Raw genomic sequence first — 57,671 nt, 5'->3', positions numbered from 1 at the left:
CAGGAGCGGGACGCCGAAACCGAAGGTCTTGCCCATTCCGGTGCGGGCCTGACCGATGAGGTCGTCACCAGCGAGAGCCAACGGAAGGGTGAGTTCCTGGATGGCGAAGGTGCGCTCGATGCCGATCTCGTTCAGTGCGCGGACGATTTCGTCGCGGACACCGAGTTCGGCGAAGCTCGGGGGTACATGGGTGTCGTCGAGCTGGACGGAAACGGTGTTCTCGGTTGCTTCGTCTTCGTGGTCGACAGTGATCTTGCTCAGGGGACTAGCCTTTCCTCGTGGCGGTACGCACGCACAAGGTAAGGGGCCAGGCCGTAAATCGGCCGATGTCGATGCCCTCTTTTTCTTCGGTCATGCCTACGCCTCAGCACTGAATTCCACTCGGACGAATTCGAACCGTCCGGAGATCTCGGCGAAGCGGGCAACAACCGTCGATGCAGGTGCGCGCACATTATCGGTGGGGTCCGCGTGAGCACAGTCGTGTCGGCTGACCTAAAGCAGCCGTCCCGGCTAATCACAAGAGCCGGGGGAACTGGCGAACTCCCAAGACCATTGTAGCTGCACGTTGTCCGCCCCTCGCGATGACATGTCGAAGATCACCGAATCGGACATGCGGTCCTTGGCGGTCGCGTCGGCCGTCGAAGCACTACAGTTCGTAGTCATGGGCGCACACGATCTTGATGCTTCGACGGACGCTGGAACCGGAGGCCGAGTCGCTTCCGATCACCCCGGCGTGATCGATTTGTTTGCCGTTCTTGCCTACGGCGAGATTTCGGCGTTCTACCGGTTGGCGGAGGACGCACAAATGGCACCGGACCTGCGAGGCAAGGTGGCGTTCGCCAGCATGGCCGCCGCCGAGATGGACCACTTCGAGACTCTGGAAACGGCGCTGACGGAACGTGGCCACGAGATCTTTGCCGTCATGGACCCGTTCGTTCGTGCTCTCGACAACTATCACGCGTCGACGACACCGTCGACGTGGCTGGAATCGCTCGTGAAGGCGTACGTCGGCGACGGAATCGCTGCCGATTTCTACCGCGAGATCGGGCACTCCCTCCCGGCGGATGTCGCCGAGATCGTCGAGGACGTGCTGTCCCAGACGGGCCACTCGGAGTTCGTGGTGCTCGAGGTGAAGGCAGCAGTGGAGGCCAGCACCCGCGCCAAGGACCGGCTGATGTTGTGGGGACGCCGTCTTCTGGGTGAAGCAATCACGCAGGCGCAGTTCGTGCTGGCGCAGCGTGAGGACCTCACGGATCTGGTGATCTCGGCCTCGGGTGACCTCAACGGAGTTGTCGCGTTGTTCGACGGTATGCAGGCAAAGCACGCCGAGCGGATGGCGATTCTCGGACTCGTCTAGGTGCCTGTTCGCTCTGGGCACAGCGTGCAGAGGAGCGTGGGCGGTCGCTGCTGCATTAGCCTTGCGTCGACAACGGATGTAATTCACGAACAGTTCGGAGGTTGACCGTGGAGGTCAAGATCGGTGTAATCGACAGCCCGCGTGAGCTCATCGTCAACAGCGAACAGACCCCTGACGAGGTCGAGACACTGGTCGCGGCTGTCCTCGGTGGCCGCGAGCCGGTTCTGGCTCTCGTCGACGACAAGGGCCGCAAGTTCCTGGTGCAGGCTTCTCGTGTGGCGTACGTGGAGATCGGTCCGTCCGATATCCGCAAGGTCGGATTCGCGCCTACCGTCTGACGCGTAGCTGTAACAGCAGAATGGGCGGGCAGTCGTGAGACTGCCCGCCCATTCTCGTTCGGGTTCCGGTTACTTGGTTTCGGCCTGCAGCGGCACGTGTGAGAGACCGCCCCACGCCAGTGTCACGGTGATTTCCACGGCCTCTTCCTTGGGGATCGGCCGCGCGGCTTCGAGCCAGTACCGCGCCGTGAACTGGCTGGCACCGACCAGACCGACGGCAAGAATGCGCGCGCGATACGGATCGAGTCCGGAATCCTGACTGACCAGGTCGAACACGGCGTCGACGCAGGCTTCGGTGGCTTGTTCGACGCGTGTCTGGACCTGAGGTTCGCCCATGATGTCGGACTCGAACACCAGGCGGAAGCCCTGCGAGTCGTTGTCGACGAAGTCGAAGAACGCCTGGACTGCGGCGCGGACACGCTGTTTGTTGTCCGTCGTCGATCGCAGGGCCTGGCGTACACCCGAGATGAGGCTGTCGACATAACTCTGCAGGACTGCGACATACAGTTCGAGCTTGCCTGGAAAGTGTTGGTACAGGACTGGCTTGCTGACACCGGCACACTCGGCGATCTCGTCCATGCCGGCCGAGTGGTACCCGTTCGCGACGAATACCTCACTTGCAGCTGCGAGGAGCTGGAGGCGGCGCGCATCGCGGGGGAGTCGGGTGCTGCGACGTGTTCCGGCAGGCTTGCCAGCCGTTGTACCGCGATCGGAGTCTGTCCGATCCGCGAGTTCTGTCATGTCGCTTCCAATCTGAGCAAAAGTAAATTCGGTCGGCGCGCGGATCCGCGAGTCGCGTGTGCGTACCCGCCAGTATCCTCCGTCACACCGGTCGTAGCCGAATGAACGATACCGTGTGTCGCCCGGGCGAGTCGCGCGTGCCTCGGTGAGCGAGACCAGCGGTCTTTCTCGTTACAGGACGGGTTGCCATGACACGCCAGGACCAGCATGTTTCGGTCAGCCCGGGCGAGCGACTTGCCGTGTGTGAGATTCTGGACGACGTGACTGACCCAGGGGGACCGCGCATGCGTGGACGAACTACGCAGAACCCTGAACGTGAGGAACGTCGAATGCGTAGCGGAACTGGAGCGCCCCGCGACGAACGTCGGCCAGAGGTGCCGGATGATCGTGCCTACGGCGAACGCGACTATCGCGGCATTTCCTCCCATCAGCCCTTGCGTGCCCAGTGGGATCCGACCAAACGAGAAGTGGGCCGAACCCCGCGTAATCCGCGGCCGGACCGGGCAGCGCGAAAGCAGAGCAAGCTCGGGCGCTTCGTCTCGACCTACGGTTGGCGGGCCTACGCGATTCCGGTTCTCGTGGTGCTCACCATCCTTGTGATCGTCGACGCAGTACGTCCGGACGCCACGGACACCGCGAGCAAGACGTCGGCCACTGCCGACCTCGCACACAGCACCGACGGAACCGACGTCATCGGTGCGCCGCCGGCCGGAGACGGAACCTTTGCGTCGTCGATACCGTCCGGCGCTCTCCCCGACGGTGGTCCGTTCACCGTCGCGGGCGGCGGAACGTGGCACGTCGTACCGGGTACGACGGGCAAGGTCGGACAGGGAACCGAACGCGAGTTCACGTACACGGTCGAGATCGAGGACGGCGTCGACACGACCGGTTTCGGCGGTGACGAATCGTACGGACGCATGGTCGATCAGACGCTGGCAAATCCGAAGAGTTGGACCAATGACCCCAAGGTCGCGTTCCGGCGCGTCGACGCGGGCGAGCCGGACTTCCGGATCTCCTTGACCTCGCAGATGACTATCCGTGAAGGCTGCGGATACGAGATCGAACTCGAAGGATCCTGCTACAACCCGAGCATGGACCGAGTCCTGCTCAACGAACCGCGCTGGGTGCGAGGCGCCATTTCGTTCCAGGGTGACATTGGTTCGTATCGGCAGTATCAGATCAATCACGAGGTCGGCCATGCCATCGGATACGCCGCCCATCAGCCGTGCGAGACCGAAGGTGGACTCGCACCGATCATGATGCAGCAGACCTTCGGAACCGCGAACAACGACATCGCTAGGCTTGATCCCGAGGGCGTCGTTCCGATGAACGGACTCACGTGCCGCTTCAATCCGTGGCCGTACCCTCGAGCGTGACCGGATCGAGAATCCCTGATCTCGTCTTGAACTAGGAGTGTTTCGCGGTGTCTGCAACACCCGTCGTATTGCCACCACTGGTGGAGCCGGCAGCCGAGTTGAGCCGGGAGGAAGTTGCCAGATACAGCCGGCACCTGATCATCCCGAACGTGGGCATGACCGGCCAGAAGCGGCTCAAGAATGCGCGAGTCCTGTTCATCGGCGCCGGTGGATTGGGTTCGCCTGCACTGCTCTATCTCGCGGCCGCAGGAGTGGGCACCATCGGGATCGTCGAGTTCGACGAGGTCGACATGTCGAACCTGCAGCGTCAGGTGATTCACGGACGCTCCGACGTCGGACGCCCTAAGTCGGTCAGCGCGAAGGAGTCGATTCTCGAGATAAACGAGCACGTCGACGTCCGGTTGCACGAATTCCGCCTGGACAACTCCAACGCCGTCGAACTGTTCTCGGAGTACGACCTGATCCTGGACGGTACGGACAACTTCGCGACGCGGTACCTCGTCAACGATGCCGCCGTCATCGCCGGAAAGCCGTACGTGTGGGGCTCGATCTACCGCTTCGAAGGGCAGGTCTCGGTCTTCTGGGAAGACGCCCCGGACGGCGCGGGACTGAATTATCGCGATCTTTACCCGGAGGCGCCGCCGCCCGGCATGGTCCCCTCGTGCGCCGAGGGCGGTGTTCTCGGAGTCCTGCCTGCGACCGTCGGTTCGATCATGGCGACCGAGGCGGTCAAGCTCATCACGGGGATCGGCGAACCGCTTCTCGGGCGCCTGATGATCTACGACGCTCTTGCGATGACGTTCCGGACGATCCGCCTTCAGCGTGATCCGACCCGCGTGCCGGTCACCGCCTTGATCGACTACGACGCGTTCTGCGGCGTCGTGTCCGAAGAGGCGAGCGCTGCTGCTGTCGGTTCTACGATCACGGCGCCGGAGCTGGAGGCCATGATCGGCGAGGGACGATCGATCGAGCTGGTAGACGTACGAGAACCGGTTGAATGGGACATCATGCATCTGCCGGGGGCGGTGCTGATCCCGAAGGACCGCATCCTTTCCGGTGAAGCTCTGGCGACGTTGCCGCAGAACAAGCAGATAGTTCTGTACTGCAAAACCGGCATTCGTTCGGCCGAGGCACTGGCCTTTCTCAAGAACGCCGGTTTCTCCGACGCAGTTCATGTTCAAGGCGGCGCGATCGCCTGGGCGAACCAGGTGGATGCGAGTCTGCCGGTCTACTAGGCGCGCCTCGCGGGAGGCGGCGCCGCGCACCGGTAGCGTTGGGGTGTGAGCACAGGCCAACCTCCCCAGCACGTGTGCTCCACCTTCGGCCTCCGTGAAGTCGATCCCATCCCACTCGGTGCGGATTGGGACGGCGGGTGGCTGTGTGGAGACGTCGTCCTTTCAGCAGTCGCGGATCATGCCCGCGCAGCGTGGTCGGCGAAGGTGCGAGAGAACCTCGAAGTCGACGGCGTTCGGCTGGCTCGACCGGTGCGTTCGACTGACGGTCGTTACGTCGTCTCGGGCTGGCGCGCCGACACATTCATCGTCGGATCGCCGGAACCACGTCACGACGAAGTGGTCTCGATGTCCTGCCGACTGCATGCGGCGACGGCCTCGCTCGAGCGCCCGCGCTTCCTTGCACAACCGCCGGTGCCGCCGTGGGCCGAGGTCGACGTATTCGTCGCCGCTGATCGCGCGGCATGGGAAACGGTTCCGCTGAGGATCGCGAAGGGCGTCGAGCAACTCGAGACGCCCACTCCTGACGGTCGCAAAAGTCTGGAACTGATTGCCGGGCTCGCTACTTTGCGGAAGCCGGTGCAGAGCCCGGACCAGCTCGTGCACGGCGATCTGTTCGGGACGGTGCTGTTCTCGGGCAGTATGGCCCCCGGAATCACCGACATCACGCCGTATTGGCGACCGGCTGCGTGGGCCGCTGCCGTCGCTGTGGTCGACGCGATCTCGTGGGGCGGTGCCGACGAGGCACTGGTCGGCCGGTGGGAAGACCTTCCCGAGTGGCCGCAGATGCTTCTACGTGCGGTGATGTTCCGCTTGGCAGTTCATGTTCTGCATCCCCGCTCGACGGCGGACGCGTTCCCGGGGTTGGCCCGTACTTCCGACATCGTGCGCTTGCTGCTCTAGATCGGGGCGCCGGTACCGAAGTCCGAGACCAGGCCCTCGAACAGCTCGCGTGCGGCGTTCGAGGCGGCCACGGTGTTCCCGTCGACGACAGCGTTGACGAGGTTCGCGTGCTGCGAGTGGAATCCTTCGCCGGTTGCATCGATGTGCTGTTGGATCGTGGTCTCGATGACCGGGAGCAGGGAGTCGTAGAACTCCAGGTAGACCTCGTTGTGGCTGGCCGCGACGATTGCTCGGTGCAGGGCGACGTCAGCGGTGGTGGCAGCGTCGATGTCCTGACCCTCCCATGACGCGGTGCGAAGCTCGAGTAGTCGCGTCAGTTCGGCGATGTCGTCTTCGGTTCGCCGTGCGGCGGCGAGGGTGGCCGCGGTGATGTCGAGTGCGCGCCGAAGTTCGAGTACGTCCCGTTGGTGGGCACCGGCAAAGTAGTTGCCGAGAGTGCCACCGAGGTCGGAGACAGCAACGACGTAGGTACCCGATCCCTGACGACGTTCCAGCATTCCGGCGTGAACAAGCGCCTGGACCGCCTCGCGCACGGTATTGCGACCGGTCCCGGTCAGCTCCGACAGTTCCGGTTCGGTGGGGATTTTGGAACCGATCGGCCAGGTCCCGCTCCGGATCTCGTTGCGGAGTTGTTCGGTGACCTGCGAGATGAGACTTGCGCGTCGAACGGGTTGCACGTGGTTGTTTCCTCGGGTCCGGGTAAGTGGTGTGAATGTGACGTTAGATTACCGCGCTTGTGCGAGTTCGTCCGGTCATCCTATGATTTGCCGGTGACTGCTCAACTGGAGAGAACCGAAACCCGCTCGTTGATACAAGGCCGTGTGCTCGTCTTCGCAGCGATTGCGATGTCTGCGCTCGTACTTCGACTTGCGGTGACCTCGTTCTCGCCCTTGGCGGCCGAGATTCGCGACGAGATCGGCTTCTCCGCCTCGATCGTCGGTGTCTTCGGCATGGTTCCGACCGCAATGTTCGCCATCTTCGGTCTCATCACTCCCGCCATCGCGAAACGTATCGGGCTCGAGCGAACGGCCCTCGTCGCGATGCTCATGGCCGGCGTCGGAATGCTGTTGCGCGCCATGATGTCTCAGACATGGTCGTTGCTGGCCCTCTCGGCTTTGGCACTGGCAGGCATGGGAATCGGCAATGTCGTGATCCCGCCGTTGGTCAAGCGGTACTTCTCGGATCGCCTCGCCACCATGAGTTCGGTCTACATCGTGGCCGTGCAGATCGGCACCATCGTTCCGGCGTTTGTCGCAGTCCCGGTCGCCGACGCCTTCGGGTGGCGGTTCTCGATCGGCTGGTGGTCCGCCTTCGGCTTCGCCGCAGCAGTGCCGTGGTTGATCACCCTCGCTCGCTCGCGCAAAGCTCGCGCGAACGAAGCCGGGTCCGTCGAGAATGCATCGGATTCGGTTGCGGCAGTGGCAGAACAGCCACGCGGTCAGGTCTGGCGTTCTCCCGTGGCCTGGGGGATGGCCGGCATGTTCGGCATGACCTCACTGATCACGTATTCGATGTTCACGTGGATTCCCTCGATCCTTCGTGACGCCGGAGCCAGTGATGCGTTCGGCGGAACGATGGTCGGAATGTTCTCGGTGATCGGGCTCGTCGCGGCGTTCGGTGCGCCGACCCTGTGCGCCCGCATGGCCAATCCCTTCCCTGTCGTGATCGCGTGTGCCATCTGCTACCTGGTCGGCATGGGCGGGCTGTACTTTGCCCCGATGGCGGCGCCGATCGTGTGGGTTGTCGTCCTGGGCCTCGGTCCGAGCACGTTCCCGATGTCGCTCACGCTGATCAACCTGCGTACTCGTTCGCACATCGGTTCCTCGGCACTGTCCGGCTTCACCCAGGGCATCGGCTACTCCGTTGCCTGCCTCGGTCCGCTCCTGTTCGGCGTTTTCCACGACGTGTCCGGTGGATACGCTGCGCCGTTCGGCCTGCTCGTCGTCGCGGTGATCGTGGTGCTCCTGGGCGCCTACCAGGCATGCAAGCCTCGGATGCTCGAGGATTCCTGGCACGCACCTGCGAAAAACTAGCTCACACCCGGTCTTGTTACCGGGTGAGGATCAATTGACTTCGCGGTCATCGCACGCAGCACCGGCGCAATAACCGTTTTCTACCTTTGGGTCTCCAACATATTCAGGAGGCCCTGGTGAGTCATTACATCGAGCATTGGGATGCAGAGGACGTCGACGCCTGGGAATCCGGCGGCAAGGACATCGCGAAGCGGAACCTGATCTGGTCAGTGGTAGCCGAACACGTCGGCTTCTCGATCTGGTCGATCTGGTCCGTGATGGTGTTGTTCATGCCGACGGATATCTACGGCATCGACGCGGCCGGAAAGTTCTTCCTCGTCGCAGTGCCCACACTTGTCGGGTCGGTCCTCCGCATTCCATACACGGTTGCCACCGCACGGTTCGGCGGTCGTAACTGGACCGTCATGAGTGCGCTGTTCCTCTTCGTACCAACACTTCTCACGCTCTACCTGATGATGAACCCGGGTGCGTCGTACACCACGTTCATGTTGGTAGCGGCCACTGCAGGTATCGGCGGCGGCAACTTCGCGTCGTCGATGACCAACATCAATGCCTTCTACCCGCAACGCCTCAAGGGGTGGGCGCTCGGTCTCAATGCCGGCGGCGGCAACATCGGTGTACCGATGATCCAGCTGATCGGTCTGCTGGTGATCGCCACCGTCGGTAACCGTGCTCCGTGGATCGTGTGCGCTGTCTATCTCGTGTTCATTGCCGCCGCTGCCGTCGGTGCCGCGCTGTTCATGGACAACCTGGGCAACCAGAAGTCGGACCTGCGCTCGATGGCCAAGGCACTCAAGTTCTCCGAGTCGTGGGTGATCAGCTTCCTGTACATCGGTACGTTCGGTTCCTTCATCGGATTCAGCTTCGCCTTCGGTCAGGTTCTGCAGATCAACTTCCTCGCCGGCGGTGCCACTCCGGCCGCGGCCGCGCTGCATGCAGCACAGATCGCCTTCATCGGTCCTCTCCTCGGTTCGATCGCTCGCCCCCTCGGCGGCAAACTGGCCGACCGGATCGGCGGCGGCAAGATCACCATGTGGACGTTTGTCGCCATGGCATTCGCAGCATCGATTCTCGTGACGGCCGGAACGATGGACGACAACACCGCGGGCGTCGCCAGCGCCGGAATCATGGTGACCTTCGTTCTCGGATTCATCGCCCTGTTCCTGCTCTCCGGCATCGGAAACGGATCCGTTTACAAGATGATCCCGGCGATCTTCGAGGCGAAGGCTCAGAGCTTCGACCACATGGATCGAAGCGAGAAGGCAACGTGGTCGCGCAGTATCTCCGGTGCTCTCATCGGATTTGCCGGTGCGGTAGGCGGTTTGGGCGGCGTCGGCATCAACCTGGTGCTGCGCGCGTCGTACAGCAGCCCCGCGAAGTCGGCGACCATGGCCTTCTGGGTGTTCCTGGCCTTCTACATCGCCTGCATCGCAGTCACCTGGTTCGTCTTCCTGCGCAAGCCGTCGACGCTGACCACAGACGTCGACGAGGCGAAAGTCGCAGTCATGGCGTGAGCGGTCCGCGGAATCTCAGAACTATCTCGTACCTCAGGAAGTAGGCGTCATGAGCAAGTCGGTTGTTGTCATCGGACACGGAATGGTCGGACACCGATTCGTCGAGGCACTGCGTTCGCGCGACGAAGCGAACAACTGGTCGGTGACCGTACTCTGCGACGAGCGGTACGCAGCGTACGACCGAGTCGGGCTGTCCTCGTACGTCGGAGCGTGGGACCCCAAGGAATTGGCACTGGCCGGTAACGATTACGTCGGCGACAGCCTGGTCGATCTCCGAGTGGGGGAAGGCGCGCTCTCGATCGACAAAGATGCACGCACGGTCACGACGACAACCGGCGAGACGATCTCCTACGACGCTCTGGTGATGGCGACCGGTTCGTATCCGTTCGTGCCTCCCGTACCGGGGCACGACGGCGACGGATGTTTTGTCTACCGCACCCTCGACGACCTCGACGGTATCCGGGCCGCCGCCGAGAAGGCGGGTCCTGGCGCTGTCGGCATCGTGGTGGGCGGCGGTCTTCTCGGACTCGAGGCCGCAAATGCTCTCTCGCTCATGGGAATGACGGCACACGTCGTCGAACACAATGCGCGATTGATGCCGATGCAGGTCGACGAGGGCGGCGGCGCACTACTCGCTCGCCTCGTCACCGAACTCGGTCTCACCGTTCACACCGGAGTCGGGACGGCGGGAATCTCGCAGGCCGACAACGGAATTGTGGTCGAACTATCCGACGGCTCCACCATCGACGCGTCGCTGCTCGTCTTCTCCGCCGGAGTTCGTCCGCGTGATCAGCTGGCCCGCGACGCCGGCATCGCAGTGGGGGAGCGCGGCGGCATCCTGACCGACCTCGGCTGCGTGACTTCGGACGAGAACATCTATGCCGTCGGAGAATGTGCTGCGGTGGAAGGCCGTTGCTACGGTCTGGTTGCTCCCGGCTACACGACGGCCGAGATCGTGGCCGATCGTCTGCTCGGCGGCGCCGCGGATTTCCCGGGCGCCGACATGTCCACCAAGCTCAAGCTCATGGGCGTCGACGTCGCCAGTTTCGGTGACGCGATGGCGACCTCACCGGGAGCTCTCGAAGTTGTCCTCAGCGACGCGTCCAAGGGGACGTACGCGAAGCTCGTGGTCTCCGATGACGCGAAGATCCTGCTCGGCGGCATTCTTGTCGGTGACGCGTCGGCCTACGCGTCACTGCGCCCGCTGGTCGGTCGCGAACTACCCGGTGACCCGGCGACATTGATCTCGCCTGCGGGGGAGAAGCCGGGTGCAGGCTCGCTGCCCGACGATGCCGAGGTGTGCTCGTGCAACGCGGTGACCAAGGGAGCCATCTGCGGCGCAATCGCGGCCGGCGCATGCGACATTGCTTCGGTGAAGGCGTGCACCAGCGCCGGAACCACCTGTGGCGGTTGCCTTCCCACTGTGAAGCAGCTGCTGGCCGATTCCGGCGTCGTGATGTCGAAGGCACTGTGCGAGCATTTTGCGCAATCGCGGGCCGAGTTGTTCCAGATCGTGCAGTCGACGCAGACCAGAACCTTCTCGGCGCTGATCGCCAAGTACGGCAAGGGCGCCGGTTGCGACATCTGCAAGCCCGTAGTCGCTTCGATTCTGGCATCGACGGACTCCGATCACATCCTGCACCGCCAGCAGGCGTCGTTGCAGGACACCAACGATCACTTCCTCGCGAACATCCAGAAGAACGGTACGTACTCCGTGGTACCTCGTATGCCTGGCGGCGAGGTCACGGGTGAGCAGCTCATCGTCATCGGTGAGGTGGCGCGTGACTTCGGCTTGTACACGAAGGTGACCGGCGGTCAGCGCATCGACTTGTTCGGGGCTCGTGTCGAACAGTTGCCCGCGATCTGGAAGCGTCTCGTCGACGCCGGGATGGAATCGGGTCAGGCGTACGGCAAGTCCCTGCGGACGGTCAAGAGCTGCGTCGGTTCGAGCTGGTGCCGCTACGGCGTTCAGGACTCGGTAGGAATGGCCGTCGACCTCGAGAACCGCTACCGCGGCCTGCGTTCGCCGCACAAGATCAAGTTCGGCGTCTCGGGATGTGCTCGTGAATGCGCCGAAGCGCGTGGCAAGGACGTCGGCGTCATCGCGACGGAGAACGGTTGGAATCTGTATGTGGGCGGCAACGGCGGACAGTCGCCCAAACACGCTCAACTGCTTGCCGGAGGCCTCGACGACGCAACCTTGGTCAAGTACATCGACCGCTACCTCATGTTCTACATCCGCACCGCCGATCGCCTCCAGCGCACGGCGCCGTGGGTCGAATCACTCGAAGGCGGACTCGATCACCTCAAGGCCGTTATTTGTGAAGACAGCCTGGGAATCGGCGAAGAACTCGAGGCTCTGATGGCCAAGCACGTCGAGGGCTACCAGGACGAATGGGCTGGTGTGCTGGGTGATCCGGAGAAGCTGTCGAGGTTCGTCTCGTTCGTCAACGCACCGGAAGAAGCCGACCCGACGGTTGTGTTCGACGAGACCGGAGTGCGCAAGGTTCCAGTCCTGATGGGTATGCCGAGCATCCCTACGCGCCGGTAATAGTCGCGTAACCCGTGGGAAACACGGGGTCCGTAGAAACGTAGACAAGAACCCGCGCGACGTTGTCGCCGGATCGACAGGAGGACTTCGATGAGTGTCATCGATGCGCAGATCGCCAAGCTGGATTCGGATCGACTCGAATGGACGTCGGCCTGCCCGCTGAGCCATCTGATCCCTGGACGCGGGGTCGCCGTGCTTCTTCGCGGCGGCGAGCAGGTGGCGCTGTTCCTGCTAGAGGACGGCACACTCCGGGCTGTCAGCAACTTCGATCCGTACGGCCGCGCCGCGGTGATGTCACGCGGACTCGTCGGCGACCGGGACGGTGAACCGATCGTGGTCTCGCCGCTGCTCAAGCAGGCGTTCTCGCTGGTCGACGGCCGAGCGCTGGACGACTCCGCGGTCGCGCTGCCGGTATACGGAGTTCGCGTGTGGGCCGGCGTCGTTCAGGTACACAGCCTTCAGATGCAAGGCGTTCGCTCGACTGTCGCCGATGCAGTCTCGTGAGTGACGACATGCCGCTGGCTGGATTCACGGTAGGTATCACCGCTTCACGCCGCGCCGAGGAATTCGCGACGTTGCTGACTCGTCGGGGAGCGGACGTCGTTCACGCTCCGGCGATTCGGATCATCCCTCTCGCCGACGACCGCGAGCTCGAAAGGGTGACACAGCAGATCATCTCGGATCCTCCCGAGGTGGTTGTCGCCACCACCGGGATCGGATTCCGGGGTTGGCTGGAAGCAGCCGACGGGTGGGGTGAGGCGGAAAATCTCGGATCCGCGTTGGGCTCGGCTCGTCTGCTCGCGCGCGGACCCAAGGCCAAAGGGGCAATCCGCGCGGCCGACCTTCGTGAAGAATGGTCTCCGGCATCCGAGTCTTCCGCCGAAGTGCTCGAACATCTTCTTGCAGAAGGTGTCTCGGGAAAACGAATCGCCGTTCAACTGCACGGCGCCACTACCGAATGGGAGCCGATTCCCGATTTCTGTCAGGTGCTGCGCGACGCGGGCGCCGAGGTCATCGCGGTCCCTGTCTATCGATGGGAACCGCCGGAGGATCCGACGCTGCTCGACCGGATGATCGACGCCATCGCTTCAGCTGGAATCGACGCCGTCAGCTTCACCAGTGCACCGGCCGTTGCGTCGATGTTGATGCGCGCCGACAAGACCGGGGATCTCGGCGACATTCTCGACGCGATGCGGGGTCCGGTGGCGGCAATGTGCGTCGGCCCGGTCACCTCGGCGCCGCTCGAAGCCTTGAATGTACCGACCACAGCCCCGGCGCGGGCACGTCTCGGGGCGCTCGCGCGACACATCGTCGACGAACTCCCGCAGCGAGCCAACAAGATTCAAGCCGGTGAACACGAAATCAGCATCCGCGGCGGTTGCGTCGTCGTGGACGGTGAAGTGAAGCAATTGCCGCCGGCTGCGATGTCGTTGATCCGCACTCTCGGTGCCAGCCCCGGCCGAGTCGTCTCCCGCGATGAACTTCTGGCATCTCTTCCCGGAGGCGGCGGCGACACCCATGCCGTCGAGACCGCCGTCGCCCGATTGCGCGCGTGCCTCGGTGCGCCCAAAGCCGTTCAGACCGTGGTCAAGCGGGGCTATCGACTTGCCCTCGACCCCGGCGGCTACGTACAGAATCCAGGTGACTATGCAACGCGATGACGATGTACTCGTACTGGTAGCTCACGGCACGCGTAGCCCACGTGGCGTGGAAATGGTTGCCGCCCTTGCCGAAGCCGTCGGCACGCGTGTCGGACGCACGCGCGTTGCCTTTGTCGACGTGCTTGGTCCGTCACCTTCTGAAGTCCTCCGGGACACTCCGGGGCGAGCGATTCTCGTACCGGCCTTCCTGGCGTCCGGCTACCACGTTCACACCGATGTTCGACGCGAAGTGGCGATCAGTGAGCACTCGGCTGTGACTGTGACGCCCGCACTCGGACCCGATCCGGCGCTTGCGCGCGTGCTGCTCCGACGCTTGACCGAAGCGGGGTGGAGTCCAGGCGACGCGATAGTGCTTGCTGCCGCTGGGTCCTCCGATGCGCGGGCGCTGCGAGACGTCGAGCGTGCCGCGCTGATGCTCGCCGAAGCGGCGGGGATCCGGGTGGACATCGGATACATCGCGACCGGGCAACCGAAGGTAGCCGATGTTGTTGCAGCAGCACGCGTTCGCGGCGCGAAGCGAGTGTTCGTTGCCTCGTACCTCCTCGCACACGGACTGTTTCACGAAGGATTGCACGCTGCAGGAGCCGATGGTGTGACCGAACCGCTCGGCGTCGATCCGGGAGTGGTGGACCTTGTCGTGAATCGGTATGAGAGTGCGCGAAGGGAACTAGTATCGCTGCATGACGTCTCACTCCGTAACGCCGACGTATGCCGACCTGGTCGCCGCAGTTCGTGAATCCGACGTCAAGGCACAGGCTCTCATCGGCGGACTGACCGAAGAGCAGGCGCGGGAGCCCTCCGGGCTCCCCGGGTGGAGTCGGGGACACGTCGTGACGCACATGTCGCGCAACGCCGACGCGCTGGGCAGATTTGTTGCCGGAGTGCAGGGCGGCGAATCGGGGGAGATGTATCCCGGGGGACCGGACGCGCGCAATGCTGCAATCGAGGAAGGTGCAGATCGCCCGGCTGAGTTGTTGGCTCTCGACTACCGCTTCTCGGGAACGAGACTGGTCGACGCGTTGTGCGAGATCCAGGCAGATCGACTGGACACGCCGGTGCCGTGGCGCAAACCTGTGACGGCATTCGATCTGCCGATTCTGCGCTGGAACGAGATCGAGATTCACCTGATGGACCTCGACATCGGCTACACCTGCCACGACTGGCCTGCCGAGTTCGTGGAATTCACTCTCGCCCGTCAGTTGGGCGCACTGGAGACAGCGGTCCCGGGTGTACGTGTTCCTTCGCTGTCGGATGCGGAAACCTTGGCCTGGTTGGTCGGGAGGCCGACGAGAGCGGGACTGCCGACCCTCCCTGCCTGGCCTTTCTGAGACACGGCCTTTCTGAGACACGGCCTTTCTGAGAGTTAGAACAGGGTGGGGGCGCTGACGTCGTTGCGTGCTTGGGCCAACCGCGCACTCCACCGTTTCACCAACCACATCTCGACGATCTCGGGTTGGGTGCCGGCGGCATAGGCCCAACTGTCGAGCAGTTCGCAGTACCGGCGGTAGCGACGCGTCGTGAAGCCCGTGACGGAAGGATCCTCGAGCCAGCCCTCGTGGATGAGTGTCGAGACGCCGTACTGATCGATCATCTGAGCGCGTCGGCCTTCGTCCTGTACGCCCACCGCCCACATGAAAGCGGCCATGAGTGATACCCCCACGCCGGGGGTGAGTGGCCACCCGGACCAGGTGTCGCGTCGCACGACCGGCATCGACTTGTTTTTCGAACAGTGATCGAGAATGGCTGTGATCTGGGTCAGCGGATCCTCGTCTTCGCGGTGATGCGGATTGAAGACGTTGGGGAACCGCCGCGTGAACCGTCTGCTTTCGTGCGAGCCCTGCCAGGCCGCGCAGAGAAAGAGCAGTCCGAGGCCGTCGTGCTGGGCGACAACGAGGTCGCTCGACGGGCGAAGGTCGTTGCGTTGAACGATGGCTCGGCCTTCGGTGATCACTTTGCCGTCGAGGTCACGCCCGCGCAGGCTGATGGTGTGGCCGGCGTCCTTCAGGTGCGCGTTCCACCAATCCAGGTCGACGGTCGCTTCGTCGTCGAGGACGTGCAGTGGAAAGGTGCGGGAGCGGCACCACTCGACCAATGCGTCCGGCGGTTCGAATCCTTCGTCGACACGATTCATGGCGCGATGATCCCACGAGTCGCCGACAGGAATTCGTCCGACGCGCAGGTCACCGAGATGGAACCGGACACTCGCGGTACGCTCCGCTCATGAAATTGGCGTCCTCGCAGGTGCGGCCGGCGCTGTGGACGGTAGCCATCGCCTTGACGGCCACGGGTCTGAGCGGATGCATCGGTGCCGTCGATCGGATGGATTTCGACAACCAGATGCGCGAACGTGGCGGTGGGATGACGTCGGAGTTGGTGCGAGGCGGGTTCGACAGCCTCGCACATAGATACGGCGTCGACGCGATATCGGTGACCAGCATCGACATCAGCCCGATCGAGACGCTCGGCGTCACCGTTCGTGACCCCGGGAAGCCGTCACAGCTCGACAGATTCGCTTTCGACGGCGTCATTCTCGGCGAGCCCATCCCCGTGCAAGTCAGTGTCACCGATGATCTCGATGCGCGATCGTTCACGCTGGATCAAGTGCCGGCATTGGCGAATATCGAGAAGTTGGTCGACGACGCGCTGGCGAGCAGCGGAGTCGACGACGGCGAAGTCTCCGGGATCTCGGTCAGTCGCACCGAGTCGATACACGCCTCCGTGATGGTGGAATCCCCACGCTCGCGAGTACTTGTGGTCTTCGAGCCTGACGGAACTCCCTTTCTGGTGCAGCCGCTGTGAGCCGCCGAATCGCTCCGTTACTGATCTCGGTAGCGGTGATCGTGGTCGTGGGAATCTTTGCCGCACTGCTGTCTTCGGTGATCTGGCCCGGCCAGGTCGCGCACTTGGCGCCGATCTTCTGTGAAGAACCGACATCGAGCGCGATGGTCGTCTCGGATTCCTTTACCGACGGCGACGGTACGTCCACCAATTTCACGCTGTACTGCGTCGGACCGCGCGGTCAGACCGTTGATGCCGGCTGGCTGCTGCCGTTCTTGGTGCTGTGGGGCGTGTATTCGCTGGTGCTCGCGATCGTGGTCGGCGTGATCGTGCTGGCGGACGTCGGCCGGCGCGGGCGCCGAAACCGCTGACCCCGTCAGCGTGGGAGGACGACCAATTCGGCGACGGCGCCGTCGTCGGAGTGTGCCGGTACGAGTGCAAACGCCGAGCGTTCGATCAGCCCCGCAAGGTGCGCGGTACGTACAGACGGATCGGCGCGCCAGCGACCGTCTTCGGATTGTGTCACCGGCAACAGGCGTACCGCATCGGAACTCACCGCAGCGGCGTTCTCGATGATGCCGAGTAGTGGCGGCGGCGTGTCGCTTCCGGTCAAGGCGGCCACGACGGTGGGCAGCATCGTCAACAGGGTGGTCACGGCGGCATACGGATTGCCGGGGAGGCCGAGAACCACCAGACCACTGGGCAGGACGGCCGTTATCTGAGATCCGCCGGGGCGCGAGGCGACTCGCCCGACAATCGTGCGAGCGCCGAGTCGATCGAGCGCACTGCGCATTTCGTCGGCAGCGCCGCCTCCCGTCGCACCGATGACGACGAGTAGATCGGCTTCCTGGTCGACTCCGTCTGCGAGCACCCGCTCGAAACTGTCCGCAGTGTCTCGCAGGTGCGAATTCGCCACGCACCGTACGCCGTTGCTTTCCAGTAGGTAGGGGAGAATCCCGCCGACGGAGTCGCGAGTCTGACCTTCACGCAGTGGACCGGTCCGCCGGATCTCGTCGCCGGTGACTATCAGGCGTGCCCGTACCGGACCACGGACGAGGGCGTCGAACACTTCACCGCTGGCAGCTGCGGAGATCACCGCCGGAGTCACCGCGGTACCTGTCGGGGCGATCGTGAATCCGGTGGTCCAATCTTCCCCTCGTGGTCGAGCGTCGTTGCGATGCGGCGCATCCGGCAGTCTCCGTACCATCCGAGATGGCTCGTCGACGGACAGATACTCGTCACGAATTACCGAGGTGGCGCCGAGGGGCAGGTGTGCTCCCGTGGCAATGCGAATCGCTTCACCTTCGCCGAGTTCGAGTTGCCCGTCGGCGCCCGCGATGCGGATCTCGGTGCGGATTCGCCAGGGGCCCTCGCCGGAGACCGCGTACCCGTCCATCGCCGAAACGTCTGACCTGGGAAGATCACCCAGGGCGACCAGAGGCTGCGCGAGCGTTGCTCCGAGGCTGTCGGCGAGATCGGCACGGTGCGGCGGCAATGCTGTCAGCGAGTTCCTGACGGCGGCGCGGGCTTGATCGACCGTCAGCCGCGGATGGCTTCGCGCGCGATCGATGTCTTCCGGTGTGTCGCAGTCGGTCGTACCAGCGACACTCAGCGTCGAGAACGGCTCGGTGACAATCGCTTTCATAGGTTGGTTCTCCAGCCCCGAACTCTCCCGCAATGTGGACAGGCGTTGCCGGAGTTCGCGAAATGTCCATGCGGAGAACAGGAATTGGGTTCGGTTGTTCTCGTCCACGGCACACGTCACCGGATTGTCCGTCGACGTGGCAGCGATCAAGGCGTCGACTGATTCGGCCTCGATGTGCGGCAGGTCGGACGCCAGCACCACCACCACGGCGTTATCGGGTAACCGGGTCGCAGACAACCCGGCCCAGATCGCCTCGACAGGGCCGGCTCCGGCCGGAGATTCCTGAGTTTGGGTGATTCCAGGATCAAGTTCAGGTCGATGCGGGCCGACCACGACGACGGCGTCGAGATGCGACGTTGCTGAAAGCGCGATGTCGAGGAGCCTGCGACCGTGTACGAGAAGGCCAGGTTTGTCGAGACCACCCATTCTGGTCCCGCGACCACCCGCCAGAATGACGGCGGCGGTCGGCGGCGTGGTGGTCATGCCTCCATGCTGCCCCATCGCCGGGGTGAGGACGACCGGTGACACGGGATCAGAAGTGAAACCGTGCCTTCTTCAGGTCGATCCGACCCTCCTTGATCGGTACCCCTTCGAGTTCGAGCTTGGCGATCTGACGATGAGCCAGGTGCGCCGACGGTTTGCCGGAGGCGCCGAGAACCCGATGCCACGGCAGGTCGGCAGAGTCCGTCCGCATGATCCAACCGACCGTGCGAGCACTGGAAAGTCCTGCAGCATCAGCGATATCGCCGTACGTCGCCACGAAACCGGCCGGAATCGACGCGATGAGTCGCCGTACCTCTTCGATCTGCTCTTCGGTGGTGGCTGCCATGTCGGTTCCTTCAGAGCACGCTGCGAACGAGGGCGGCGACTTCGTCGGCCCGCACGTGCGGGACCATGTGGTCACAGTCGAATTCGACGCTGGTCAGATTTTCACCGAGGTGCTCGGTGAGCGCTGCCCGGAACTCGTCGGTGACGTACGGAGGCTGGACTTTCATTGCTTGAACCAGCACGGTCGGCATGGAAGGCGGTGGCAGCACGATCGGGCGAGCGAGTTCGCCCCACCCGGTCACGATCGCGGGCGTGGACAGGCGCCAGTTGACGCGCCCGTTGCCCAGTTCAATCAGGTGCTCGGCCATCTCGACGTCGAGGTCCTGGGTGGGAACCTCACCCCACGAGCCGTGAATCTTCTCGGAGTACGCCTCGGCCGCATCGGTGTAATCCGGTGAGCCGATTGTGAGTTCGGCCACTTCCTGCATGAAAGTCGGATCCAAGCTGATCGCTGGATCGAGCAGAACGAGCCCACGAACGCGTTCCGGCGCGGTGGCCGCGAGGTGAAGCGCCAGCATTCCGCCGAACGAATGCGCGACGATCACCACCGGTCCGTTTGCATGTTCGTCCAGTGTCTCGAGCAGGCTCTCCACGTGGGATTCGATGTTCCACGGGGGAGCCCAGGTCGAGCGTCCGTGACCGCGCAGATCGGGCGAGATCCAGCGCGCTTGGGGCAGTTGGTTCTCGGCCATCGACTGCCAACGGCGGCCGTGACCGGTCAGACCGTGCAGCGAAAGGATCTCCGGCGCCCCGACGGGTCCGTAGAGATACGTATGGAGTGCAGACACGAGGTCAATCATGCCGGATGCAGGCGATGTGTGAGTTGTCGGTGCGCTCTGGTGGAATGCCTGGGTGAGTGAGACGGCAACACGCAGCAAGGTCACCATTCCGCGGGCGCGGTTGGTGCACCGAACTGCACCGTCTCCGATACCCCGAACGTGGGATGAAGGGACGACGCGGCTCTTCGCGCCGCCGTCCGAGGATCCGTTCCAGCTCGCGTTCGGCCCTGTTTCTTTCGGTTCGGCAGCGGCTTGGAATCCCTGGCAGGTACTCGGCAGTCCCGGAACCGGCAAGACGTCCCTTCTCGTGGATCTGGCAGTGCAGAAGATCTCGGGTGGCGAAGATCCTGAATCGGTCCTGGTGCTCACCCAGTCACGCCGAGCCGCGACGCAGGTCCGCGAGCAGATCACCGCTGGGTTGCTCGGGTACCAACAGGAACGCGGACCGCAGGCAACCCGTGAGCCGCTGGTACGCACCGTTCACTCTTACGCCTTTGCCGTTCTCCGGCTTCAAGCCGCAGCACACGGCAACGCGCCGCCACGCCTGATCACCGGCGCCGAGCAGGACTCGGTGCTCCGCGAGATGTTGCGCGGAGACATCGAAGACGGTGCGCTCCGGTGGCCGGAGCGCCTGCGACCCGCATTGGGTTTGAACGGCTTTGCCGTCGAACTTCGAGATCTGATGCTGCGAGCCAACGAGCGCGGGCTCGGCCCCGAAGATCTGGTCAAGCTCGGCAAGAAGCGTGGCCGTCCGGAGTGGGTGGCGGCCGGGCGGTTCGCCGAGGCCTACGAGCAAGGCGTGCTGCTGCGCGGCAGTGTCGGTGTCGAGGCTCCGGAGGCGACGGCGCCGGCACTCGACGCGGCCGAGTTGATCGGTGCGGCCTTGACCGCGTTCGCCACCGATCCCGAATTGCTTCGCTCCGAGCGCGCTCGGATCCGGCACCTCCTTGTCGACGACGCACAACATCTGGATCCGCAGGCGGCGCAACTGGTTCGGTTGATCGGAACCGGAACTGCGGGCACGGTCATCGCCGGTGATCCCGATCAGTCCGTCTTCGGATTCCGCGGTGCGGATTCGGCGTTCCTGCTCGGACTGGCCGAGCGCGGAGACGAGCGCCAGATCGTTCTGCCCGTCACGTATCGCAACAACGCCGACGTCGCGTCGATCGCGGCCAAGATCGCTGCGCGGCTGCCTGGCAACTTGGCTCATCGCATCGCGGTTCCATCCGATCTCACCGATGAGAATCCGGGACGGGCGTCGGTGCGGGTTCTCGGTACGACGGCCAAAGAGGCGGCAGTCGTCGCAGATACCTTGCGCCGGGCGCATCTGCTGGACGGGATTGCGTGGTCCGACATGGCCGTCATCGTGCGGTCGGTCCCGCGCACTCTCGCCCCTCTCCGGCGAGCCCTGCTCGCGGCGGGGGTGCCCGTCACGACCGCTGCCACCGAATTGCCGCTCGCGCGGCAACACGGAGTGTCCGGCCTGCTGCTGGTCCTTCGGGCGCTCGGCGGCGATCAGTTCACCGGCGACGACGCGCTTGCCCTGATGGCCGGTCCCATCGGCGGCGCCGAACCGGTCACCCTGCGCCGGTTGCGTCGTGGCCTGCGCCGGGTCGAGTTGGCATCGGGAAGTGATCGGGACTCTTCGGAGTTGTTGCGGCTCATTCTGATCGACGAGGATCGTGCGCAGTCCAAGCGCCTGATGGGCAAGCTGACAGACGTCGAAGCTGCGGCCCTCAATCGCGTGCTGTCGGTCCTTCGCAAGGCCCGGGTGCCTCTCGAGCGTGGTCTCGGGGTCGAAGAAGTTCTGTGGGCGGCCTGGCAGGCGACGGGGCTGGAACGGCGGTGGGCGGCCGCGTCGGCGCGCGGCGGACCGATCGGCTCACAAGCCGATCGAGACCTCGACGCCGTAGTCGCACTCTTCGACGCGGCTGCCAACTACGTCGACCGGCTGCCGCGTTCGCAACTCTCCGGTTTTGTCGACTACTTGACCAGCCAGGAGATACCGACCGACTCGCGGAGCCGATCGGTCATCGCTCCCGACGCCGTCACCGTGGTCAGCGCTCACGCCGCGGCGGGGCGCGAATGGGCGGTTGTGGCGGTGGCGGGTGTGCAGGAGGGGCTCTGGCCGAGTTTGCGGGCACGCGGCTCGCTACTGCGTACCGAAGCTCTTATCGACCTGGTCAACGGAGTCTCCGACGGCAGTGACTCGGCTGCCGAACGACTCTCGCGAACCGCGCCGCTTCTGGCCGAAGAACGCAGGTTGTTCCTGGTCGCCTGTAGCCGTGCTCGTCGCCGTCTGCTGATCACCGCAGTCGAATCGGCTTCGGGGGACACCGACTTGGTGCCTTCGCGGTTCGTGGACGAATTGATCCGTGGTGACGCGTACTCGGACGACCCGTCCTCCGATCTCGACGTCGTTGCACCCGAGACCGGGGATACCCGGGTTCTGTCGCTGCCTGCACTGGTCGCACAGCTTCGCAGCGTGGTGTGTGATCCCGACATCGCGCATTTCGACCCCGAGAAGCATTCTCGGGCTGCTCGCCAGTTGGCCCGTCTGGCTGCGGCCGGAGTACGAGGCGCGCATCCGGATCAGTGGTACGGCACAGCCGAGCCGAGTACCGCTGCTCCCATGTGGCAACCCGAGGACGGACCGGTTTCACTGTCCCCGTCCACCATCGAGCTTCTCGAAACATGTCCTCTCCGATGGGTGTTCGAGCGCCACGGTGGCAGCGACGGAGACAACACTCATGCGATCGCCGGTACGCTGGTCCATACCTTGGTGCAGGCACTGGCCGGCCGGATTCCACCGGATCAGGTCGAGAAGGCACTCGAAAATGCCTGGGAATCCATCGATCTGGGATCGCAGTGGTACTCGCGCCGTGAACTCAATCGAACTCGGGAGATGCTGGCGACGTTCACGGCCTGGATGAACGCAACTCGCGGTGAGCTGACCGAAGTCGGCGTCGAGGTGGCGGTCGAGGGGGTCCTCGAACCGCGCGAAGAAGGAGCGCCTGCGGTCAAGCTACGTGGCCGGATCGACCGGCTCGAGCGCGACACCGAAGGTCGTCCAGTGGTTGTCGACGTCAAGACTGCGCGAAACCCCGTCAGCAACGAGGCCGCGCAATCTCATGCGCAGTTGGCGGCGTACCAGGTCGCAGCGGCCGAAGGTGCGATTGCCGGCGAACCGGCCACACAACCCGGCGGTGCACGCCTGGTATTCGTGGCCAAGTCCAACAAGAAGGACGGTGCGGCGCAGCGAGTTCAGCCGCCGCTGACGGCCGAAGCCGTCGAGATGTGGCGAGACGTCATTCACAACGCTGCGGCAGCGACCCAAGGACCGCAGTACCTGGCCAGGGTCAACGATGGATGTAGACATTGCCCGGTGCGTTCGAGTTGCCCGGCACACGACGAGGGACGACAGGTGAGTAACTAAGTGGCTGCCGCGACGCAGAAGGCACGCCGACCGAAGATCGACCCTGTCGACCTGGCGGTCGCGCTCGGTCAGCACCCTCCGACGCCCGAGCAGGCAGCAGTGATCGCCGCACCGCTCGGTCCGACATTGGTGGTCGCCGGCGCCGGTGCCGGAAAGACCGAGACGATGGCTGCTCGCGTCGTGTGGCTGGTGGCCAACGGCTTCGTCGACCCCGAGGCGGTTCTCGGCCTGACCTTCACGCGCAAAGCGGCGCAACAGCTCACGTCGCGAATCCGCAAGCGGTTGGCGCGGCTGGCGGGTTCGGACGTTCTGCGGGCACTCGACCCGACCGGCGGAGTGCGTTCCCGGATTCTGGCCGGCGAACCCGAAGTCAGTACCTACCATGCTTACGCGGGACGGTTGCTCTCCGAACACGGACTGCTGTTGCCCATCGAACCCTCGGCGACGTTATTGTCCGAGACCGAACTGTGGCAGGTTGCGCACCGCGTCGTGAGCGGCTGGGACAGTGATCTGGACACCGACAAGAATCCGGGTTCGATCACCGAAACCGTTCTGGCCCTTGCCGGTCAGTTGGCGGAGCACCTGGTCGATCCCGAGCAGTTGCTCGAGGCACACACCGAGCTGGACAAGCTGATTCACACTCTGCCCGCCGGCCCGAAACAGCGGGGTGGACCGAGCAAGGAGCTGTTGAATTACCTTGATGTGCAACATAAGCGCATCGAACTGTTGCCTCTCGTCGCCCGGCTGGGTGAGACGCTGCGGCGTGAAGGCGCATTGGATTTCGGCAGCCAGATGTCGCTGTCTGCCCGGGTCGCCGCCGAGCATCCCGAGGTCGGGCAGACCGAGCGTGAGCGCTTTCGGGTGGTTCTTCTCGACGAGTACCAGGACACCGGTCACGCTCAGCGAGTGTTGTTGTCCTCGTTGTTCGGTGGGGGAGCCGACGGCCGTTTGGCGCTGACGGCCGTCGGCGACCCGATGCAGTCGATCTACGGTTGGCGCGGCGCGTCGGCGGCCAACCTGCCCCGGTTTGCAACCGATTTCCCGCTTGCCAACGGAAAACCGGCTCCGACGCTCGAACTGCTCACGAGTTGGCGTAACCCGCCGGAGGCTCTCGAGCTGGCAAACCTGTCGTCGGCACCGTTGCGTCGACGCGGCGTGGCCGTCAGTACCCTGCGTGCGCGGCCCGGAGCCGTCGCCGGAGACGTTCGACTGGCGTTGCTGGGAGACGTCGAACAGGAACGTCAGTGGGTGGCGGAGAAGATCGCCGGAGAATACGAGGCGGCACGTGCCGAAGACCGCCCGACGCCCACGGCAGCGGTGTTGATCCGCCGGAACGCCGATGCCGCTCCGCTGGCCGAGGCCTTGCGGTCCAAAGGTCTGCCGGTCGAAGTTGTCGGGCTCGGTGGGCTCCTGCACACACCCGAGGTTGCTGACGTGATCGCCATGCTCCGGGTGGTCGCCGATCCACTTGCAGGAAGCGCAGCTGTTCGGCTGCTCACCGGCGCGCGATGGCAGATCGGCGCGAAGGATCTCGCCGCACTCTCTCAACGCTCCCGCGAACTTGCCATCTCCGCGGGATACGGAACGGCGGGTGCGGTCACCGACGCCGAGGCGCTTACCTCGGCGGTCCACGATGCTCTGCCCGGGGAGAACGCCGAGCAAGCAGGATTGGTCGACTCGATCTCCGATCCAGGCCCGGCAGAACGCTATTCGGCTCTCGGGTACACACGCATCAACGCGATAGCGGCAGAGTTGGCGTCGTTGCGCGAACGTATCGGCCAGCCGCTCACCGAATTGGTGGCGGAGGTCGAGCGGGTGCTCGGGATCGGAATCGAGGCGGGCGCACGGACCCGAGTCGGCGTCGTCGGGACCGCGGGCCGCGAGCACCTCGACGCATTCGCCGACGTTGTCGCCAACTACGCGACGCGTCCAACTGCCAATCTGACCGGGATGCTGGCTTTCTTCGCGGCAGCCGAACAGATCGAAAAGGGCCTCACGCCAGGCGAAGTGGAGGTGGCGCCGGATCGGGTCCAGATCCTGACCGTGCACTCGGCGAAGGGGCTCGAATGGGAAGTAGTGGCGATCCCGCATGTCAGCGACGGGGTGTTCCCCTCGTCCACCGCGTCCGGATCGTGGCTCGGGGCGCTCGCCGAACTGCCACCGTCGTTGCGTGGTGACCGGGCGGTCGACGCGGATTCGGCCGACGGAGTTCCGGTGCTCGACCTCGAGGAGCTCTACAACCGCAAGGACCTCGAGAACGCGATAACGGCGCACAAGAAGGCCTTGTCCAACCGTCGCCTGGACGAGGACCGGCGGTTGTTCTACGTCGCGCTGACCAGAACCGAACGGGCGCTGTTCATCTCGGCGCATCACTGGGCGGAATCCGGTGCGGAACCGAAGGGGCCTTCGGAGTTCCTGGACGAGCTGCATCAGATGGTCACGGCCGACAACGATGCCGATGAGGAAGACTCACGCGGTGCGATCGGCGTCGTGGAGGAATGGGCGCCGGCCCCGGAACCCGATACCGAGAACCCGTTGGCCGCCACTCCCCGTACGGCGCAGTGGCCGCCGGATCCGCTGGGTGCGCGGCGCGGCGCCGTCGAGGCCGGAGCCGCGAGCGTCCTGTCCGCACTCGCTTCGCTGCCGCAAGACAGCGAAGAGGCGGAAGAACCGGAGGACGATCCGGAGAACTGGGCCTCGGACGTCGACGTTCTCCTGGCCGAGCGCGAGGCCCGCGCAAACGCGCGGGCCGAAGTGATTCTCCCGGCGCAGCTTTCGGTGACTCAGCTCGTCGACCTCAAGGCAGATCCGGACGAACTGGCGGCTCGCCTACGTCGTCCGCTGCCGTATCCGCCCAACCCGTTGGCTCGTCGCGGAACCGCTTTTCACGCCTGGATCGAGCGAAGGTTCGGTGCGACTCGGCTGTTGGATCTCGACGAGCTACCCGGCGCCGCGGATACCGGCGCGGGTCCCGAGACCGACCTGGTGAAACTTCAGGATGCGTTCTTGCGGTCCCCGTGGGCCAATCGCAGCCCGATCGAAGTGGAAGTTCCTTTCGAAACATCCATTGCCGGAACGGTTTTGCGAGGTCGGATCGACGCTGTGTTCGCCGATCCCGACGGCGGATGGACGGTGATCGACTGGAAGACCGGTGCCGAACCGTCGGCCGCCAACGAGGACGCTGTTGTGATGCAGTTGGCCGCGTATCGGGTGGCCTGGGCCGAATTGATGTCAGCCAGAGCTCGTTCGGCGGGGCGCAACGAACAGTTTCCGGCCGACAAGGTGCGGGCGGCGTTTCACTACGTTCGATCGGGTCGCACCATCGCACCCGAGAACCTGCCGGACGGTGAGGCTCTCGCTCGCCTCATCCGAACGGCAGGCGCGCAAGATTAGCTTGCGTTTCGGCGAGCCTTGAGTGCTTCGGTCACCAGCGGAACCTGCAGGGGGAGACGTGCGATCGAACCGATCTTCTGCGGGGTGGACGTCTTCGGGCTTCGGCACCAGTCGATCGCCATCTGGATGTTGGCGGGGAACACGGCAACAAAGAGCGCGGCGGCAAGGCCCGCGCCGAGCTTGCGGGTCTTCGGCACGGCCAAGGCAGCGCCGATCGCCAGTTCCGCGACGCCGGACACCTGGGTGTAGGTGCGGGCCTGTCCGGGAAGCTGGCGGGGAACGGTGCTGTCGAAGAACGAGGGCGCTACAAAATGCATGGTGCCGGCGCCGAGAAGGAGGGCCGACAAACGAAGAGCGGCTGCTTGGCTGGGAGTGGACGTCGAACCGGTGAAAGGCATTTGCCCAGCCTGCCTCACGGTGGACCTTCTTGCCACTACCGGCGCCACGACCCGCACGCTATTCGGCGCCCGAGTTCCGAAGTCGATCTTCGAGGGTTACGCTGCCTGCCGATGTCCGTGTAGGTATTTCGTAAGTTCGAGTGAGAGAGTCGATGTATGGCCGGTAAGCTCCGGGCGCGTTTGACCAGGTCGGAAGCATTGACCGATCAGCCTGACTTCGCCCTTGTCGGGGTGCTGCGCATTCCCCAGCTACAGACAAGTCCGGCGCGGGCCATCTACAAGCGAGTTCTCATCGCGTTGGGTGCCCTCGGTGCCGCCGTGTTGATCGTGTACATCGATCGCGCCGGATACCGAGACGCACAGGACAACGAGCTTTCGCTGCTCGACTGCATCTACTATGCGACGGTTTCGCTCTCGACCACCGGCTACGGCGATATCACTCCGTTCACTCCGTCGGCGCGCCTGGTCAACGTCCTGTTGATCACGCCACTTCGAATCTTCTTCTTGATCGTGTTGGTCGGAACCACACTTTCAGCTCTGACCGAGAGTTCGCGTCAGGCGTTCAAAATTCAGCGTTGGAGGCAGCACGTGCGTAATCACACCGTCGTCGTCGGATACGGGACCAAGGGGCGGACGGCAATCGAAGCAATGCTCGGTGACGGTGTACCGGCGTCGGAGATCGTGGTCGTCGATACCGATCAGACAGTCCTCGACTCCGCGGCGAGCAAGGGCCTGGTGACGGTGTTCGGTTCGGCGACGAAATCGGACGTACTTCGATTGGCAGGTGCGCAGAATGCGTCGTCGATCATCGTGGCCACGAATCGTGACGACACCGCAGTGCTCGTGACGCTCACAGCCCGCGAAATCGCGCCGAAAGCCAAGATCGCCGCAGCCATCCGTGAAGCCGACAACGCGCATCTTCTGCGTCAGTCCGGCGCAGACTCGGTGGTCGTGTCCTCGGAGACGGCAGGTCGACTCCTCGGCATCGCGACCACAACGCCGACTGTCGTGGAGATGATCGAAGACCTTCTGACCCCGGAAGCCGGATTCGCGATCGCCGAGCGCGCAGTCGAACGTGACGAGGTCGGCGGCTCTCCGCGTCATCTCTCCGACATCGTGCTCGGGGTAGTTCGCGACGGCCGTCTGGTTCGCGTCGGTTCGCCCGAGGTGGACGCCGTCGAGGAGAACGATCGCCTGCTCTACATTCGCCGCGTCACGAACTGAGTGCTGCCGAGCTTCGTGCGCGCAGTAATGTCGTGAGCGTGAACGACTTCCAGCTGACCGAAACACCGCTGCTCTCACGCTCGAGCGTCGGCCGCGCCGAGGAATTGCGGTCGGATGCCGCCGCACTGACCACGGGTTGGGCGGACGCGCTGCTCCTCCGTGTGAATTCACGGGGTCAGGTCAAGGTCTCACCGGAAGGTCAGTTGGTCTTCGCCGAGGCAACCGAACTGGGTCCGGAACCGGTGCGCGGTGCAGTGTTCCTGGGAATTCGGGAGAATCGCCACGTCTGGGCGGTGCGGGTGTCGCTGCTGGCGGGCACGTTGTCCGAATTGCGCATGCTCGGCGGAACACTCGACGACGCGGACGCCGGTTTGTTGACCGGTGCCGTCGCGATTCTCAACTGGCACGACAGTGCCGGATTCAGCGCTATCGACGGCGCACCGAGTGAACCCACCATGTCCGGCTGGTCACGCATTTCCACGTCCACCGGCCACGAGGAGTTTCCCCGAACGGATCCGGCGGTCATCTGCCTGGTGCACGACGGCGGCGATCGAGTTCTACTCGCTCGTCAGCCGACCTGGCCGCAGCGACGTTTCTCGATTCTCGCGGGATTCGTCGAGGCCGGGGAGTCACTCGAAACGTGCGTTGTCCGCGAGATCAAGGAAGAAGTCGGCATCGACGTGCACAGCGTTCGATACCTCGGGAGCCAGCCTTGGCCGTTCCCGCGCTCGGTGATGTTGGGCTTCGCCGCAATCGGCGACCCCGCCGCTCCGCTTCTGTTCGCGGACGGCGAGATCGCCGAGGGCACCTGGTTCACGAAGGACGAGGTGCGTGCCGCTCTCGAACTCGGCGACTGGGGTTCGGAAGCGGACGCGCCACTGCTGCTACCCGGGTCGATCTCCATCGCTCGCGGAATGCTCGAGAGCTGGGTCAAATAAGAGCTGGGTCAGACAGCAGCCTGAAAGGCTCTACAGTCCCAGGGCCTGCTTGACCTGGTTGAGCGACGGGTTGGTCGCGACGCTGCCGTCGCCGTACTTCACGGTCGGAACGACGTGATTTCCACCGTTGACGCTGCCGACGAAATCGGCTGCTGCCGGATCGTTCTCGATGTCGATCTCGGTGTACTCGATCCCCGACGCGTTGAGCTGCGTCTTGAGGCGGCGGCAGTAGCCACACCACGTGGTCGAGTAGATGGTCAGGGCAGGCGCATTTTCGGTAGAAGTCACGGCCGATATAACACCACGACCGAGAGCGTTGTTCCGTATCGGCCCGTGTTCTCTTGCCCACATACCGTCGGGCGCGGCGAATGGAGTGTCGGAACGTCCTGCCATGATGGTCCCCATGCCTGCGGACACCGGACTGGATCCAGAACAATCGGCCGCCGTGCTCGCGCCACGCGGCCCGGTATGTGTCCTCGCGGGCGCTGGAACAGGCAAAACCCGCACCATTACCCGCCGGATCGCGCATCTGGTTGCCGACGGTCATGTCTCCGCCGGCCAGGTGCTTGCCGTGACATTCACAGCGCGAGCGGCCGGCGAAATGCGTGGACGGCTTCGTGAGCTGGGGGTTGGTGGAAGTGGGCCGCAGGTACAGGCTCGCACCTTCCACGCCGCCGCTCTTCGTCAACTCAAGTACTTCTGGCCGCAGGTGATCGGTGACACGCCGTGGCGTCTGCTCGATCGGAAGTTCGCGGTTGTCAGCAGTGCCGCCGCTCGTGTCGGGTTGTCCACCAGTACGGAAAGCGTGCGCGACCTCGCCAGCGAAATCGAGTGGTCCAAGGCCTCACTGATCGCGCCCGAGGACTACCCACGCGCGATAGCCAAGATTCGTCGCGAGGCGCCGGTCGATGCCACCAAGGTTGCGCAGGTCTACGCGGCATACGAAGAGCTGAAGGCACGTGGCCAGGACGGCATGCTCCTCGATTTCGACGATCTCCTACTTCACACCGCGGCTGCGCTCGAAGAGCATTCGACGGTTGCCGACGAGTTCCGCGAGCGGTACCGCTGCTTCGTGGTCGACGAGTATCAGGACGTCACCCCGCTGCAACAGCGTGTGCTCGACGCCTGGCTCGGCGACCGCGACGACCTGACAGTGGTGGGCGATGCGAATCAGACCATCTATTCCTTCACCGGCGCCACCCCGAACTATCTGTTGGACTTCTCGCGGAAATTCCCCGAAGCGACCGTCGTCCGGCTCGAACGGGACTACCGCTCCACCCCTGAGGTCGTGTCGCTGGCGAACCGCGTGATCGGTGCAGCGCGCGGACGGATCGCCGGGACGCGTCTTCAGTTGATCGGGCAACGCGCTCCGGGGCCTGAGCCGGAGTTCATGGAGTTCGACGACGAGCCTGCCGAAGCGCTCGGCGTTGCGCGGGCGATCAAACGGCTGATCGCGGCAGGCACTCCAGCGGCCGAGATCGCTGTTCTGTATCGGATCAATGCTCAGTCGGAGGCGCACGAGCAGGCACTCACCAAGCTCGGCATTCCGTTCCAGGTGCGTGGTGGAGAGGGCTTCTTCACCCGCACCGAGGTCCGTCAGGCAGTGGCGGCGCTGCGTCAGGCCGCCGGACGAGACGACCTTCCCGAAGGCGCAGACAACGGCGAAGCGCTGGTTTCACTGGTTCGCGCTGTACTCGCGCCACTCGGTCTGACCAACGAAGAACCTTCGGGCACGCAAGCCCGCGAGCGCTGGGCGTCGCTCTCGGCTCTCGTGGCGCTGACCGAAGAACAACTCGTCCACGAACCCGAACTGTCGCTCACCGGGCTGCTACAGGAGCTCACAGCCCGAGCCGAGGCGCGGCACCCACCGACCGTGCAGGGCGTGACGTTGGCTTCGCTTCACGCGGCCAAGGGGCTCGAATGGGATGCGGTGTTCCTGGTCGGCCTCAACGACGGCACCCTGCCGATCCAACATGTTCTCGGCGACGCCAATTCGGGCGCCGACGACGTCGCGGTGGAGGAGGAGCGTCGGCTTCTGTACGTGGGTGTTACCCGCGCCCGCGAGCATCTGCAGCTGTCTTGGGCATTGGCTCGCAATGAGGGGGGACGCAAGTCCCGTCGCCGGTCGAGGTTCCTCAACGGGCTCATCCCCGAGGACTCACCGGCTTCGCGCGTTGCCGCGCCGTCGTCGGGGAACAAGAAGCGTCCGCGCTGCCGCGTCTGCGGCAAACCGTTGATCGGGACGTCGGCGACAATGCTCGGGCGCTGCGAAAAATGCCCGTCCAATGTCGACCTGGAATTGCTCGAGCACCTCAAGGCCTGGCGTCTGGACAAGTCCCGAGAACTCAAAGTTCCGGCCTATGTCGTCTTCAGTGACAACACACTGATGGCTATTGCCGAACAACGACCACAAGACAATCGTGGGCTGGTTTCGATCCCTGGAATCGGGCCGAAGAAACTCGACAACTTCGGGGAAGACGTACTAGCTGTCATTCGCGGCGAACTGCGTGCGGCAACACTCGATATCTGAAATGCATCCGAATCGACAACGGTGAGTTACATAACCGCAGGTCAAAAATAGGTTGTGCAGATTCGACGGATTCTCTACTCTGGTTTTCAGTGTTACGGGGCAACCTGTGCGCAGAAACTATCCGGACCGACACGAAATGGAGGTGGCAAATAAATGACGAACTTGATCTCGTATGAAGCGTGCGCAAGCGCAAAGTTCGCTGTTGCCGCCCCCATGCTGCCGCGTGCAGCGGGATGGGCGCAGCATGCGTTCCGCCTGCGCCCTCAAGCAGCAGCAAAGAAAGCAGCTGTCGAGTCCGTGTTCTTAAGCCATCGAGGTATTTCTCGGTAGGACACATCCGTTCACTTACGGCCACGGACCCGCAGCCCCTGCGGACCGTGGCCTTTGTGTTGGATACCCCTCTTCATCCGGTTTCCGACTCGGCTCAGGTTCGCACCCATCGAACCCATATCGTGCGACACAGTTTCGCATCCGAGCACTAGGAGACCGAGTTGTCTGCCCAGACAATCCGCGTGGAATCCGAAAACTCCACCACTGCAGTAACTTCCACCGACGTCACTTCGGCTGCAGTCACGTTCATCGAGGTCGCGTCCACCCGCCGCGACCTGCCGTGCCGGGCATCCAACCCCGATCTCTGGTTCGCCGAAGCTCCGGCCGAACTCGAGCAGGCGAAGGCACTGTGCGCGCAGTGCCCCATCCGTTCCCGTTGTCTCAGTGCGGCTCTCGACCGCGCCGAGCCGTGGGGGGTGTGGGGAGGCGAGATCCTCGATCAGGGGGCCGTCATAGCGCGCAAGAGACCGAGGGGGCGCCCACGCAAGCAACTCGTGTGCGCGTGAGGGCTCTAGTCGGCGGAGCCGGTGTCATCAAGAACTGGCTCCGCGAACCCTGGCAACCAACGAGTCAGGATTTCCATGTACGGGGCATATGCGTCCAACTGGGCGCATATGCCGACCGAACCGAGAAGAACTCGGAAGATCATCAAATACTCGGCCGGAAGGTTGAGTGCACGGGCCGTTCGGAACTGCGCACTGTTGAAGTCAGTGGCGGTTCCGGCGGCCTTTTGCAGCCACGACCGAGTGAAGTGAAATGACTCGGTCTGGATCGGGTCGGTGAAGGGTCGCAGGTAATCCGCGATCTCCTTGTCGGTCACCGTGCGTCCGGGAATCACGAAACCGTTGGCGCGCAACAACTCCGTCAATTCGTCGAATTGTTCCTCGACAGCCAAGCGCACCATCGTGCCGAGAACCCGTGGCAGTCCGTTCGGGAACGGCGCAGCCGCACCGAAGTCGATGACGCCGAGTCGGCCGTCCTCGAGAAGCATGAAATTGCCGGGGTGCGGGTCGCAGTGGAGCAAGCCGACACGGGCCGGAGACGCGAAGTGGAATTCGGCGAGTAGTGCACCGGCAGCATTGCGCTGCTCCGGCGTTCCACTTTCGATGATTCTGGTCAACGGGGTTGCCGTCATCCATTCGGTCACGACCACTTTCGGCGCGCTCGCCACGACGTGCGGGATCACGAATTGGGGATCGCCGTCGAATTCTTTTGCAAAAGCTCGCTGATTGTTCGCCTCGATCCGATAGTCGAGTTCTTCCTCGGTGCGCGCGGTGAACTCCTCGATCACGGGGCGCACATCGACACCGGGCATGACCGAACCGAAGAGACCGGCAAATCTGCCCAAGGTCTTGAGGTCGGCGCGTAGAGCTTCGTCGGCGCCGGGGTACTGAACTTTCACGGCCACGTCGCCGCCGTCCGCCCAGACCGCACGGTGAACCTGCCCAATGCTTGCCGATGCGGTCGGTTCGTCGTCGAACGACTGGAAACGGTCGCGCCATTTGGTTCCGAGTTGCTGATCGAGCATCTTGTGTACTTGCTTGGTCGGCAGCGGCGGGGCGGCGGCTTGGAGCTTGTTCAGCGACTCGCGGTACGGCTCCGCGAATTCCTCCGGAATCGCCGCCTCCATGACGCTGAGCGCTTGGCCCAGCTTCATCGCGCCGCCCTTGAGTTCGCCCAGCACCGCGAACAGTTGCTCGGCGGCCTTCGCGCTCAACTGCGCGTCGATCTCGCCTTTGTCGCCGCCGGCGAGCTTGCGTCCGAAGCCCATGGCGGCGCGACCGGCCATCCCCAGGGGGATGCTCGCGAGTTTGGCAGTACGGGCAGAACTCTTGCGTGGGATCTCGGACACCACACCATCATGTCTGACTGGGGCGTCCTTTGCCCGAAACAGGTGCCAGGTATTGGCAACTGCAAGATATTTGCCGAGGCCAGCGCCTGGTTGTGATCCGATACGGACGGAGCGCGATCTCGAGCGTCGACGACAGACTCGCCGCATACGTCGCCGCTGTCTCGGATAATGCGGAGTCGATCTCGGCCAGGGCCAGCGCGACACTTGCATGGATCATCGCCGATTCCGCGTGGCCGGCGCTGCCGAGTAGCTGCGCGGACAGATGAAGCCAATGAGGGTCGAGTTCGGATCGGATGATGTCGGCGCATCGCAGGCAACTCGACTGGCCCGGCACGACAAGAGGACCGATCACACCGTTGCCGTCGCGGATGCGGACGGAAAGGTGGGGGAGTCCGCAGCGAACGAGATCGCTGACCAGGCGAGGATCAGTGACAACGTCGTCGGCCAGGACCACCAGTTGTTCGTTCCACGTGCGCACGACGTCGGTGTTGCGATACCCGCGCGAGCGACGCGTGCTTACCCCGCCGGTGACCAGGGCGCGCTCGACGGCGTCCGAGAGTGGACCGACACCGTGGATCCTGACGGACACGGTCCTCCTGGCGGCAGTGTGGACGAATCCGGAATCGGTGAGTTGCTCGAGCAACTTCTCCGTCACCGAAGTCGAAATCCCGCGCGTCGATGCTTCCCACAGGATGGTCGCGCGGGATCTGGAGCCGTCCATTTTGCGGAGGATCGACTTCACCGCGCGCGGATCGACCCCGACAGGCAGCGTCAGCAGGACGGCACGTCCGGGTGTCCATCCCAGCTGCAGTCGACCGTCCGGGCGCGACAGAACAGCGATCCGCGGGTCCCATCGGGGTCCCGCGGATCGCTGTGAAGTGCTGTTCTGTGTGGTGTCGTCTTGCGTGTCACCGGTCATCGTTCGATGCTGGCACGGAGGGCCGCTGGCGAGTCCGCGTCAGTGATGGTTATCCACAGGACGTCAGAATGGCTGAACTGCGAAAATGTGTCGAGAAGGAATTACTTCTCTTCGTCGTCCTCGCGGGTCTTGTCCATCGCTGCCTCGGCCGCACGCTCTTTTGCCTCGACGGCTTCGAGCTGGGCGATCGGGTCGTCGAAATTGCCGGCTTCGCCGCCGCCGAGGACCCGGGCCACAAATCCGTCCGGTGCGTCGAGATCGCTCGAATCGGGCATGAGGTCGGGATGTGACCAGACGCCGTCACGAACGTCCATACCGGCTTCCGCGGTGAGCTTCTGCCACAACCCGGCCGCTTCACGGACCTTGCGAGGACGAAGTTCCAGTCCGACCAGCGTCGCAAAGGTCTGTTCGGCGGGGCCGCCGGTGGCACGGCGACGCCGCAATGTCTCGCTCATCGCGGCAACACCAGGCAGTCGCTCGCCGAGTGCGGCGGTGACGACCGTCTCCACCCAACCCTCGACCAGCGCAAGCAGAGTCTCGAGCCGTTCGAGAGCGGCTTTCTGCTCCGGGGTGTTCTGCGGCTCGAACGTGCCCTGCTGCATCAGTGCTTCGAGCTTGCTCGGATCGGTGAGAGCGGACGGGTCGAGGTCCTTGGCAAATTCTTCCATCGCCGAAAAGTCCATCGTGATCCCGCGGGCGTATTCCTCGACTGTGGCGAGAACACGCTGTCGCAGCCACGGAACGTGACTGTAAAGGCGCTGATGAGCTGCTTCCCGCGCGGCGAGGAACACCAGAACTTCCTGATGCGGCTGTTCGAGACCCTCGCTGAACGCCTGAACCGCAGCGGGGAGAAGGGCCGCGGTGCCCTCTGGTCCGAGGGGCAAGCCGATGTCGGTGGAGGAGAGCACCTCGGTGGACAGTTGGCCGAGTGCCTGGCCCAATTGCGAGCCGAACGCGAGTCCACCCATCTGGCCGAGCATGCCCAGCATCGGGCCCGCCATCTGCTGTGCTTCGGCGGGAAGTCCCTGGACCCACATGCCCGCCACCTTCTCGGCCACCGGATCACAGAGTCGCTTCCACGTGTCGATCGTGTTGTCGAGCCAGTCGTTCGGAGTCCAGGCGAGAGTGCGGCTCGCTCCGGCAGGAAGCGTCGTTGCGGCGTCCAGCCACATCTCGGCCAGATGTGCGGCGTCGGCGATCGCCTTGACATTGCCCTCGGTGATCGGTGTAACCGATCCGATCTGTTGGCGTGCCAGCTTCTTGGCGATGTCGTAGTTCACCGGACCGGAAGTACCGCCCTGGCCCATCGACGAGCCCATCCCGCTCAGCATCTGACCGAACTGGGTGAGCATCTGGCCGAGCTGAGCCGGATCGAATCCCTCACCGCCCGCGCCGAACCCGAACGGCGTGTCACCACCCCCGAACGGATTGCCACCCGCCGCGTTCTTGTCGCGATCGGGATCGTCGTCGGAGTTGGAGAAGCCGAACGGCATATTGCTCATACCTCAACGGTACAAGGCTCGAGCGGTCGGAGTCGCCCTCCGAGTCACGCTGACGGCGAACACGCACGGCGCTCAGGCGGTGCGATCGGTGCTCCGGGGCCTTCGCGCTTTACTCTGGATCAGGTGAATCGACGGATAGTGACGCTCTTGGCCGCACTCGCACCCATCGTCGTGTTGGGAGTCGTCGGAACAATGGTCACTGTTCCTTATGTCGCACTCGGTCCTGGCCCCACCTTCAACACCCTCGGCGACGTCGACGGTAAGCCCGTCGTCGACATCCAGGGGACCGAGGTCGATCCCACCGACGGCAACCTCAACATGACAACGGTGTCGGTTCGCGACGGCCTCAACATTTTCGAAGCGTTCGGACTGTGGGCGAGTGGCAGCAACGGACTCGTCCCACGCTCGGAGATCTATCCGCCCGAGAAGTCGAAGGAAGAGATTCAGCAGGCCAACACCGCCGACTTCCAGCAGTCCGAGGACAGTGCCGAGTTGGCTGCACTCCACTTTCTCGGTAAGCCGGTGGCACTCACTGTTTCGAAGGTGACCCCGGACGGCCCTGCCGCGGGTGCCCTGCAAGAGGGCGATGTCCTGGTCAAGATCGGCGACACTCCGGTAACCACCATCACCGGCGTTCAGGACACGGTCGGTGCGATCGCGCCAGGCACCGCGATCGACGTCACCGTCCTTCGCGAGGGTGTGGAGACCGTTGTACCGGTCACCGTTGGGGCGCGGCCCAACAAGCCCGAATCGGGTTACCTCGGCGTCACGCCCAACGAGGTCCCGGACGTTCCCTTCACCGTGCAGTTCAACCTTGCCGACATCGGCGGTCCTTCTGCCGGACTGATGTTCACACTGGCGTTGGTGGACAAGCTGACTCCAGGGGAGCTCAACGGCGGAAAGTTCGTGGCCGGAACGGGCACCATCGACTCCGACGGCGAGGTCGGTCCGATCGGCGGTATCAGGTACAAGTTGATCGCCGCCTCCGAAGCCGGTGCTGAGACCTTCCTCGTGCCGGCCCAGAACTGTGACGAGGCGAAACAGAATGCGCCGGACGGGCTTCGACTCGTCAAGGTCGACAACCTGCCCGGCGCAGTGGACTCACTCGAAAGCCTCAACACGGGCGGCGACGCACCCCGCTGCTGAAACCTGCCTTGCCGAAGACAGGCTCGGTCAGTCTTCTTCTTTCAGTCTTCTTCTTTCAGTCTTCTTCGACCTCGTCGAGCGTCGCGTACAACGCGTGAACCAGGTGAGGTGCAAGACCGTCGTAGGTAAGCAGTTCCAGGTCACCGTACGGATCCGCATCTTCGTCGGGACGCATCTGCAGAAGCGACAGCGAAGGACCGTCACGGAGCACGCCGACGAACAGTCGAGCCTCGCGTCGATCTGGATGCGCGTTGGCCGTCAGTCGCGCGACCTCGTCGGCAGCATGCTGATCGGTCAATACCGGCGCCGTGGCGTGATCGAGATCCGATTCCGCCTCAGGCGGCAGGACGACAATCTCCTGAACCAGGATGCAACCCTGCACCGACTCGGGCCAATGCGTCGTTGCCAGGAACTCGTCGAGTGCCCGTGAACCGCCGATGATGTCCTCGGGAAGCGATTCCTGTTCGATCGGTGTGTATTCGGCGCCCTCGGCGAGTTGGTCGAGCAGTCCGGGTTCGGCCGCGGCGAGCATTTCGGTAGGCACCAACGCGTACAGCTTCGGCGGTTGATCCCAGCCTTCGGCGTCGATGTGGTCGACAACTTCATGAACGCACCGGGCGAGGGCACTCGGTGATCTGCTCATATTCTCTTCACTCACACGTTCATCCTCCCACCTTCTGTCCGGCTCCCTGCTCTCCGTGTTGTCAACCCGTGACCGTTGTTACGTAGAGTGGTCGGAAACGGCCAAGTCCACTCGGGCGTGGCCGCAGTGATCGATGCAATCGGTTGCGACGCCACGGCGTCGCCAAATCTTGGAGCGTGGCACGTGGGCATGCGGCCCCCCGCAGGTTTACCCTCTCTGTCCAGACGCAGTCGAATCTTGTTGGTGGTGGCTGTCGTAGTGGCGGCCTTGCTGCTCGTGGGGCCGCGACTGATCGGCATGTACACGGACTGGTTGTGGTTCGGAGAAGTCGGCTACCGCGGTGTCTTCACCAAGGTTCTGCTGACGCGATTCGTGCTCTTCCTCGTGGTCGGAATTGTCGTCGGAGCCATCGTGTGGCTCGCGATGCTTCTCGCGTACCGCGCACGTCCGGTGTTCGTTCCGGTCTCCGGACCCAACGATCCGATCGCGCGCTACCGCACGACCGTCATGTCGCGACTTCGTCTGTTCGGCGTGATCATTCCGGTCGCGATCGGCATTCTCTCCGGTCTCATCGCGCAGGCCAACTGGGTCACCATCCAGTTGTTCCTCAACGGTCAGCCGTTCGGCATCACCGATCCTCAGTTCAACTTGGACGTCGGCTTCTACACGTTCGATCTGCCGTTCTACCGCTTCGTTCTGAACTGGTTGTTCGTCTCGATTCTGCTTGCCTTCGTGGCAAACCTGGTCACCCACTACGTTTTCGGTGGGATCAAGTTGGCCGGGCGCGCTGGGACATTCACGACTGCCGCACGTGTTCAACTGGCTGTCATCGCCGGCACCTTCGTGCTCCTCAAGGCGGTGGCGTACTGGTTCGATCGGTACTCGTTGATGTCGAGTAGTCGTAAGGAACCGACGTTCACCGGTCCGGGCTTCACCGACATCAATGCGGTTCTGCCGGCGAAGCTGATTCTGTTGTCCATTGCGGTCATCTGCGCCTTGGCGTTCTTCGCCTCGATCTTCACGCGGGATCTTCGGATACCGGCCATGGCAGTCGCTCTACTGGTTCTTTCGTCGGTGCTCGTCGGTGCGGTCTACCCGATGATCGTCGAGCAGTTCTCCGTCAAGCCCAATGCGGCGCAGAAGGAGAGCACGTACATCGAACGAAACATCGAAGCGACCCGTCAGGCGTACGGGATCACGGAAGAAAACGTCGACTACGTCGACTATCCGGGAGTTGGCACCAAGCAGCCCCAGGACGTTCCGGCCGACCGGACCACGATCGCGAACACCCGACTGTTGGATCCGACGATCCTCTCGCCGACGTTCACCGCTCAGCGTCAGCTCAAGAACTTCTACGGGTTCCCGCAGACGCTCAACGTCGACCGCTACGAACAGGACGGCCAGCTGCGCGACTTCGTTGTCGCAGCGCGTGAGCTGTCGCCGAACAATCTTTCCGGCAACCAGACGGACTGGATCAACAAGCACACGGTCTACACGCATGGCAACGGCTTCGTCGCGGCCCAGGCAAACGAAGTCACGGCCGTGCAGGGCGACAGTCAGAACAACACCGGTGGTTACCCGATCTACTCGGTCAGCGACCTGACGACCACGCCCGAGAACGAGAACCTCAAGGTAGACAATCCTCGGTCGTACTACGGCGAGGTGATCAGCCAGTCGGACGCCGATTACTCGATCGTCGGTTCCGTCGACGGCGAGGGACCTCGTGAGTACGACACCGACACCTCGAAGTACACCTACACCGGTTCGGGTGGTGTCTCGATCGGCAACTGGTTCAACCGTCTTGCCTTCGCGGCGAAGTACACCGAGCGCAACATCTTGTTCTCGAGTGCAATCGGCTCGAACTCCAAGATCATCTTCAAGCGTGATCCGAAGGAAAGGGTCGAGGAGGTCGCGCCTTGGCTGACGACCGACGGCGCTGCCTACCCCGCAGTGGTCGACGGCAAGATGCAGTGGATCATCGACGGCTACACCACCGCCCAGGACTACCCGTACGCGCAGCGCAGTTCGCTCGACGGGTTGGTCGAGGACAGTATCGACCAGACGACCGGGCGCCTCATTCCGCGTCAGGAGTTCTCCTACATCCGTAACTCCGTGAAGGCCACGGTCGACGCGTACGACGGCACGGTCACGCTCTACCAGGTCGACGAGCAGGATCCGGTTCTGAAGGCGTGGATGGGAGTCTTCCCGAACACGGTGAAGCCGAAGAGCGAAATCTCGGACGACCTGCAGGCGCACTTCCGCTACCCGGAAGACATGTTCAAGGTTCAGCGAGAGATGCTGGCGAAGTACCACGTCGACGATCCGAGTGAGTTCTTCACCAACAACGCGTTCTGGTCGGTTCCGAGTGATCCGACGATCGACACGTCGGCCAACCAGCCGCCGTACTACGTGCTGGTGGGCGACAAGGACACCGCGAAGGCGGATTTCCGTCTGACCAGTCCGATGGTCGGGTTCAGTCGTGAGTTGCTGTCGGCCTACATCTCGGTGGCGAACGACAAGGAGAACTACGGCAAGTTCACAGTGCTGCAGCTGCCGACCGATACGCAGACTCAGGGTCCACAGCAGGCTCAGTCTGCGATGACGTCGGATTCGCGTGTTGCTTCGGAAGTGTCACTGCTCAAGCAGTCGAACAAGATTCAGTACGGAAACCTGCTGACTCTGCCGATTGCCGAGGGCGGAATCCTCTACGTCGAACCTTTGTACTCGCAGCGAAACTCGCAGAACGCGTTCCCTCAGTTGGCGCGTGTGCTGGTGAGCTTCAGCGACACCAACGGCATTCGGATCGGTTATGCACCGACCGTCTCCGAGGCGATCAGTCAGATTTGGCCGGGCGCAGGTTCGGCAGCGACTGTCACCCAGCCGGCACCCGATCCGGATACCGGAGCGCAACCGGAAACGCCGACTACTCCGACGGCACCGGCCCCGCCGGCTTCCTCGGATGACGTCACGAAGGCGCTGGCCGAGGTCAATTCGGCAATGGCGGCATTGAAGTCGGCGCAACAGAGCGGTGACTTCACCAGCTACGGTGCTGCGCTCGACCGCCTGCAGAAGGCTGTTGACGCGTACCAGGCGCTGCCGAGGTAAGCGGCGTCAGTTCATGAATAGCAGAAGGCCCACCATCCGATCGGATGGTGGGCCTTCTTGTGTGCTCAGTGAAGCTGTATGAGCTGAATCAGCGCATTGCTGCAACGATCGGTGCGTTGGCGTCGGAGAGCTGCTGGAACTGTGCGGCGAATCCGTACTGGCCGGCGAGGTCACGAGCGGTGTCGTAAGCCTGCTGTGCGGCGGGCTTGAGCTCGGCCGGGATTTCGACGGCGGGAGCAACTGCGGGTGCCTCGGCGACGGGAGCCGGTGCTGCGGCGGGAGCCTCTTCGACTGCCGGCTCGCTTGCGACGGTCAGACGCTGGCCGCAGACGGGCCATGCGCCGGGGCCCTGGCTCTGCAGGGTGTTCTCGGCGACGCGGATCTGCTCTTCCTTGGAAGCGTTGGCGGGCGAGCCGGTGCCACCGTTGGCGGTCCAGGTGCTCTGCGAGAACTGCAGGCCGCCGTAGTAGCCGTTTCCGGTGTTGATGTTCCAGTCGCCACCGCTCTCGCACTGTGCGACGCCGTCCCAGTTGTGGGTGGCTGCGGAAGCGGTGCCGGTGCTCATGGTGAGGGGCACTGCGACAAGTGCGCCGGCTACTGCCAATGTGCCGAATGCACGCTTGCTGATGCTGGTGTACGTCATGTCGGGGTAAATCCTCTCCGCGCTTGCTGACATCGGCGGGCCTGCGGGTCGGCGATGATGCTGACTTTCCCGGGCGCTTGTCTCTCCGTGTCTCTGCCCCTCGAAGGTTTCGGGGGTTCCGATCCCGCGGGGCAGAGTGGAGCAGCGGCGGGTCGGCGTTCGCCCGGTTGATTCGGGCCGGGACCGACCGTACGGGAGCGCTGAACGAGGGTCGATTCGCGATTTTCCGGACCACCTGGTCTTCTCCCATCCAGGATTTTCGGCGTTTGTGCTGGTAGAGCCTTTCCGATGCCGTTTCGAGGTACGTTCGTTACATGCTTGTTATGTGTTGATGCTCACGGGCATTTTGTGAACCCAGTCACCCGATTCTTCGACTTTCAGGCGTGTATTTCGCTCCAGCGCAGGCGATTTGCGTTCCGTTCATCTGCTCGTGTAACTTTGTCAATGCATCGCGGGGTGGAGCAGCTCGGTAGCTCGCTGGGCTCATAACCCAGAGGTCGCAGGTTCAAATCCTGTCCCCGCTACTAGAAAAGGACCGCCGCACTGGATTCCAGTGCGGCGGTCCTTTTTTGTGCGCAGCCGTCGTAGGGTGGCGGCGTGCGACTCTCGAAGATTCTTTTGGCGATGGCGGTGACTACTTCGCTGGTGGCCACCGCTCTGGCGTTCTCGGCAGGAAGCGCTGCCGCCGGTGGGCGGATCACCGATGCGAAGCGCGTGGTCTTCATCGTTCCAGGGCAGCAGCTCTACAACTCGGGAGAAACGCACCAGGCGACCTACCGCGCCCTCGACGAGGCACTGAGCGCTGCGGGCTACGAGACACACTTCGTCGACGCACCCGGCAAGATGATTGCGGCCGACGCCGAGCTGATTGCCGATTCGATTCGCTCCTACGCTGCCGGCGCTGACTCCGTCGGGGTGATCGCGCACAGTGCGGGTGGACTGAGCTCCCGGTACTACGCGAAGTTCCTCGGTGGCTCCGAAGTAGTGGATTCATTCGTTGCCATCGGTGCTCCTCAGTACGGTAGCCCCGGTGGCTGCGTACAAGGCCCTGCCGACGGTTACGACACCTGCATGTTCTCCGAAGTTCTCACCAAGCTCAATGCCGGTGAGGACACTCCTGGATCTGCCTACTATTCGGTGGTGCAGAGCTCAGGCGAGTGGGCGGACGGTCGGTTGGACGGGGGCCAGTGCCGGGTGTACGTCGATGGCGTTCCCGGGGCCGGAACCGGAGCAGACCATCTCACCGAGCTCGAGCATCCAGAGGTCATCTCGGGAGCGATCAGCGCTTTGGGGCGCGACTGTGTCGGTACGTTCGTGGACGAGAACGACGGCGACATCACCTGGCCTGACACGTTGTTCCCGTCATTTCGGTAAAGCTTCAGGTCCGGGTTGTTCGGACGAGTAGCCCGGCTACGTGTGCGCTCGCGGCAGTTCTGGCCCCCAAGGCGTCACCCGATTCGATGGCCGCGACTATACGAGCGTGCTCGGTGACGGCGATCCGCCGATTGAGCTCGAGGCTCCACATGTCCGAACGGTAGAGATGTGACTGTCCGTCGAGACGATGTAGGGCTTCACTGAGCGGGTGATTGCATGCAGTCTCACGAATCAAGGTGTGGAACTCGAGGTCCAGCGTCGAATCGCGACGCTGATCCGGCGGGCTCTCGAGAAGTTCGCGTTGCACCTGCACCATCTTGTTCAGCTGTGACACGGTTTCATGCGTGGCATTGGCCGTCGCGTTGAACGCCGCGAGACCGTCGAGTACCTCACGCACCTCGAAGACCGCGCGCAGAGACTCTGCGTCCAGCGAATCGACTTTTGCACCCGCATTTCGGGTGTGGACCGCGATGCCCTCGTAGATCAACTGCTGCACGGCCTCGCGGACCGGCGTTCGACTGACATTGAGCTTGCTCGCCAGCGCGGGAACACTCAGTGGTGTCCCCGGCGCCAGCTCTCCCGAAAAGATCAGTTCTCGAAGCGTCTCGTGCACGGACTCGGTGAGCAAAGCTCGTTCGGTGGTGGTCATCTTGTCCTCACTTCGATCCTGCACGATATCGACGGTACCCGGGAGCGCTATCCGGCGGCGCGCACCCGGTCAGCGCTGCGACTGTCGACCTCGGGCGCCGTCGCGCCTTTCAGTCCGGCCACTTTGGCCGCGATGTTCTCGGCGATCGTGATCGGCGGGTATCCCACCTCGCCCGGTTCGAGAGTCCCTGGCAGTGCTTCGATGACGGCGTCGTAGTTTCCGTCGAAAAAGAATGCGGCAGAGCGACGTCGGATGATCTGACCATCGACGATAGGTGGGTCGACTCGGTGCACTGTCGAGCGCCATCGGTCGTTCGTCCAGCGTGCCATTGCGTCGCCGAGGTTGATCAAGAGTGCGCCGTCGGCAGGTTGGACGTCGTGCCATACGCCATCGGCACTCAGAACTTGAAGGCCCGGAACTTGATCTGCCCACAGGATGGTCAAGATTCCGAAGTCGGTGTGAGCGCCCATTCCCGTCATGTCGCCGGAGATGCGGATCTCGCCCTCGGGCAGTGCGTAGTTGTTCATCTTCATCGCGTCGATCGAATGGTCGAGCATCGAATCGAAGTACTCGGGCTGCAATCCGAGGGCGTCGGTAAAGGCGCACATCAGGATTCGTGCCAAGCCCTGGGCATGACGGAAATACTCTTCGATCGCCGGTCGGAATCCGGGCGCGGCCTCAGGCCAAGTGTTGGCGGCGTAGCTGGACTCGGGTAGGTCGACGCCCGGATAGTCGCTCACCTCTGTGCCCACAACTATTGCTTCGTAGAAATCGTTCATCTGGTTCGCAGCGGCGACGCCCAGGCTCATGCTGAGTGATTCCGACTTCGGTGGTGAGTAGCCACGGTTCTCGGACGATGGACGGCGATAGTTCTTCTTCACCGTCAGTGGGAGAGCAAAGAACTCGTAGAGAGCGTCGGCCAGTCCGTCGGTCGCCGATCGTGGAATGCTGTGTCCGACAATCTGTATGAATCCGACGTCCCGGCACGCGCGATCGAGTTGAGCTGCCACTTCCGCACAGGCAGTGCTGTTGGTGGCGTTTGCAGCTGCCTCGCCGCGGAGGTACGGGCTGATATCGATCGTAGGGATTTCGAAGGCGGGAATTTCGTGGGTCATTTAAAGTCCTTGCGGCCGGACGTGTGCCACTTACCGACGAGCACACGTGAGAGGAATCCAAAGGCAGAGAAGACGAGGACGCCGAACACCGACGCGATCACGATCGCGGCGATCAGATCCTCGGACTGAAGGCGGCTTCGGTAGACGTCGAGCAGGGTCCCGATCCCGGGTTGTCCTTTGGCGAAGAACATGTCGCCGATGATGGCACCGACGACAACAAGGCCGGAGGCGGTGCGGATGCCGGTGAGAATGGCCGGCATTGCCGCTCGCAGTTCGAGTTTCACCAGTCGATCCCAACGCGAGGCGCGGCCGAGGGTGAAGAGTTCGTGCAGTCCGCGATCGACCGATTGCAACCCGAAGTGTGTGTTGGTGATGATCGGGAAGGCCGCGATGAGAACGCAAACCAGGGTGCGCGCGGTCATGCCGTAGCCGAACCAGAGCCCGATGAGGGGGACGATGGCGAGGATGGGAATGACCTGCAGCACAACGGCATATGGATAGACGATCCGCTCGATCCACTTGGCCTGGCTCATCAGCACGCCGGTTCCGACGCCGACTGCCACCGCGACGACGAAGCCGACCAGCGCAACCTGTGCCGTCACTGCGAGGGCTTCGAGCATGGGAGAGAGGTGTTTCCAGTCGAGTAGCGACTTCGTCAGTACTTGACTCGGCGGCGGAAGGAGAAATCGACGTTCCGGGGAGAGAACGAGGTAGCTGACGATCGACCACGCTGCGACCGCGCCGGCAAGTGAGAGCAGCGGATAGAGCAGGAAGGTGCCGAGCGCTCTCATTCGAGAGGGCCGTCCGGACTGTGCATGTGCTTGCGCCGTGGTCGCAGAATCAGTACGAACGGCGGTATTGCGTACGGTGGTGCCCTGTTGTACTGCAAGGACTTCGGTCATCGTGAGCTCCCATGGAGGCTGGCCGAGATCTCGGCGACGTGTTCGGTGTATCGGGCGTCGTAGCGCAGTTCCGGGCTACGCGGGTACGGGAAATCGATGTCCACGACCGAATGTATTCGTCCAGGCCTGGCGGTCATGACGACCACCTTGTTTGCGAGGTACACGGCCTCGGATACCGAGTGCGTGATGAACATCGAGGTGAACCCTTTGTCGGTGTAGAGCCTTTGGAGCTCTACCTGCATCTCCAGTCGTGTCATCTCGTCGAGCGCACCAAAAGGTTCGTCGAGCAGCATCACAGCAGGTGCGAGGGTGAGCGCACGCGCCAACGAGACACGCATCTTCATTCCGCCTGACAGTGCATTGGGCAGTTGTTTCGCAAAGTCCGCAAGGCCGACTGCGCGGATTGCCTCGTCGGCGCGCAACTTTCGCGCTGCTTTGTCGCCGCCACCGAGTTCGGCCGATAATTCGACGTTGGCCTGCACGGTTCGCCAGGGGAGGAGAGTCGGCTCCTGGAAGATGAAGCCAACTGATTCGGTGTCGAGGGCAACCGCACCACTGGTCGGTCGCTCGAGGCCGGCCGCCATGCGCAACAAAGTCGACTTGCCACAGCCGGAGGGTCCGACCACGGCGACGAAGTCTCCTCGCTCCACGTCCAGATCGATGCCGTCCAGCGCGACAGTGCCGGTATCGAACTTCTTGACGACATCGGAAAAGACCATCTGCATCGGCGCGGTGAGCTTGCGAGCGTCGGCATCCTGCATCGTGTTCGCGAGTTCCATCTGAGCCTCCGGTCGGTAATGCATGCAAAAGTTCTTCAATATGTAGGAACTATCTTGAATTGCATGTATGTCGCCTAGATTTCTGAATGTAAATGTGAGGTGACATTGCAGGTGAAGCGAGAATACTGGCGCGCGTTACCTGATGGAAACAACGAGGCGATTGCATGTAATCCACGTGCTGCAGAGTGTGCTCATCGGATCACCCTTCTTGGTTCGCCCACATCCCAATTGTTTTCACGAAGGAGACGCTGTGTATTCAAATCGCAAGGTGCATTCCAATCGCAGAAGTGTGGGAGCGGCGGGCGCGGCACTGGCCATGTGTGCAGCCATCGGATTGACTGCGTGCAGCTCCAGTGAGGCTGAGACGGCGAAAGCGGAATCTCTCGAACCAGCTGCCGAGGCGCAGAACCTTGCGGGTCTCTGTCCGGAAAACGTTGTGGTTCAACTCCAATGGCAGCCACAGTCGGATATGGGAGCGCTCTTCGAGATGCTCGGTCCCGGCTATTCGGTCGACACCGACGACAAGTCCGTCAGTGGGACTCTTGTCGCCGGAGGGAAGGACACCGGAGTCGACCTGACCTTGCGGGCCGGGGGACCGGCAATCGGGTTCCAATCCGTCAGCTCCCAGATGTACGTCGACGATTCCATCACTCTCGGCTTGGTGCACGGGGATCAGGTGATCGCGGCAGCGGCAAGTCAGCCCGTTGTGGCCGTCACGCCATTGCTCAAATACAGCCCGGCAATCCTCATGTGGGACAAAGAGTCTCATCCGGACTGGACGAGTGTTGCCGATATCGGCAAGTCCGACGCGAGTGTCGTCGTTTCCAAGGAGCAACTCTTTCCGCAGTGGCTCGTGGCGAAAGGACTACTGAAGCAGTCTCAGCTCGACACGAGCTACGACGGAGCTCCCTCGCGATTTGTCGGTGACCCGACCATCGCTCAGCAAGGATTCGCGAATTCGGAACCGTACACGTACGAGAAGGAGACGCCGGCGTGGGACAAGCCGGTTTCCTATGACCTGCTGAAAGATTCGGGTTTCGACATCTACGCGTCCAATGTTTCCGTTCGTGCCGACAAGGTCGAGACACTCTCGCCGTGTTTGAGCAAGCTGGTTCCGATCATTCAGCAGGCCACCGCGGACTACATCACTGCGCCGGATACGGCGAATGCTGCCATTGTCGACGTCGTCTCGCAGGACGTGTCGTTCTCTCCCTACACCGAGGGTGAAGCAGCGTTCAGTGCCCAGCTCCTGAAAGAGAAAGGCCTGATCGCGAACGAGGCAGACGGATCCGTCGGCACGTTCGACATGACGCGAGTCGCTCACACCGTCGAAGAACTGAAGCCCATTCTGAACGCCGGGGGTGCGGCGATACCGCAGTCATTGACTGCAGAAGAGATCTACACCGACAAATTCACCGATCGGTCCATCGGAATCCGCTGAAGGAGCTCACAGCAAATGACGTACGACATGACAGAACTCAACCGCGAGACCCGCATGGGTGGCCTGGGCACGGAGACCACCGACCGCGAGGTCCGAAGAATCGATCTCTCGGATTTCGAGAACCGGCGCAGCGAGATCGCCGAGGAGTTGTGGTCGGCAGCGACCGACATCGGATTCTTCCAAATCGTCAATCACGGAATCGATCTGGACCAGGTCCGCGAGGCTTTCGCGGCGGCCGAGCGATTCTTTGCACTGCCCAATGAGGTCAAAGCGCAGTATCCGCTCAAGAAGGGTTTCAACTCCGGCTGGGAGAGCATGACGCAGGTGCGTCCGTCCATCGGAACGCCTGATCAGAAAGAGTCCTACCAGGTGACCCGCCCGCATATGGGTGATCTGTGGCCCACTGCAGACGAATTGGGTGGATTCCGCGAAACGATCCTGGACTTCGAAGCCAAGTGCTGGGGCATTGCGATGGACCTGTTGTCGTGCTTCGCCGAGAAGCTGGGATTCGAACGAGACTTCTTCACCAGGGCACATGACCCGTCGGTGGCCACCTACCAGAGCACACTGCGACTACTCCACTACTTCCCCCTTGCCGCCGACGCAGATGTCGAAGGGATGTGGCGTGCCGGAGCGCACACCGATTTCGATTGCCTGACATTGCTTTTCCAGCGTGACGGTCAGGGCGGGTTGCAACTGTGCCCGGGCAAGGAGATGGACACCCAGGAATGGACGTCGGTGGTGCCGGCCGAGGAAGCGATCACCTGCAACATCGGCGACATGCTGATGAGATGGAGTGATGATGTCCTGCCGTCGAACTTCCACCGGGTCAAGAGTCCCGGAGTCACCGACTATCGGGGAGCCCGCTACAGCCTCGCGTTCTTCGCTCAGGCGAACCGCGACGTGACCATCGAGGGGCCGGCGGGCAAGTACCCGCCGATCACTGCCGAGGACTACATCGACCAGCGAGTACGCGCGAACTTCGCGCGTTGATCCGTATCCGTTCCGTCACACACTTTCAGGAGAACTGGCGATGACTACCGCGCCCAAGAACATGACCGACGCGATCATCCGGGACGTGACGTTGTACAGCGGCGGGCAATGGCTGGCCGGCCGCGACGTCGTCGTCTCGAATGGGGTGGTCGAATCGATCGAGAAGTCGACCGGCACCGCCACACCTGGAAGTGTGGACGGATCGGGGGCGTATCTGATCCCTGGGTTCGTCAACACCCATACGCACCTTCAGCAGTCACTGATGCGGGGGATCGCCGAAGGGACACCGCTTCTCGAATGGCTACTCGCGGTCGCAGAAGAGTCGGTTCAGATCACTCCCGAGCGCGCATACACGGCCACTGTCGCAGCCTCGCTGGAGGCATTGCGCAGCGGTACGACGACCCTGGTCGAACACATGTGGCCGCACCCGTCCAGCGAGGTTCACGACGCTGTGATCCGGGCGTTGCACGACACCGGGATTCGTGCGGTGCTGGGACGCGGAACCGCAGACCGGGCGGACAAGACGAGGAAGTGGGGCTTCGATCCGCGGCTCATGCAACCACTCGGAGATGTTCTCGCACATACGGATCAGATGATGCGCGACGTCGCCGGTTCCCGCATTGACGTGGCAGTCGCGGTACCGAACCCACGTTCGCTGACCCCGGACGGGATGTCGGAAGTGCGTGAGTTCGCGCAGGCTCGCGACCTGACGGTCTCGATTCACCTGCTCGAGACGCAGACCGACAACACGATGTGTACCGAACACGCGGGCATGAACGCGGTCGACTACCTCGATTCCCATGGGTTCTTGTGGGACCGGGTGCTGGCGGTCCACTGCGTCGAACTCGACGACCGTGGTCAGAAGGTGCTGGCGGAGCGCGGCGTCGGAGTGTCGTACAACCCCGTCAGCAACATGCGCCTCGGTAGCGGAATCGCGCCCGTCCCGAGTTTCCTCGACGCGGGGATCGCGGTGGGGTTGGGTGTGGACGGCGCAGCCAGCAACGACACTCAGGACATGCTCGAGACTCTGCGCACCGGCGCCTACGTGCAGCGAGCCGCGCGCGGCCGCGCCGACCTGTTCGGCTTCGAAGCCATGATCGACATCGCATCCGGCGGTGCGAACGCAGCACTCGGTCTGCCGGCCAGGTCTGGCGGGATCTCCGTGGGCGATCCCGCCGACCTCACCATGATTCGGTTCGAACGCGACTTCGGTTGCCTCCCGGTGCGAGATCCGGGCGCGTCCATTCTCACGACGGGCAGTCGTCAGATCGTGGACACGGTGTTGGTTGCGGGCGAGGTCGTGCTCCGCGACGGGCACTCCACTCGCGTCGACGAGGCGGAATTGATCCGGACGCTCAGCGCTTTGTGACTGTGCTCAGTCTTCGCTGATCTCCATCTCGATCAGGACGCGGCGCAACAGCTTTCCGGTGGCGTTGCGGGGAAGTTCGTCGATGAAGACGATCTCGCGGGGAACCTTGTAGCGCGCGAGATTCGACCGGACGTGATCCTTCAGCTCGTCGGAGTTCTGGTCGGCGCCGTGGGCGACGACGACAAACGCTCGCAGGCGGTGCCCGAAGTCGGCGTCCTCGACTCCGATGACTGCCGCTTCCAAGACGTCCTCTCGATCGGCGAGCAGGTTCTCGACTTCGAGCGGGTAGACGTTCTCGCCACCGGAGACGATCATGTCGTCGTCGCGGCCGTCGACGAAGAGGAGGCCGTTGGCGTCGAAGTGTCCGACGTCGCCGGTCGAGAGAAGTCCGTCGATACGTTCCTTGTCACGCCCGTCGGTGTATCCCTCGAAGCTCAGCCCGCTGGCGACGAAGATTCTGCCGATCGTGTGTGGGGTGGTGATCTTCTTGTTGTTCTCGTCGAACAGTTCGACGTGACAGGTCACCGGCGCGCGGCCCGCGGTTCCCGGCGCAATGGTCAGATCCTCGGGAGTCGCGACTGTCGCCACCGCGACCTCGGTGGATCCGTACAGGTTGTAGAGGACGTAGCCGAACGAGGCCGTGACTCGCTTGCACAGATCGGGTGAGAGTGACGAACCTGCCGAGAAGATGATCTTCAGGTTCGACGTGTCGTACTTGGACAGCACGTCGGGACCGAGGTCGATGATCCGAGTGAGCATCGTCGGGACCACGACCAGACTGTCGCACTTGTATTGTGCGACAAGTTTGATCGTGTTCTCCGGGTCGAACTTTCGATGCATGACGACGGTCTGGCCGAGCGCCAACGCGAGAGCGAACTGCGAGACGCCGGTTCCGTGGAAGGCGGGGGCCGCCATCATCATGGTCTGTCCGCGGCGCAACGGCACGCGGTCGAGGAACTGTGCCGACGCGAGAGGGGAGGTGTGGCCACGCGGCGCGCCTTTGGGAGTTCCCGTTGTGCCGCTGGTGAGGAGGACGAAGCCACCGTTCTTCTCGGGTGCCGGCACCGACGACGTGGTGCGTCCGGCGATGGCCTCGTCGAGAGTAGTTGCCGTGGAACCGTCCGCGGCCGTGCCCTCTGGCCAGGAACGATAGACGACGACGTCTTCCGGCAAGGCATCGGCGATGTCCGCGAACTCGTCGTCGTAGACAAAGGCGACCACCTTCTCACGCGCGGCGACGTCCACGAGTTGGGGCCGTGCGAAGCCCGTGTTCATGAGAACGAGCTTTGTTCCGTTCTTCGCTGCCGCCAGCATGGTCAGGACCAAGCCTCGATGGTTACGGCACATCGCACCCATGACCGAGTCGGACGTGATGCCGTCGGCCTGCCACGCCCGGACCAACGCGTTGCTCTGACGCTCTAGCTCGGCATAGGTGATGGGTCCGCGCTCGTCGATGATCGCCACCGCGTCGTAGCCGTTCTCGGCGTGTGCATGGACCGGACCGGCAAAGGGTCCGTACTTGTCCACGGCTGCAATGGATTTGAGCCCGCGATCGAGGCGAGGGAACGGGACGAGTCCGGCTCGGAACATGACCCCCGCCGCGCCGATGGTGTCAGTGACCTTGGTGACCAATCCGGGCATACGTGAACCTCTTCCGAGCGTCGTTGTAGGACTGATTACACACTAATGGGCAATCAGGTTTCGGTGGTGAAGTTTCACGATGGCGACCGAGCAGTCCGCCCCGCCACCTCGAAAGGTGGCGGGGCGGAGTGTTTCGGGATCGGGTCTGTGCGACCGTCACTTCAGTTCGACCGTCACTTCAGTTCGGCGGAAGACTTTCCGAGCAGGCGGCGTGCGACGATCAGCTGCTGGATCTGCTGGGTGCCCTCGAAGATGTCGAGAATCTTCGAGTCGCGGCCCCACTTCTCGAGCAACGGGCGCTGCGAGTAGCCGTAAGTGCCGGCCAACTCGACTGCCTTGAGCGTCACGTCGGTGCCGGTGCGGCCGGCCTTCGCCTTGGACATGGACGCTTCGAGCGAGTTCGGCTTCTTGTTGTCCGCCATCCACGCCGCGCGCAGAGACAGCAGGTACGCGGCCTCCCAGTCGGCTTCCAAACGGATGAACTCGGCTGCAGCTGCATGCTGGTTGTAGACCGGTGTGTCGTAGGAGATCTCGACACCGGCTTCGGTCAGGATGCCGCGCAGTTCTTCGAGAGCTGCGCGTCCGACGCCGACGGCCATGGCTGCAACGAGGGGCCGGGTGTTGTCGAACGTCTGCATGACGCCGGCAAAGCCCTGCTCGACGTTGACCTCAGGGCTGCCGAGGATGTTGTCCGCGGGAATGCGGCAATCCTGGAGCAGGAGTACTGCGGTGTCGGAGGCCTTGATGCCCAGCTTGTGCTCGAGGCGAGCAACGCTCAGGCCCGGTGCGTCACGCGGAACGACGAACGACTTGATGGCCGCTCGGCCCTTCGACTTGTCGACCGACGCCCACACGACGATGTGCGTCGAACGCTCACCGGCGGTGACGAAGATCTTCTCGCCGTTGAGAACCCACTCGTCGCCGTCGAGAACGGCGGTGGTGGTCACTGCGGCGGAGTCGGAACCGAAGCTCGGTTCGGTGATGGCCATCGAGGCCCACACCTTGCCGAAACGTTCGAGCTGTTCGTCGGTGGACACTGCGGCGATCGCGGCGTTGCCGAGCCCCTGGTAGGGGATCGAGAGCATGAGTCCGACGTCGCCCCAAGATGTTTCGAGCGAGTTGAGGAGCGCAGACATGTTGCCGCCGTTGGCGTTGCCACCCTTGGCGCTCGCGTCGGATCGTCCGCCGCTGGCACCGCCGATGTCTCCACCGGAATCGGAGAGGCCTTCGACCATGGCGGCCATGGTGTCGAGCTCGACGGGATACTCGTGCTCAGCGAGATCGTACTTACGTGAAATGGGTCGGAAGATCTGCGCCGCGACCTGATGTGCCTGGTTCGCTGATGCTTTGAGCTTCTTGGGAAGTTCGAGGTTGATCATCGTGGTTCTCCTGGAAGTTCAGCGGCGTCAGATGAGGACGATGCCCTCGGCAACGCCGATGGCACGGAGGTCGCGGTACCAGCGCTCGACCGGGTGTTCCTTGGTGAACCCGTGTCCACCGAGGAGTTGCACACCGTCGAGGCCGATCTGCATGCCCTTCTCGGAAGCCAGCTTCCGGGCCAGAGCGGATTCGCGAGCGAAGGACAAGCCCTGCTCGGCGCGTGAAGCGCCGCGAAGCGTGACCAGACGCAGTCCGTCGAGTTCGATGCCGATGTTGGCGACCATGAAGGCAACCGCCTGGCGGTGGCTGATCGGCTCGCCGAACGCTTCGCGCTCGTTGACGTACGGAATCACGTAGTCGAGAACTGCCTGGCTGGTGCCGACGGCCATGGACGCCCAACCGAGGCGAGCCAGGCGAATCGCGTCGGCGTATTCGGCCTTGCGCTGCTCGGCGTCACCGTCGCCGAGCAGCGCGGACTCCGACACAGCGACGTCGGTGAGGATCAGGCGACCCAGGCCGGCGGCGCGCAGACCCATGCTGGGATCTGCTTCGACGACGAGTCCCTTGGTGTCGGATTCGACGATGAAGAAGGACGGCTTGCCGTCGAGTTCCGCGGCGATGACGAATAGTTCGGACGTAGCCGCGGCGGGCACCAAGCTCTTGACGCCGTTGAGCTTGTAGCCGCTGGGGGAGCGCACTGCCTTGGTCTGCAGGGCAAACGGATCGAACAGTGCGCGTGGTTCGTTGACCACCACTGCTGCGCCGGGGACCTGCTCGCCGGTGAAGGCCGGAAGGTAGGTCTTCTGCTGCGCGTCGGTGCCCCACTGCGTCAGTGCAACTGCAACACCGCTCGGTGCGAGGATCGGAAGTGCAAGTCCCATGTCTCCGTGCGCAAGTGCCTCGGCAACAAGAGAATTGGTGACTGCGCCGCGATCGGCGGCTGCTCCGTCGAGTTCTTCGGGAACGTTGATCAGCGTGATACCGAGCTCGGCCGCGCGCTTGGAGAGATCGGCGGGGGCCTGAGCTGCGCCGTCGGCGTCGTAGGCCGCGGGACGCAGGATCTCGGCCGCGAACTCACGCACCGTCTCGACGATCATCCTCTGGTCGTCGTCCGGGGTGAGATCGAAGTAGTCGGCGTTCTTGCTCGGGTTGTCGGGCAGGCGCTTGGGTGCGCCGTTGCCCGAGACCTTCTGGAATCCTCGAGTGGCGGCACCCAGGGTTTTGAAGCCCGTCTTGGTGCCCTCGTAGGTCACGCGATCGATGGTCTGACGCAGATTGAATTTCTCGGCCAGTTCCGAACCGGTGATCTTGGTAAGCACACGCATGGCTGCGCCCATGGCGTCGCGTTTGATCGGGTTCAGGCCGACGGCGGACGTGTCGCGGGGCGCACCCTTGGCGCCGCCGCGCTGCGCGCCCGATTCGCTGCGCTGAGCGCTCTTGTCGGGGGCAACACTGTCTTGCTTGGTCATGATCACCAGCTGTTTCTCGGTGTTGGGGCGTTGGACGATTTTTATCTTACTCATCAGTAAGGTCTGTTGTCGAGAAACCGCGAAATGATGCGCGTCATAGGCTCGAGGGGTGAGCCGGACAGAGGTGCCAGATCGGATACAGCGATATATGCGCTACGCGCCGTTGGTGGTGGTCCCGTGCCTGTTGATCGCCAGCACGTATCCGGGGGAGTATCGAGTTCCCGTCACCTACTGGATGCTGTCGATGCTGTCGGCGCTCGCCTTCGTCGCCGGCCGTCGATGGCCGGTCTTCGCGTCCCTGGCCATCTCGGCGCTCGCCGTTCCGATGTTCGTCGCCGACGCCTGGGGGCTGTCCGAACTTGTTCCGTATCTCGGGGCTGTCGCCGTCGTCGACGTCACGATGCGGGCCGAGCGCAGAGAAATGGTTGCCGTATCGGCAGCAGGATGGTGCGGTTCGGTGCTCGCGGGGATCTGGTTCGAATCTCACGAAGCATTCTTCTCGGTCACCACGGCTGTGAAAGTGCTTGCGTACGTGGGGTTGCCACTGCTGCTCGGACTGTATCTGCGCTCGCAGCGTGAATTGGCCGCGAACAATCTTGCGCAGACCCGCGCTGCGGAGCGCAGTGCGCTCGCCCGCGAACTGCACGACCTGGTTGCACACCACATGGCATCGATCGTCCTGAGAATCGGCGTGGCTCAACATGTCTTGGCGCCCCAGGACGAGGCCGTGCGTGAGGTCCTCGCGGATGTGCGTGCGACGGCGTCGGATGCGTTGGCCGATATCCGTCGGCTTCTGGTCGCACTTCGTGATCCTTCGCTCGGTGAGGTCGCTCTGGTCGAGCCGGATGCCGTAGACGCGGAAATCGGTGCGGCGATAGATCGTGTGCGTGCGGCAGGTTTCGAGGTGCAGTCGGTTTTCGATACCCAGGAGAATGTCGAGTCAGGCGCAGCCGATCTCGACGCGATCGGGAGGCTGACGTTGTTGCGGGTGATTCAGGAATCACTGACCAACGTCATGAAGCATGGCGACAAGAAGGGGCTGGTATCGGTCTCGGTCGGTCGCGATGACAACCGGGTGCATGTCAGGGTTGTCAACGACGTCGAGGGATCGCCCCGGAATGCAGGTCATGGCCTGGTGGGAATGCGGGAGCGCGCGGAGTTGGTCGGCGGCGAGATGACCGCCGGCACGAACAGTGACGGGAAATGGGAAGTGCACGTGAGTATTCCACTGGTTGTCTCGGGCGGTGTCTCGTGATCAGCGTGCTGATCGTCGACGACCAGCGACTGGTGCGCGCCGGTTTGCGGATGCTGTGCGCTGCAGCCGAGGACATGACCGTGGCCGGTGAGGCGTCGAACGGCGTCGAGGCGGTAGCACTCGCTGCCGAATTGGATCCCGACGTGATTCTGATGGACTTGAGAATGCCCGGGCTGGACGGGATCGGTGCCACGCAGCAGATCGTCAAGGCCGGTCGTCGAGCACGCATTCTCGTGCTGACCACCTTCGACGACGACGATCATCTGTATCCCGCACTCGCCGCGGGGGCTTCGGGGTTCTTCGTCAAGGATACCGAACCCGCCGAGCTGCTCGGCGCCATTCGGCGGGGCGCCGAGGGCGAGATGGTGTTCACTCCGGAACTTCTCCGCCGCGTTGTGGATCGAGCGGTGATCGGTGGTATCGCAGACACTGCGGTGACAGAGAGGGTTCCGCTGACCGATCGCGAATCGCAGGTCCTCGCACTGGTGGCAGAAGGGAAGAGCAATCAGGAGATCGCAGACTCACTGCATCTGGGTGTGACCACGGTGAAGACGCACGTGGCGAACCTGATGTCGAAGACCGGTTGCGACAATCGGGTTCGCCTCGCTGTGTACCACTTGCAGAACTTTCAGTGACCGGAGTGCGAACCAGGCATCGGCATGTCCATCGGCATGTCCATCTGCATCGGAGCCGCCTTCTGTCCCGGTTCGAGGACGAGGAATTGGCCCATCATCCCTTGGTCCTCGTGCATCAGCAGGTGGCAGTGGAACATGTACGGGAACGTGGGATCGGTGTACTCGGACCACTGCAGTGCGACGCGAACCCTGCTGCCCGGCGGTGTGTAGACGGTGTCCTTGAGTCCGCGCAAGTGCGGCGGGGGAGTGCGACCGTCGACGTCGAGGATCTGGAACTGTACGTCGTGGACATGGAAATTGTGTGGCCAGTTGTCCTTGTTGGTGATCGTCCACACCTCGGTCGCGCCGACCTCCGCCTCGAAGTCGATGCGGTTCATGTCCATTCGTTGCCCGTTGATCATGTACCACTGCAGATCGAAGGTTCGGGAAACGCTTGCCTTCGACGGATCGAGACGCGGCAGTGCGGCCAACTGCGCCGGGAGAGTCGACCGTGACGCGCGGCTGGCAACCCCCCGCAGCTCGATGATGTCGAAGCGGTCGTTCATGCCGAAGTTCTCGGCGTCGGAGGAACTCACGCCACCGCCGTCCTCGATCGGGAACGACACCAGTGTGGTCGTCGCACCGGGGTCGACGCGAACCACGATCTCGGCTCGTTCGCCGGGGCTGAGCTGAATCCGCTTGATCGCAATCGGTGATTCGAGCAGCCCGCCGTCGGTGGCAATCAGATCGAACGTGCGGTCGTCGGGGAACCCCAGGTTGTAGAGACGGCCGGAAGAGCCGTTCAGGATGCGCAACCGGACGACCCCGGTGGTGACGTCGAGGTAGGCGTCGGAGATGCCGTTGGTGACGATCGTGTCGCCGAGCAGGCCGATGT

At 63.3% G+C, this 57,671-nt stretch carries 50 protein-coding genes and 1 tRNA gene (2 of these 51 running past the window's edge); 29 read left to right on the top strand and 22 right to left on the bottom strand.

Annotation, left to right across the window (positions count from 1 at the left end):
- Positions 1-261: the start of a DEAD/DEAH box helicase gene (locus QM596_RS14065; protein ID WP_030244557.1), read on the bottom strand. It extends 1,344 nt beyond the left edge of the window; the window shows 261 of its 1,605 coding nt (coding positions 1-261); its start codon is at positions 259-261; its stop codon lies off the left edge, out of view.
- Positions 262-661: 400 nt separating this feature from the next.
- On the opposite strand from QM596_RS14065, the gene QM596_RS14060 reads away from it, so the two are divergent.
- Positions 662-1,357, top strand: coding sequence for a ferritin-like fold-containing protein (locus QM596_RS14060; protein ID WP_029255047.1), 696 nt, complete (start codon positions 662-664; stop codon positions 1,355-1,357).
- A gap of 107 nt (positions 1,358-1,464) precedes the next feature.
- The gene (locus tag QM596_RS14055) at positions 1,465-1,695 is read left to right on the top strand and encodes a DUF3107 domain-containing protein (protein WP_003942312.1); all 231 of its coding nucleotides are present in this window, start codon (positions 1,465-1,467) and stop codon (positions 1,693-1,695) included.
- Positions 1,696-1,764: 69 nt separating this feature from the next.
- Here QM596_RS14055 and fasR read toward each other — a convergent pair whose 3' ends face one another.
- Positions 1,765-2,436, bottom strand: a complete 672-nt coding sequence (gene fasR, locus QM596_RS14050) for an HTH-type transcriptional activator FasR (RefSeq protein ID WP_003942309.1) — start codon at positions 2,434-2,436, stop codon at positions 1,765-1,767.
- A gap of 329 nt (positions 2,437-2,765) precedes the next feature.
- Here fasR and QM596_RS14045 point away from each other — a divergent pair, with 329 nt between their 5' ends.
- From QM596_RS14045 to QM596_RS14035, 3 genes are read left to right on the top strand one after another with little or no spacing between them, the layout of a single operon-like run.
- A complete protein-coding gene (locus QM596_RS14045; RefSeq protein WP_153212496.1) occupies positions 2,766-3,812 on the top strand; it encodes a DUF3152 domain-containing protein in 1,047 nt (348 codons plus the stop codon).
- A gap of 47 nt (positions 3,813-3,859) precedes the next feature.
- Positions 3,860-5,047, top strand: coding sequence for an adenylyltransferase/sulfurtransferase MoeZ (gene moeZ / locus QM596_RS14040; RefSeq protein ID WP_283309221.1), 1,188 nt, complete (start codon positions 3,860-3,862; stop codon positions 5,045-5,047).
- Positions 5,048-5,092: 45 nt separating this feature from the next.
- Complete coding sequence (locus tag QM596_RS14035) at positions 5,093-5,947, top strand: TIGR02569 family protein (RefSeq protein ID WP_007731227.1); 855 nt, start codon at positions 5,093-5,095, stop codon at positions 5,945-5,947.
- Here the strand turns inward: QM596_RS14035 and QM596_RS14030 are convergent.
- Positions 5,944-6,624: a FadR/GntR family transcriptional regulator gene (locus tag QM596_RS14030; protein WP_020907120.1), complete on the bottom strand. Its 681-nt coding sequence runs from the start codon at positions 6,622-6,624 to the stop codon at positions 5,944-5,946. The two genes, QM596_RS14035 and QM596_RS14030, sit on opposite strands and share 4 nt — an antisense overlap.
- A 93-nt stretch (positions 6,625-6,717) precedes the next feature.
- On the opposite strand from QM596_RS14030, the gene QM596_RS14025 reads away from it, so the two are divergent.
- From QM596_RS14025 to QM596_RS13995, 7 genes are all read left to right on the top strand, one after another.
- On the top strand, positions 6,718-7,980 hold the full coding sequence (locus tag QM596_RS14025; RefSeq protein ID WP_172933458.1) for a CynX/NimT family MFS transporter: 1,263 nt from the start codon (positions 6,718-6,720) through the stop codon (positions 7,978-7,980).
- 113 nt (positions 7,981-8,093) lie between these two features.
- Positions 8,094-9,494, top strand: a complete 1,401-nt coding sequence (locus tag QM596_RS14020; protein ID WP_283309335.1) for an MFS transporter — start codon at positions 8,094-8,096, stop codon at positions 9,492-9,494.
- A 49-nt stretch (positions 9,495-9,543) separates the two neighbouring features.
- Entirely contained in the window at positions 9,544-12,045 is a 2,502-nt protein-coding gene (gene nirB / locus QM596_RS14015) for a nitrite reductase large subunit NirB (RefSeq protein WP_283309220.1), read from the top strand.
- Between the two features lie 90 nt (positions 12,046-12,135).
- Positions 12,136-12,549 carry a nitrite reductase small subunit NirD gene (gene nirD / locus QM596_RS14010; RefSeq protein ID WP_019747813.1) on the top strand — a complete coding sequence of 138 codons (414 nt, stop codon included), beginning with the start codon at positions 12,136-12,138 and terminating at the stop codon, positions 12,547-12,549.
- On the top strand, positions 12,546-13,706 hold the full coding sequence (locus QM596_RS14005) for a uroporphyrinogen-III synthase (protein ID WP_283309219.1): 1,161 nt from the start codon (positions 12,546-12,548) through the stop codon (positions 13,704-13,706). Before nirD ends, QM596_RS14005 begins: the two co-directional genes overlap by 4 nt.
- Positions 13,693-14,442 (top strand): sirohydrochlorin chelatase, encoded by a 750-nt coding sequence (locus tag QM596_RS14000; RefSeq protein ID WP_283309334.1) that lies wholly within the window; start codon positions 13,693-13,695, stop codon positions 14,440-14,442. The genes QM596_RS14005 and QM596_RS14000 overlap by 14 nt, the downstream gene beginning before the upstream one ends.
- Positions 14,387-15,034: a maleylpyruvate isomerase family mycothiol-dependent enzyme gene (locus QM596_RS13995; RefSeq protein ID WP_283309218.1), complete on the top strand. Its 648-nt coding sequence runs from the start codon at positions 14,387-14,389 to the stop codon at positions 15,032-15,034. Before QM596_RS14000 ends, QM596_RS13995 begins: the two co-directional genes overlap by 56 nt.
- A gap of 35 nt (positions 15,035-15,069) precedes the next feature.
- On the opposite strand, the gene QM596_RS13990 is transcribed toward QM596_RS13995, so the two are convergent.
- A complete protein-coding gene (locus tag QM596_RS13990) occupies positions 15,070-15,837 on the bottom strand; it encodes an 8-oxoguanine DNA glycosylase OGG fold protein (protein ID WP_003942311.1) in 768 nt (255 codons plus the stop codon).
- Positions 15,838-15,926: 89 nt separating this feature from the next.
- On the opposite strand from QM596_RS13990, the gene QM596_RS13985 reads away from it, so the two are divergent.
- Together QM596_RS13985 and QM596_RS13980 are read left to right on the top strand one after the other, a co-directional pair.
- Positions 15,927-16,505, top strand: coding sequence for a hypothetical protein (locus QM596_RS13985; RefSeq protein WP_283309217.1), 579 nt, complete (start codon positions 15,927-15,929; stop codon positions 16,503-16,505).
- On the top strand, positions 16,502-16,855 hold the full coding sequence (locus QM596_RS13980; RefSeq protein ID WP_020907125.1) for a hypothetical protein: 354 nt from the start codon (positions 16,502-16,504) through the stop codon (positions 16,853-16,855). Before QM596_RS13985 ends, QM596_RS13980 begins: the two co-directional genes overlap by 4 nt.
- 5 nt (positions 16,856-16,860) lie before the next feature.
- Here QM596_RS13980 and QM596_RS13975 read toward each other — a convergent pair whose 3' ends face one another.
- From QM596_RS13975 to QM596_RS13965, 3 genes are read right to left on the bottom strand one after another with little or no spacing between them, the layout of a single operon-like run.
- Positions 16,861-18,612: an NTP transferase domain-containing protein gene (locus QM596_RS13975; RefSeq protein ID WP_283309216.1), complete on the bottom strand. Its 1,752-nt coding sequence runs from the start codon at positions 18,610-18,612 to the stop codon at positions 16,861-16,863.
- A 49-nt stretch (positions 18,613-18,661) separates the two neighbouring features.
- Positions 18,662-18,958, bottom strand: a complete 297-nt coding sequence (locus QM596_RS13970; RefSeq protein ID WP_019747820.1) for an MGMT family protein — start codon at positions 18,956-18,958, stop codon at positions 18,662-18,664.
- Between the two features lie 10 nt (positions 18,959-18,968).
- Complete coding sequence (locus QM596_RS13965; protein ID WP_283309215.1) at positions 18,969-19,757, bottom strand: alpha/beta hydrolase; 789 nt, start codon at positions 19,755-19,757, stop codon at positions 18,969-18,971.
- Positions 19,758-19,809: 52 nt separating this feature from the next.
- Here QM596_RS13965 and QM596_RS13960 point away from each other — a divergent pair, with 52 nt between their 5' ends.
- Complete coding sequence (locus tag QM596_RS13960; protein WP_020969239.1) at positions 19,810-23,172, top strand: ATP-dependent helicase; 3,363 nt, start codon at positions 19,810-19,812, stop codon at positions 23,170-23,172.
- Positions 23,173-26,565 carry an ATP-dependent helicase gene (locus QM596_RS13955; RefSeq protein WP_060938626.1) on the top strand — a complete coding sequence of 1,131 codons (3,393 nt, stop codon included), beginning with the start codon at positions 23,173-23,175 and terminating at the stop codon, positions 26,563-26,565.
- Here the strand turns inward: QM596_RS13955 and QM596_RS13950 are convergent.
- Positions 26,562-26,963, bottom strand: coding sequence for a DoxX family protein (locus tag QM596_RS13950; RefSeq protein WP_003942341.1), 402 nt, complete (start codon positions 26,961-26,963; stop codon positions 26,562-26,564). The two genes, QM596_RS13955 and QM596_RS13950, sit on opposite strands and share 4 nt — an antisense overlap.
- A gap of 156 nt (positions 26,964-27,119) precedes the next feature.
- Between QM596_RS13950 and QM596_RS13945 the strand changes: the two genes are divergently transcribed.
- Both QM596_RS13945 and nudC read left to right on the top strand, forming a co-directional pair.
- Positions 27,120-28,187: a potassium channel family protein gene (locus QM596_RS13945; protein ID WP_003942296.1), complete on the top strand. Its 1,068-nt coding sequence runs from the start codon at positions 27,120-27,122 to the stop codon at positions 28,185-28,187.
- A 38-nt stretch (positions 28,188-28,225) separates the two neighbouring features.
- A complete protein-coding gene (gene nudC / locus QM596_RS13940; RefSeq protein ID WP_007731249.1) occupies positions 28,226-29,125 on the top strand; it encodes an NAD(+) diphosphatase in 900 nt (299 codons plus the stop codon).
- Positions 29,126-29,155: 30 nt separating this feature from the next.
- On the opposite strand, the gene QM596_RS13935 is transcribed toward nudC, so the two are convergent.
- The gene (locus tag QM596_RS13935) at positions 29,156-29,413 is read right to left on the bottom strand and encodes a mycoredoxin (protein WP_003942350.1); all 258 of its coding nucleotides are present in this window, start codon (positions 29,411-29,413) and stop codon (positions 29,156-29,158) included.
- Positions 29,414-29,516: 103 nt separating this feature from the next.
- Between QM596_RS13935 and QM596_RS13930 the strand changes: the two genes are divergently transcribed.
- Positions 29,517-31,655, top strand: a complete 2,139-nt coding sequence (locus tag QM596_RS13930; RefSeq protein WP_029537946.1) for an ATP-dependent DNA helicase UvrD2 — start codon at positions 29,517-29,519, stop codon at positions 31,653-31,655.
- Between the two features lie 512 nt (positions 31,656-32,167).
- Positions 32,168-32,491 carry a WhiB family transcriptional regulator gene (locus QM596_RS13925; RefSeq protein WP_003942321.1) on the top strand — a complete coding sequence of 108 codons (324 nt, stop codon included), beginning with the start codon at positions 32,168-32,170 and terminating at the stop codon, positions 32,489-32,491.
- A gap of 5 nt (positions 32,492-32,496) precedes the next feature.
- On the opposite strand, the gene QM596_RS13920 is transcribed toward QM596_RS13925, so the two are convergent.
- From QM596_RS13920 to QM596_RS13910, 3 genes are all read right to left on the bottom strand, one after another.
- Positions 32,497-33,840, bottom strand: a complete 1,344-nt coding sequence (locus QM596_RS13920; RefSeq protein WP_283309214.1) for an ABC1 kinase family protein — start codon at positions 33,838-33,840, stop codon at positions 32,497-32,499.
- Positions 33,841-33,844: 4 nt separating this feature from the next.
- On the bottom strand, positions 33,845-34,756 hold the full coding sequence (locus tag QM596_RS13915; RefSeq protein ID WP_283309213.1) for a hypothetical protein: 912 nt from the start codon (positions 34,754-34,756) through the stop codon (positions 33,845-33,847).
- A gap of 101 nt (positions 34,757-34,857) precedes the next feature.
- A complete protein-coding gene (locus QM596_RS13910) occupies positions 34,858-36,258 on the bottom strand; it encodes a zinc-dependent metalloprotease (RefSeq protein ID WP_019747829.1) in 1,401 nt (466 codons plus the stop codon).
- A gap of 123 nt (positions 36,259-36,381) precedes the next feature.
- Here QM596_RS13910 and QM596_RS13905 point away from each other — a divergent pair, with 123 nt between their 5' ends.
- Positions 36,382-37,404 carry a YlbL family protein gene (locus QM596_RS13905; protein WP_020907134.1) on the top strand — a complete coding sequence of 341 codons (1,023 nt, stop codon included), beginning with the start codon at positions 36,382-36,384 and terminating at the stop codon, positions 37,402-37,404.
- Positions 37,405-37,459: 55 nt separating this feature from the next.
- Here the strand turns inward: QM596_RS13905 and QM596_RS13900 are convergent, their stop codons facing one another.
- Positions 37,460-38,062 carry a PPA1309 family protein gene (locus QM596_RS13900; RefSeq protein WP_019747831.1) on the bottom strand — a complete coding sequence of 201 codons (603 nt, stop codon included), beginning with the start codon at positions 38,060-38,062 and terminating at the stop codon, positions 37,460-37,462.
- 174 nt (positions 38,063-38,236) lie between these two features.
- On the opposite strand from QM596_RS13900, the gene QM596_RS13895 reads away from it, so the two are divergent.
- Positions 38,237-41,152, top strand: coding sequence for a UPF0182 family protein (locus QM596_RS13895; protein WP_020907135.1), 2,916 nt, complete (start codon positions 38,237-38,239; stop codon positions 41,150-41,152).
- An 88-nt stretch (positions 41,153-41,240) separates the two neighbouring features.
- On the opposite strand, the gene QM596_RS13890 is transcribed toward QM596_RS13895, so the two are convergent.
- The gene (locus tag QM596_RS13890; protein ID WP_283309212.1) at positions 41,241-41,795 is read right to left on the bottom strand and encodes a transglycosylase family protein; all 555 of its coding nucleotides are present in this window, start codon (positions 41,793-41,795) and stop codon (positions 41,241-41,243) included.
- A gap of 450 nt (positions 41,796-42,245) precedes the next feature.
- On the opposite strand from QM596_RS13890, the gene QM596_RS13885 reads away from it, so the two are divergent.
- Positions 42,246-42,319 (top strand) — tRNA-Met (locus QM596_RS13885).
- A 73-nt stretch (positions 42,320-42,392) separates the two neighbouring features.
- Positions 42,393-43,169 (top strand): esterase/lipase family protein, encoded by a 777-nt coding sequence (locus QM596_RS13880; protein ID WP_069145909.1) that lies wholly within the window; start codon positions 42,393-42,395, stop codon positions 43,167-43,169.
- A gap of 4 nt (positions 43,170-43,173) precedes the next feature.
- Here the strand turns inward: QM596_RS13880 and QM596_RS13875 are convergent, their stop codons facing one another.
- The 4 genes from QM596_RS13875 to QM596_RS13860 are packed head-to-tail and all read right to left on the bottom strand — an operon-like array spanning position 43,174 to position 46,614.
- Positions 43,174-43,818: a GntR family transcriptional regulator gene (locus QM596_RS13875; protein ID WP_020907137.1), complete on the bottom strand. Its 645-nt coding sequence runs from the start codon at positions 43,816-43,818 to the stop codon at positions 43,174-43,176.
- 47 nt (positions 43,819-43,865) lie between these two features.
- Positions 43,866-44,933: an isopenicillin N synthase family dioxygenase gene (locus QM596_RS13870; protein ID WP_283309211.1), complete on the bottom strand. Its 1,068-nt coding sequence runs from the start codon at positions 44,931-44,933 to the stop codon at positions 43,866-43,868.
- A complete protein-coding gene (locus QM596_RS13865; protein WP_283309210.1) occupies positions 44,930-45,835 on the bottom strand; it encodes an ABC transporter permease in 906 nt (301 codons plus the stop codon). The genes QM596_RS13870 and QM596_RS13865 overlap by 4 nt, the downstream gene beginning before the upstream one ends.
- Complete coding sequence (locus QM596_RS13860) at positions 45,832-46,614, bottom strand: ABC transporter ATP-binding protein (RefSeq protein ID WP_019747838.1); 783 nt, start codon at positions 46,612-46,614, stop codon at positions 45,832-45,834. The genes QM596_RS13865 and QM596_RS13860 overlap by 4 nt, the downstream gene beginning before the upstream one ends.
- A gap of 250 nt (positions 46,615-46,864) precedes the next feature.
- Here QM596_RS13860 and QM596_RS13855 point away from each other — a divergent pair, with 250 nt between their 5' ends.
- From QM596_RS13855 to QM596_RS13845, 3 genes are read left to right on the top strand one after another with little or no spacing between them, the layout of a single operon-like run.
- Positions 46,865-48,055: a nitrate ABC transporter substrate-binding protein gene (locus QM596_RS13855; protein ID WP_230091129.1), complete on the top strand. Its 1,191-nt coding sequence runs from the start codon at positions 46,865-46,867 to the stop codon at positions 48,053-48,055.
- Positions 48,056-48,070: 15 nt separating this feature from the next.
- Positions 48,071-49,048, top strand: coding sequence for an isopenicillin N synthase family dioxygenase (locus tag QM596_RS13850; RefSeq protein ID WP_113682995.1), 978 nt, complete (start codon positions 48,071-48,073; stop codon positions 49,046-49,048).
- A gap of 40 nt (positions 49,049-49,088) precedes the next feature.
- Positions 49,089-50,417: an amidohydrolase family protein gene (locus tag QM596_RS13845; RefSeq protein ID WP_113682994.1), complete on the top strand. Its 1,329-nt coding sequence runs from the start codon at positions 49,089-49,091 to the stop codon at positions 50,415-50,417.
- Positions 50,418-50,423: 6 nt separating this feature from the next.
- Here QM596_RS13845 and QM596_RS13840 read toward each other — a convergent pair whose 3' ends face one another.
- From QM596_RS13840 to QM596_RS13830, 3 genes are all read right to left on the bottom strand, one after another.
- Positions 50,424-52,058, bottom strand: a complete 1,635-nt coding sequence (locus QM596_RS13840) for an acyl-CoA synthetase (protein ID WP_019747842.1) — start codon at positions 52,056-52,058, stop codon at positions 50,424-50,426.
- Positions 52,059-52,231: 173 nt separating this feature from the next.
- A complete protein-coding gene (locus tag QM596_RS13835; protein WP_003942363.1) occupies positions 52,232-53,437 on the bottom strand; it encodes an acyl-CoA dehydrogenase family protein in 1,206 nt (401 codons plus the stop codon).
- 27 nt (positions 53,438-53,464) lie between these two features.
- Complete coding sequence (locus QM596_RS13830; RefSeq protein ID WP_024487214.1) at positions 53,465-54,913, bottom strand: acyl-CoA dehydrogenase family protein; 1,449 nt, start codon at positions 54,911-54,913, stop codon at positions 53,465-53,467.
- A gap of 142 nt (positions 54,914-55,055) precedes the next feature.
- Between QM596_RS13830 and QM596_RS13825 the strand changes: the two genes are divergently transcribed.
- Entirely contained in the window at positions 55,056-56,162 is a 1,107-nt protein-coding gene (locus QM596_RS13825; RefSeq protein WP_283309331.1) for a sensor histidine kinase, read from the top strand.
- Positions 56,159-56,797: a response regulator gene (locus QM596_RS13820; RefSeq protein ID WP_283309209.1), complete on the top strand. Its 639-nt coding sequence runs from the start codon at positions 56,159-56,161 to the stop codon at positions 56,795-56,797. Before QM596_RS13825 ends, QM596_RS13820 begins: the two co-directional genes overlap by 4 nt.
- Here QM596_RS13820 and QM596_RS13815 read toward each other — a convergent pair.
- Positions 56,791-57,671: the 3' portion of a multicopper oxidase family protein gene (locus QM596_RS13815; RefSeq protein ID WP_021334336.1), read on the bottom strand. Its footprint extends 652 nt past the window's final position; only the last 881 of its 1,533 coding nucleotides appear in the window; its start codon lies beyond the right edge, outside the window; its stop codon occupies positions 56,791-56,793. The genes QM596_RS13820 and QM596_RS13815 overlap by 7 nt on opposite strands.

The organism is Rhodococcus sp. IEGM 1406, assembly GCF_030056745.1.
GTDB lineage: Bacteria > Actinomycetota > Actinomycetes > Mycobacteriales > Mycobacteriaceae > Rhodococcus_F > Rhodococcus_F erythropolis.
The sequence above is the reverse complement of the archived record's forward strand: the minus strand, read 5'-3'. Positions and strand labels throughout refer to the sequence as shown.

Coding starts and splice junctions, on each gene's coding strand:
- QM596_RS13865 (WP_283309210.1), bottom strand. CDS start 45,835: ATGACCGAAGTCCTTGCAGTACAACAGGGCACCACCGTACGCAATACC.
- QM596_RS13850 (WP_113682995.1), top strand. CDS start 48,071: ATGACGTACGACATGACAGAACTCAACCGCGAGACCCGCATGGGTGGC.
- QM596_RS13890 (WP_283309212.1), bottom strand. CDS start 41,795: ATGACGTACACCAGCATCAGCAAGCGTGCATTCGGCACATTGGCAGTA.
- QM596_RS13835 (WP_003942363.1), bottom strand. CDS start 53,437: ATGATCAACCTCGAACTTCCCAAGAAGCTCAAAGCATCAGCGAACCAG.
- QM596_RS13875 (WP_020907137.1), bottom strand. CDS start 43,818: ATGACCACCACCGAACGAGCTTTGCTCACCGAGTCCGTGCACGAGACG.
- QM596_RS13990 (WP_003942311.1), bottom strand. CDS start 15,837: ATGAATCGTGTCGACGAAGGATTCGAACCGCCGGACGCATTGGTCGAG.
- QM596_RS13930 (WP_029537946.1), top strand. CDS start 29,517: ATGATGGTCCCCATGCCTGCGGACACCGGACTGGATCCAGAACAATCG.
- QM596_RS13845 (WP_113682994.1), top strand. CDS start 49,089: ATGACTACCGCGCCCAAGAACATGACCGACGCGATCATCCGGGACGTG.
- QM596_RS13915 (WP_283309213.1), bottom strand. CDS start 34,756: ATGACCGGTGACACGCAAGACGACACCACACAGAACAGCACTTCACAG.
- fasR (WP_003942309.1), bottom strand. CDS start 2,436: ATGACAGAACTCGCGGATCGGACAGACTCCGATCGCGGTACAACGGCT.
- QM596_RS14000 (WP_283309334.1), top strand. CDS start 13,693: ATGCAACGCGATGACGATGTACTCGTACTGGTAGCTCACGGCACGCGT.
- QM596_RS13870 (WP_283309211.1), bottom strand. CDS start 44,933: ATGACCCACGAAATTCCCGCCTTCGAAATCCCTACGATCGATATCAGC.
- QM596_RS13985 (WP_283309217.1), top strand. CDS start 15,927: ATGAAATTGGCGTCCTCGCAGGTGCGGCCGGCGCTGTGGACGGTAGCC.
- QM596_RS13825 (WP_283309331.1), top strand. CDS start 55,056: ATGCGCTACGCGCCGTTGGTGGTGGTCCCGTGCCTGTTGATCGCCAGC.
- QM596_RS13840 (WP_019747842.1), bottom strand. CDS start 52,058: ATGCCCGGATTGGTCACCAAGGTCACTGACACCATCGGCGCGGCGGGG.
- QM596_RS13995 (WP_283309218.1), top strand. CDS start 14,387: ATGACGTCTCACTCCGTAACGCCGACGTATGCCGACCTGGTCGCCGCA.
- nirD (WP_019747813.1), top strand. CDS start 12,136: ATGAGTGTCATCGATGCGCAGATCGCCAAGCTGGATTCGGATCGACTC.
- QM596_RS13895 (WP_020907135.1), top strand. CDS start 38,237: ATGCGGCCCCCCGCAGGTTTACCCTCTCTGTCCAGACGCAGTCGAATC.
- QM596_RS13970 (WP_019747820.1), bottom strand. CDS start 18,958: ATGGCAGCCACCACCGAAGAGCAGATCGAAGAGGTACGGCGACTCATC.
- QM596_RS13965 (WP_283309215.1), bottom strand. CDS start 19,757: ATGATTGACCTCGTGTCTGCACTCCATACGTATCTCTACGGACCCGTC.
- QM596_RS13975 (WP_283309216.1), bottom strand. CDS start 18,612: ATGACCACCACGCCGCCGACCGCCGCCGTCATTCTGGCGGGTGGTCGC.
- QM596_RS13950 (WP_003942341.1), bottom strand. CDS start 26,963: ATGCCTTTCACCGGTTCGACGTCCACTCCCAGCCAAGCAGCCGCTCTT.
- QM596_RS13860 (WP_019747838.1), bottom strand. CDS start 46,614: ATGGAACTCGCGAACACGATGCAGGATGCCGACGCTCGCAAGCTCACC.
- QM596_RS14060 (WP_029255047.1), top strand. CDS start 662: ATGGGCGCACACGATCTTGATGCTTCGACGGACGCTGGAACCGGAGGC.
- QM596_RS13910 (WP_019747829.1), bottom strand. CDS start 36,258: ATGAGCAATATGCCGTTCGGCTTCTCCAACTCCGACGACGATCCCGAT.
- nirB (WP_283309220.1), top strand. CDS start 9,544: ATGAGCAAGTCGGTTGTTGTCATCGGACACGGAATGGTCGGACACCGA.
- QM596_RS14045 (WP_153212496.1), top strand. CDS start 2,766: ATGCGTAGCGGAACTGGAGCGCCCCGCGACGAACGTCGGCCAGAGGTG.
- QM596_RS13945 (WP_003942296.1), top strand. CDS start 27,120: ATGGCCGGTAAGCTCCGGGCGCGTTTGACCAGGTCGGAAGCATTGACC.